The sequence below is a fragment of the Okibacterium fritillariae genome, assembly GCF_052783725.1.
This window is the reverse complement of sequence record NZ_CP199917.1, coordinates 1,764,329-1,819,789: the sequence shown is the minus strand read 5'-3', so window position 1 is coordinate 1,819,789 and position 55,461 is coordinate 1,764,329. Positions and strand designations below refer to the sequence as shown.

At 67.3% G+C, this 55,461-nt stretch carries 55 protein-coding genes and 2 pseudogenes (2 of these 57 only partly in view); 30 read left to right on the top strand and 27 right to left on the bottom strand.

What is annotated here, in order from left to right:
- Positions 1 to 171: the start of an aa3-type cytochrome oxidase subunit III gene (gene ctaE, locus ACUWEX_RS08500; RefSeq protein ID WP_079727668.1), read on the bottom strand. Its footprint begins 516 nt before the window's first position; the window shows 171 of its 687 coding nt (coding positions 1-171); it begins with the start codon at positions 169 to 171; its stop codon lies off the left edge, out of view.
- A gap of 96 nt (positions 172 to 267) precedes the next feature.
- On the opposite strand from ctaE, the gene trpD reads away from it, so the two are divergent.
- From trpD to ACUWEX_RS08475, 5 genes are all read left to right on the top strand, one after another.
- Positions 268 to 1,323, top strand: coding sequence for an anthranilate phosphoribosyltransferase (gene trpD, locus ACUWEX_RS08495; RefSeq protein ID WP_445995950.1), 1,056 nt, complete (start codon positions 268 to 270; stop codon positions 1,321 to 1,323).
- Between the two features lie 109 nt (positions 1,324 to 1,432).
- Complete coding sequence (dhaK, locus tag ACUWEX_RS08490) at positions 1,433 to 2,434, top strand: dihydroxyacetone kinase subunit DhaK (protein ID WP_079727666.1); 1,002 nt, start codon at positions 1,433 to 1,435, stop codon at positions 2,432 to 2,434.
- A 21-nt stretch (positions 2,435 to 2,455) separates the two neighbouring features.
- A complete protein-coding gene (gene dhaL / locus ACUWEX_RS08485; protein WP_445995949.1) occupies positions 2,456 to 3,091 on the top strand; it encodes a dihydroxyacetone kinase subunit DhaL in 636 nt (211 codons plus the stop codon).
- A complete protein-coding gene (dhaM, locus tag ACUWEX_RS08480; RefSeq protein ID WP_445995948.1) occupies positions 3,088 to 3,855 on the top strand; it encodes a dihydroxyacetone kinase phosphoryl donor subunit DhaM in 768 nt (255 codons plus the stop codon). The genes dhaL and dhaM overlap by 4 nt, the downstream gene beginning before the upstream one ends.
- Positions 3,856 to 4,152: 297 nt before the next feature.
- Positions 4,153 to 5,523 carry a C40 family peptidase gene (locus ACUWEX_RS08475; protein ID WP_445995947.1) on the top strand — a complete coding sequence of 457 codons (1,371 nt, stop codon included), beginning with the start codon at positions 4,153 to 4,155 and terminating at the stop codon, positions 5,521 to 5,523.
- Between the two features lie 81 nt (positions 5,524 to 5,604).
- On the opposite strand, the gene ACUWEX_RS08470 is transcribed toward ACUWEX_RS08475, so the two are convergent.
- Together ACUWEX_RS08470 and ACUWEX_RS08465 are read right to left on the bottom strand one after the other, a co-directional pair.
- Positions 5,605 to 7,404 carry a glycoside hydrolase family 15 protein gene (locus ACUWEX_RS08470; RefSeq protein WP_445995946.1) on the bottom strand — a complete coding sequence of 600 codons (1,800 nt, stop codon included), beginning with the start codon at positions 7,402 to 7,404 and terminating at the stop codon, positions 5,605 to 5,607.
- 114 nt (positions 7,405 to 7,518) lie between these two features.
- On the bottom strand, positions 7,519 to 9,180 hold the full coding sequence (locus tag ACUWEX_RS08465) for a SulP family inorganic anion transporter (RefSeq protein ID WP_445995945.1): 1,662 nt from the start codon (positions 9,178 to 9,180) through the stop codon (positions 7,519 to 7,521).
- Between the two features lie 419 nt (positions 9,181 to 9,599).
- Here ACUWEX_RS08465 and ACUWEX_RS08460 point away from each other — a divergent pair, with 419 nt between their 5' ends.
- Positions 9,600 to 10,094, top strand: a complete 495-nt coding sequence (locus tag ACUWEX_RS08460; protein ID WP_445995944.1) for a DUF1269 domain-containing protein — start codon at positions 9,600 to 9,602, stop codon at positions 10,092 to 10,094.
- 141 nt (positions 10,095 to 10,235) lie between these two features.
- On the opposite strand, the gene ACUWEX_RS08455 is transcribed toward ACUWEX_RS08460, so the two are convergent.
- The 3 genes from ACUWEX_RS08455 to ACUWEX_RS08445 are packed head-to-tail and all read right to left on the bottom strand — an operon-like array spanning position 10,236 to position 12,592.
- Positions 10,236 to 11,291, bottom strand: coding sequence for a S26 family signal peptidase (locus tag ACUWEX_RS08455; protein WP_445995943.1), 1,056 nt, complete (start codon positions 11,289 to 11,291; stop codon positions 10,236 to 10,238).
- The gene (locus ACUWEX_RS08450; protein WP_445995942.1) at positions 11,288 to 11,950 is read right to left on the bottom strand and encodes a SipW-dependent-type signal peptide-containing protein; all 663 of its coding nucleotides are present in this window, start codon (positions 11,948 to 11,950) and stop codon (positions 11,288 to 11,290) included. The genes ACUWEX_RS08455 and ACUWEX_RS08450 overlap by 4 nt, the downstream gene beginning before the upstream one ends.
- A gap of 3 nt (positions 11,951 to 11,953) precedes the next feature.
- On the bottom strand, positions 11,954 to 12,592 hold the full coding sequence (locus ACUWEX_RS08445) for a SipW-dependent-type signal peptide-containing protein (protein ID WP_445995941.1): 639 nt from the start codon (positions 12,590 to 12,592) through the stop codon (positions 11,954 to 11,956).
- A gap of 212 nt (positions 12,593 to 12,804) precedes the next feature.
- Between ACUWEX_RS08445 and ACUWEX_RS08440 the strand changes: the two genes are divergently transcribed.
- The 5 genes from ACUWEX_RS08440 to ACUWEX_RS08420 are packed head-to-tail and all read left to right on the top strand — an operon-like array spanning position 12,805 to position 17,951.
- Positions 12,805 to 13,449, top strand: a complete 645-nt coding sequence (locus ACUWEX_RS08440) for an ArsR/SmtB family transcription factor (protein WP_445995940.1) — start codon at positions 12,805 to 12,807, stop codon at positions 13,447 to 13,449.
- Between the two features lie 6 nt (positions 13,450 to 13,455).
- On the top strand, positions 13,456 to 14,787 hold the full coding sequence (locus ACUWEX_RS08435; RefSeq protein WP_445995939.1) for an MFS transporter: 1,332 nt from the start codon (positions 13,456 to 13,458) through the stop codon (positions 14,785 to 14,787).
- 8 nt (positions 14,788 to 14,795) lie between these two features.
- Positions 14,796 to 16,049, top strand: coding sequence for a type III polyketide synthase (locus ACUWEX_RS08430; protein ID WP_445995938.1), 1,254 nt, complete (start codon positions 14,796 to 14,798; stop codon positions 16,047 to 16,049).
- Complete coding sequence (locus tag ACUWEX_RS08425; RefSeq protein ID WP_445995937.1) at positions 16,046 to 16,816, top strand: class I SAM-dependent methyltransferase; 771 nt, start codon at positions 16,046 to 16,048, stop codon at positions 16,814 to 16,816. Before ACUWEX_RS08430 ends, ACUWEX_RS08425 begins: the two co-directional genes overlap by 4 nt.
- The gene (locus ACUWEX_RS08420; RefSeq protein WP_445995936.1) at positions 16,809 to 17,951 is read left to right on the top strand and encodes an FAD-dependent oxidoreductase; all 1,143 of its coding nucleotides are present in this window, start codon (positions 16,809 to 16,811) and stop codon (positions 17,949 to 17,951) included. Before ACUWEX_RS08425 ends, ACUWEX_RS08420 begins: the two co-directional genes overlap by 8 nt.
- 56 nt (positions 17,952 to 18,007) lie before the next feature.
- Here ACUWEX_RS08420 and ACUWEX_RS08415 read toward each other — a convergent pair whose 3' ends face one another.
- The 3 genes from ACUWEX_RS08415 to ACUWEX_RS08405 form a co-directional block, all read right to left on the bottom strand.
- On the bottom strand, positions 18,008 to 18,868 hold the full coding sequence (locus tag ACUWEX_RS08415) for a UbiA family prenyltransferase (RefSeq protein WP_445997631.1): 861 nt from the start codon (positions 18,866 to 18,868) through the stop codon (positions 18,008 to 18,010).
- A 26-nt stretch (positions 18,869 to 18,894) separates the two neighbouring features.
- Positions 18,895 to 19,875 (bottom strand): diacylglycerol/lipid kinase family protein, encoded by a 981-nt coding sequence (locus ACUWEX_RS08410; RefSeq protein ID WP_445995935.1) that lies wholly within the window; start codon positions 19,873 to 19,875, stop codon positions 18,895 to 18,897.
- 159 nt (positions 19,876 to 20,034) lie between these two features.
- The gene (locus ACUWEX_RS08405; RefSeq protein ID WP_079727653.1) at positions 20,035 to 20,448 is read right to left on the bottom strand and encodes a winged helix-turn-helix transcriptional regulator; all 414 of its coding nucleotides are present in this window, start codon (positions 20,446 to 20,448) and stop codon (positions 20,035 to 20,037) included.
- Between the two features lie 79 nt (positions 20,449 to 20,527).
- Between ACUWEX_RS08405 and ACUWEX_RS08400 the strand changes: the two genes are divergently transcribed.
- From ACUWEX_RS08400 to ACUWEX_RS08390, 3 genes are all read left to right on the top strand, one after another.
- Positions 20,528 to 21,328 (top strand): NAD(P)H-binding protein, encoded by an 801-nt coding sequence (locus tag ACUWEX_RS08400; RefSeq protein WP_445995934.1) that lies wholly within the window; start codon positions 20,528 to 20,530, stop codon positions 21,326 to 21,328.
- A 61-nt stretch (positions 21,329 to 21,389) separates the two neighbouring features.
- Positions 21,390 to 22,067: a hypothetical protein gene (locus tag ACUWEX_RS08395; protein WP_445995933.1), complete on the top strand. Its 678-nt coding sequence runs from the start codon at positions 21,390 to 21,392 to the stop codon at positions 22,065 to 22,067.
- 164 nt (positions 22,068 to 22,231) lie between these two features.
- Positions 22,232 to 24,325: a cytochrome c oxidase assembly protein gene (locus ACUWEX_RS08390; RefSeq protein WP_445995932.1), complete on the top strand. Its 2,094-nt coding sequence runs from the start codon at positions 22,232 to 22,234 to the stop codon at positions 24,323 to 24,325.
- Here the strand turns inward: ACUWEX_RS08390 and ACUWEX_RS08385 are convergent.
- Both ACUWEX_RS08385 and ACUWEX_RS08380 read right to left on the bottom strand, forming a co-directional pair.
- Positions 24,320 to 24,778 carry a BLUF domain-containing protein gene (locus tag ACUWEX_RS08385; RefSeq protein WP_445995931.1) on the bottom strand — a complete coding sequence of 153 codons (459 nt, stop codon included), beginning with the start codon at positions 24,776 to 24,778 and terminating at the stop codon, positions 24,320 to 24,322. The two genes, ACUWEX_RS08390 and ACUWEX_RS08385, sit on opposite strands and share 6 nt — an antisense overlap.
- A 17-nt stretch (positions 24,779 to 24,795) precedes the next feature.
- Complete coding sequence (locus tag ACUWEX_RS08380; protein ID WP_445995930.1) at positions 24,796 to 24,999, bottom strand: hypothetical protein; 204 nt, start codon at positions 24,997 to 24,999, stop codon at positions 24,796 to 24,798.
- Positions 25,000 to 25,207: 208 nt separating this feature from the next.
- On the opposite strand from ACUWEX_RS08380, the gene ACUWEX_RS08375 reads away from it, so the two are divergent.
- Complete coding sequence (locus ACUWEX_RS08375; protein WP_445995929.1) at positions 25,208 to 25,651, top strand: hypothetical protein; 444 nt, start codon at positions 25,208 to 25,210, stop codon at positions 25,649 to 25,651.
- Positions 25,652 to 25,727: 76 nt separating this feature from the next.
- Here the strand turns inward: ACUWEX_RS08375 and ACUWEX_RS08370 are convergent, their stop codons facing one another.
- Entirely contained in the window at positions 25,728 to 27,254 is a 1,527-nt protein-coding gene (locus ACUWEX_RS08370) for a SulP family inorganic anion transporter (protein ID WP_445995928.1), read from the bottom strand.
- Between the two features lie 199 nt (positions 27,255 to 27,453).
- Between ACUWEX_RS08370 and ACUWEX_RS08365 the strand changes: the two genes are divergently transcribed.
- A complete protein-coding gene (locus ACUWEX_RS08365) occupies positions 27,454 to 27,819 on the top strand; it encodes a MerR family transcriptional regulator (protein ID WP_445997630.1) in 366 nt (121 codons plus the stop codon).
- A 740-nt stretch (positions 27,820 to 28,559) separates the two neighbouring features.
- On the opposite strand, the gene ACUWEX_RS08360 is transcribed toward ACUWEX_RS08365, so the two are convergent.
- The 5 genes and pseudogenes from ACUWEX_RS08360 to ACUWEX_RS08340 form a co-directional block, all read right to left on the bottom strand.
- Entirely contained in the window at positions 28,560 to 28,946 is a 387-nt protein-coding gene (locus tag ACUWEX_RS08360) for an aldo/keto reductase (RefSeq protein ID WP_445997629.1), read from the bottom strand.
- A 91-nt stretch (positions 28,947 to 29,037) separates the two neighbouring features.
- Positions 29,038 to 29,343: pseudogene (locus tag ACUWEX_RS08355) on the bottom strand (aldo/keto reductase); the annotation flags it as partial.
- 154 nt (positions 29,344 to 29,497) lie between these two features.
- Complete coding sequence (locus ACUWEX_RS08350) at positions 29,498 to 30,829, bottom strand: NtaA/DmoA family FMN-dependent monooxygenase (protein WP_445995927.1); 1,332 nt, start codon at positions 30,827 to 30,829, stop codon at positions 29,498 to 29,500.
- Between the two features lie 55 nt (positions 30,830 to 30,884).
- On the bottom strand, positions 30,885 to 32,093 hold the full coding sequence (locus tag ACUWEX_RS08345; RefSeq protein WP_445995926.1) for an MFS transporter: 1,209 nt from the start codon (positions 32,091 to 32,093) through the stop codon (positions 30,885 to 30,887).
- 131 nt (positions 32,094 to 32,224) lie between these two features.
- Positions 32,225 to 32,602, bottom strand: coding sequence for a MerR family transcriptional regulator (locus tag ACUWEX_RS08340; protein ID WP_445995925.1), 378 nt, complete (start codon positions 32,600 to 32,602; stop codon positions 32,225 to 32,227).
- A 55-nt stretch (positions 32,603 to 32,657) separates the two neighbouring features.
- On the opposite strand from ACUWEX_RS08340, the gene ACUWEX_RS08335 reads away from it, so the two are divergent.
- Positions 32,658 to 33,419, top strand: coding sequence for an NADPH-dependent F420 reductase (locus tag ACUWEX_RS08335; protein WP_445997628.1), 762 nt, complete (start codon positions 32,658 to 32,660; stop codon positions 33,417 to 33,419).
- Between the two features lie 12 nt (positions 33,420 to 33,431).
- On the opposite strand, the gene ACUWEX_RS08330 is transcribed toward ACUWEX_RS08335, so the two are convergent.
- Complete coding sequence (locus ACUWEX_RS08330) at positions 33,432 to 33,704, bottom strand: flavin reductase (RefSeq protein ID WP_445997627.1); 273 nt, start codon at positions 33,702 to 33,704, stop codon at positions 33,432 to 33,434.
- On the opposite strand from ACUWEX_RS08330, the pseudogene ACUWEX_RS08325 reads away from it, so the two are divergent.
- The 3 genes and pseudogenes from ACUWEX_RS08325 to ACUWEX_RS08315 all read left to right on the top strand — a co-directional run.
- Positions 33,675 to 34,184, top strand: a pseudogene (locus tag ACUWEX_RS08325) (AAA family ATPase); the annotation flags it as partial. The gene ACUWEX_RS08330 and the pseudogene ACUWEX_RS08325 sit on opposite strands and share 30 nt — an antisense overlap.
- A 133-nt stretch (positions 34,185 to 34,317) precedes the next feature.
- On the top strand, positions 34,318 to 34,932 hold the full coding sequence (locus ACUWEX_RS08320; protein ID WP_445995924.1) for a recombinase family protein: 615 nt from the start codon (positions 34,318 to 34,320) through the stop codon (positions 34,930 to 34,932).
- 63 nt (positions 34,933 to 34,995) lie between these two features.
- Complete coding sequence (locus ACUWEX_RS08315) at positions 34,996 to 35,313, top strand: A1S_2505 family phage non-structural protein (RefSeq protein WP_445995923.1); 318 nt, start codon at positions 34,996 to 34,998, stop codon at positions 35,311 to 35,313.
- Positions 35,314 to 35,319: 6 nt separating this feature from the next.
- Here the strand turns inward: ACUWEX_RS08315 and ACUWEX_RS08310 are convergent, their stop codons facing one another.
- Both ACUWEX_RS08310 and ACUWEX_RS08305 read right to left on the bottom strand, forming a co-directional pair.
- Entirely contained in the window at positions 35,320 to 35,886 is a 567-nt protein-coding gene (locus ACUWEX_RS08310) for a hypothetical protein (RefSeq protein WP_445995922.1), read from the bottom strand.
- Positions 35,887 to 36,063: 177 nt separating this feature from the next.
- Positions 36,064 to 36,468, bottom strand: a complete 405-nt coding sequence (locus ACUWEX_RS08305) for a hypothetical protein (protein ID WP_445995921.1) — start codon at positions 36,466 to 36,468, stop codon at positions 36,064 to 36,066.
- Between the two features lie 900 nt (positions 36,469 to 37,368).
- Between ACUWEX_RS08305 and ACUWEX_RS08300 the strand changes: the two genes are divergently transcribed.
- Entirely contained in the window at positions 37,369 to 37,812 is a 444-nt protein-coding gene (locus tag ACUWEX_RS08300) for a hypothetical protein (protein ID WP_445995920.1), read from the top strand.
- 46 nt (positions 37,813 to 37,858) lie between these two features.
- Here the strand turns inward: ACUWEX_RS08300 and ACUWEX_RS08295 are convergent, their stop codons facing one another.
- Both ACUWEX_RS08295 and ACUWEX_RS08290 read right to left on the bottom strand, forming a co-directional pair.
- Positions 37,859 to 38,335, bottom strand: a complete 477-nt coding sequence (locus tag ACUWEX_RS08295; protein ID WP_445995919.1) for a VanZ family protein — start codon at positions 38,333 to 38,335, stop codon at positions 37,859 to 37,861.
- A 178-nt stretch (positions 38,336 to 38,513) separates the two neighbouring features.
- Complete coding sequence (locus ACUWEX_RS08290; RefSeq protein ID WP_445995918.1) at positions 38,514 to 39,779, bottom strand: sensor histidine kinase; 1,266 nt, start codon at positions 39,777 to 39,779, stop codon at positions 38,514 to 38,516.
- Between the two features lie 157 nt (positions 39,780 to 39,936).
- On the opposite strand from ACUWEX_RS08290, the gene ACUWEX_RS08285 reads away from it, so the two are divergent.
- Genes ACUWEX_RS08285 through ACUWEX_RS08270 form a run of 4 tightly spaced genes read left to right on the top strand, consistent with a single transcriptional unit; the run spans position 39,937 to position 45,004 of the window.
- A complete protein-coding gene (locus ACUWEX_RS08285; RefSeq protein ID WP_445995917.1) occupies positions 39,937 to 40,650 on the top strand; it encodes a LuxR C-terminal-related transcriptional regulator in 714 nt (237 codons plus the stop codon).
- A 50-nt stretch (positions 40,651 to 40,700) separates the two neighbouring features.
- Positions 40,701 to 40,931 (top strand): DUF2283 domain-containing protein, encoded by a 231-nt coding sequence (locus tag ACUWEX_RS08280; RefSeq protein ID WP_445995916.1) that lies wholly within the window; start codon positions 40,701 to 40,703, stop codon positions 40,929 to 40,931.
- Between the two features lie 58 nt (positions 40,932 to 40,989).
- Positions 40,990 to 43,446, top strand: a complete 2,457-nt coding sequence (locus ACUWEX_RS08275) for a phosphoketolase family protein (protein WP_445995915.1) — start codon at positions 40,990 to 40,992, stop codon at positions 43,444 to 43,446.
- Positions 43,447 to 43,492: 46 nt separating this feature from the next.
- Entirely contained in the window at positions 43,493 to 45,004 is a 1,512-nt protein-coding gene (locus tag ACUWEX_RS08270) for a phytoene desaturase family protein (protein WP_445995914.1), read from the top strand.
- Between the two features lie 87 nt (positions 45,005 to 45,091).
- Here ACUWEX_RS08270 and ACUWEX_RS08265 read toward each other — a convergent pair whose 3' ends face one another.
- Entirely contained in the window at positions 45,092 to 46,105 is a 1,014-nt protein-coding gene (locus ACUWEX_RS08265; protein ID WP_445995913.1) for a DNA topoisomerase IB, read from the bottom strand.
- Between the two features lie 150 nt (positions 46,106 to 46,255).
- Between ACUWEX_RS08265 and ACUWEX_RS08260 the strand changes: the two genes are divergently transcribed.
- Positions 46,256 to 46,843, top strand: a complete 588-nt coding sequence (locus tag ACUWEX_RS08260) for an HdeD family acid-resistance protein (protein WP_445995912.1) — start codon at positions 46,256 to 46,258, stop codon at positions 46,841 to 46,843.
- Positions 46,844 to 46,981: 138 nt separating this feature from the next.
- On the opposite strand, the gene ACUWEX_RS08255 is transcribed toward ACUWEX_RS08260, so the two are convergent.
- Positions 46,982 to 47,746: an SDR family oxidoreductase gene (locus ACUWEX_RS08255; protein ID WP_445995911.1), complete on the bottom strand. Its 765-nt coding sequence runs from the start codon at positions 47,744 to 47,746 to the stop codon at positions 46,982 to 46,984.
- A gap of 116 nt (positions 47,747 to 47,862) precedes the next feature.
- On the opposite strand from ACUWEX_RS08255, the gene ACUWEX_RS08250 reads away from it, so the two are divergent.
- The 4 genes from ACUWEX_RS08250 to ACUWEX_RS08235 all read left to right on the top strand — a co-directional run bounded on the left by ACUWEX_RS08250 (position 47,863) and on the right by ACUWEX_RS08235 (position 50,910).
- On the top strand, positions 47,863 to 48,378 hold the full coding sequence (locus ACUWEX_RS08250) for an NfeD family protein (RefSeq protein WP_327196300.1): 516 nt from the start codon (positions 47,863 to 47,865) through the stop codon (positions 48,376 to 48,378).
- Positions 48,375 to 49,505, top strand: a complete 1,131-nt coding sequence (locus ACUWEX_RS08245) for an SPFH domain-containing protein (protein ID WP_445995910.1) — start codon at positions 48,375 to 48,377, stop codon at positions 49,503 to 49,505. The genes ACUWEX_RS08250 and ACUWEX_RS08245 overlap by 4 nt, the downstream gene beginning before the upstream one ends.
- A 21-nt stretch (positions 49,506 to 49,526) precedes the next feature.
- Positions 49,527 to 50,468, top strand: coding sequence for a glycerophosphodiester phosphodiesterase family protein (locus ACUWEX_RS08240; RefSeq protein ID WP_445995909.1), 942 nt, complete (start codon positions 49,527 to 49,529; stop codon positions 50,466 to 50,468).
- 82 nt (positions 50,469 to 50,550) lie between these two features.
- Positions 50,551 to 50,910, top strand: a complete 360-nt coding sequence (locus ACUWEX_RS08235) for an RNA polymerase-binding protein RbpA (protein WP_077053150.1) — start codon at positions 50,551 to 50,553, stop codon at positions 50,908 to 50,910.
- Positions 50,911 to 51,079: 169 nt separating this feature from the next.
- On the opposite strand, the gene lnt is transcribed toward ACUWEX_RS08235, so the two are convergent.
- The 3 genes in view from lnt to tatC are tightly spaced (at most 51 nt apart) and all read right to left on the bottom strand, a layout consistent with a single transcriptional unit that may run on beyond the window.
- On the bottom strand, positions 51,080 to 52,696 hold the full coding sequence (gene lnt / locus ACUWEX_RS08230; protein WP_445995908.1) for an apolipoprotein N-acyltransferase: 1,617 nt from the start codon (positions 52,694 to 52,696) through the stop codon (positions 51,080 to 51,082).
- Between the two features lie 51 nt (positions 52,697 to 52,747).
- Complete coding sequence (locus ACUWEX_RS08225) at positions 52,748 to 55,177, bottom strand: DEAD/DEAH box helicase (RefSeq protein WP_445995907.1); 2,430 nt, start codon at positions 55,175 to 55,177, stop codon at positions 52,748 to 52,750.
- Positions 55,174 to 55,461 carry the end of a twin-arginine translocase subunit TatC gene (gene tatC / locus ACUWEX_RS08220; RefSeq protein WP_079727635.1) on the bottom strand. 462 nt of this gene lie beyond the right edge of the window, so the window shows 288 of its 750 coding nt (coding positions 463-750); its start codon lies off the right edge, out of view; the stop codon is at positions 55,174 to 55,176. The genes ACUWEX_RS08225 and tatC overlap by 4 nt, the downstream gene beginning before the upstream one ends.

The following is a 55,461-nucleotide window of genomic DNA, read 5'->3' as shown; positions in this document are numbered from 1 at the left end:
GCCGGCGAAGAACATGACTTCGCTGCCCAGCCACACGATTGTGCCGACCGCTACGGAGTTCGGTCGGTTGATCTTGGGGGCTCGCGCCGCATAGTTGAGGGAGGTGCTCGTCACCCCTCCATTATGTCCGATGTTCGGGCGCGATTTTGTCACGACGTGCGGAAAAACCATCACGGTTTGACTTAGGCGGGCCTTACCATCCCCTGTGAAAACGCTGCCGATTCAGGGGTTATGCGGCGAACTGGCGGGCGCAGATAGGATTTGGGCATGTTCGAAACGACCACCTGGCCCGCGATTCTCACCACTCTGCTCGACGGCGACGACCTCAGTGTGGCCGAGGCGACCTGGGCCATGCAAGAGGTCATGGTCGGGAATGCGACCGATGCTCAGCTCGCTGCGTTCCTTGTCGCTCTGCGGGCGAAAGGGGAGACGGTCGACGAGATCGTCGGGTTCCGCGATGCGATCCTCGACAACGCAGTGCCGCTGGACGTGAACCCCATGGCGCTCGACATCGTGGGCACGGGCGGCGACCGGTTCGGCACCGTGAACGTGTCGACCATGGCATCCATCGTGGCGGCGGCATCCGGTGTGCCCGTGGTGAAGCACGGCAACCGTGCCGCATCGTCTGCCTCGGGGTCGAGTGACGTGCTGGGGGCGCTCGGCATCGACCTGACGCTCGAACCCGCGCGCGTGGCCGAGATTCTGGATGAGGCGGGCATGACGTTCGCGTGGGCGGCCGCCTTCCACCCCGGGTTCAAGCACGCGGGGCGCACGCGGTCGGAGCTCGGCATCCCCACCGTTTTCAATTACCTCGGACCGCTGTGCAACCCGGCCCGGCCCGAAGCATCCGCCGTGGGCGTGGCGCAGCTCGACCGTGTGCCGCTCATCGTGGGCGTGTTCCAGACGCGTGGCGCGACGGCGCTCGTCTTCCGCGGGGACGACGGGCTCGACGAGTTGACCACCACGGGCCACAGCCACATCTGGGAGGTGAGCCGCGGTCTCGTCACCGAACACGACCTCGACCCGCGCGACCTCGGCATCACGCGCGCCACCATGCAGCAGCTCGTGGGCGGCGACCCCGCGCACAACGCGCGCATCGTGCACCGCGTGATGTCGGGGGAGACCGGGCCCGTGCGCGACATCGTCGTCTTGAACGCGGCCGCCGGGCTCGTATCGTTCCGCCTAGCGGAGGATCCGAGCGAGGCGCAGGTGCCCATCCTCGACCGGTTCCGCACGCAAATGCGCATCGCCGAAGAGACCATCGACTCGGGGGCCGCGGCGTCGCAATTGGAGCGCTGGGTGGCCGCGGCATCCCGCTCGTAAGGGGGCCGCTGTCAACGCGTCGATTGCGTCTATGCACCGTCGCGGCTGACGGATAAGTTGAGGGTGCGGGCCTCCGATGCCCGCACGGCCCCGAGCCCAGGAGGATTCAATGAAGAAACTCATCAACGACCCGAAGAACGTGGTCGACGAATCGGTTGCCGGCTTCGCGCTCGCGCACGCCGACCTCGTCACGCTGTCGACCGAACCGCTGTTCATCGCGCGGTCCGACGCGCCCGTGAGCGGCAAGGTCGGCTTGGTTTCGGGCGGCGGCAGCGGGCACGAGCCACTGCACGCCGGCTTCGTCGGTTTCGGGATGCTGGACGCCGCCGTCCCCGGTCCCGTCTTCACCTCGCCCACCCCCGACCCCATCATCGCCGCGACCCAGGCGGTCGACGGCGGCTCGGGCGTGCTGCACATCGTGAAGAACTACACGGGCGACGTGCTGAACTTCGAAACCGCCGCCGACCTGGCCGAGGCCGAGGGCATCACGGTGCGCACGGTCATCGTGGACGACGACGTCGCGGTCAAGGATTCGCTCTACACGGCGGGCCGCCGCGGCGTCGCCGGTACGGTGCTCGTGGAGAAGATCGCGGGGGCCGCCGCCGAACGCGGAGATTCGCTCGACGAGGTGGCGACCGTGGCCGAGAAGGTGGTCGCACAGGTGCGCTCGATGGGCGTTGCGCTCACGCCATCCGTCGTGCCGCACGCCGGCGAGCCGAGCTTCACGCTGGCCGACGACGAGATCGAGATCGGCATCGGAATTCACGGGGAGCCTGGGCGAGCCAAGATCTCACTCGAACCCGCCGACCAGATCGTCGACCGCCTGCTCGAGCCGATCCTCGAAGACCTGCCCTTCGAGAGCGGCGACGACGTGCTCCTCTTCGTCAACGGCATGGGCGGCACGCCGCAGATCGAGCTGTACATCCTCTACCGTCGCGCCGCCGAGGTGCTGGCCGAGCGCGGCATCACCGTGACGCGGTCGCTCGTGGGCAACTATGTGACCGCGCTCGAGATGCAGGGCGCCTCACTGACCGTGCTCAAGCTCGACGACGAGTTGACGACCCTGTGGGATGCGCCCGTGCAGACGGCCGCTCTGCGCTGGGGTCGGTAGGACCCGGACGAAAGGAACATCATGACCGTTGGAACCGACTGGGCGACCGCGTGGGTGCGCGGAACGATCGACACCGTCTCGGAGCACCGCGCCGAACTCATCAGCCTCGACCGCGAGATCGGGGATGCCGATCACGGCGAGAACCTCGACCGCGGGTTCCAGGCCGTCGCCACGAAACTCGACACGCTGACGCCCGAGACGCCCGCGGATGTGCTGAAGATGGTGGCGTCGACCCTGATCTCGACGGTGGGCGGGGCATCCGGGCCGCTGCTCGGCACCGCCTACCTGAAGGCCGCGGGCTCGATCGCCGGCAAGACCGAGCTGGGCTCCGCCGATATCGTCGCGCTGCTGACCGCGGCGCGGGACGGCGTGGTGCTGCGCGGGAAGGCCGAACCCGGCGACAAGACGATGATCGATGCGTGGACGCCGGCTGTCGAGGCCGCCGCCGCTGCGGAAGCCGCCGGGGCCGATGTTCCGGCCGTATTGTCGGCCGCCGCCGATGCCGCCGAGAAGGGGGCCGCCGACACCGAACCCCTCGTCGCGCGCAAGGGCCGGGCCAGTTATCTGGGCGAGCGAGCCATCGGGCACCGTGACCCGGGCGCGCAGTCGTCATCACTCATCCTGCGCGAGGCCGCCATCGCCGCGGGTGACAAATGAGTGTCGGGCTGCTGCTCGTCTCGCATTCGTCGAAAATCGCCGAGGGGGTTGCCGAGCTGGCACACCAGATGGCCGCGTCCGTGACGATCGTCGCGGCCGGGGGCACCGACGAGGATGGCATCGGCACGAGCTTCGAAAAGGTGCAGAGCGGTCTCGCCTCGGCCGACTCCGGCGACGGCGTCGTGGTGCTCTATGACCTCGGGTCGGCCCTGCTGACGACCGAGACGGCCGTCGACTTCCTCGACGACGATGATGTGCGCGGGCGGGTGCGCGTGGTCGATGCTCCGCTCGTCGAGGGCGCGGTTGCGGCTGCGGTCGCGGCCGAGATGGGGTCGGGGCTCGATGATGTCGTTGCGGCTGCGCGGACGGCGGGCGGGGGCGCCGAGACGGGCGGGGGAGCCGAAGCGGCCAAGACGGGCACCGCTGCCGACTCGGGTTCGGGTTCGGGTTCGGGTGCGGATGCGGGCACGCAGAGCGTCGGCGCCGGCGCAGGCGCCGCCGATGATGGAGTCGTCGAGCGCGCGGTCGTGCTCGTGAACCGGGACGGGTTGCACGCGCGGCCCGCGGCCGACTTCGTGAAGCTCGCTGGATCGTTCGACGCGCGGATCGACGTGAACGGGGTCGACGCGCAGAGCCTGTTGGCGATCATGTCCCTGGGCTTGGTGCGAGGTGCCGAGGCGCGCATCCGCGCGACGGGGGCCGAAGCGCGCCGAGCGGTCGACGAGTTGAGCGAGCTCATCGAGACCGGGTTCGGCGAAGACTGACGGAGGCCGGGAGCGCCCGCGTTCGCCCGGTTGCCCGACGGCTTGCCTCTGAGCATCCGCGGGCGCTGACGCTTCTCGGGCGTCGAACACGGCGGCTTTCTTGGCGTATTCATAGGGAATTGCCGCTCTATCGCCTCACCGGGCATTCGAGGGATCGGGTGCCCGGCGTGTCCCGAAAATCGCTTGTGTGGCCCGAGTGGTCTGACTACAGTGATCGAGGATGTGGCCGCCGAGATGCGCGGGTGCTGTGGCCGATGTACGTCGGTCGAGACGCATCCGGTATGAAAGGCCTGCCCCATGAAGCGTCGCTCCTCCTCCTTCTTCACCACCGTGACGGTGGCGGCCGTGCTGGCCGCCGGAGTGTTCGTCGGTCCGGCATCCCCGGCCCTCGCGGCGCCGAGCTACCCCAGCTGGGACGATGTCACGTCGGCGCGCGCCAACGAAAACCAGAAGAAGGCCGAGATCGACCGGCTGACCGGTCTGCTCAAGACGCTGCAGACGGATGCCGACGCCAAGGGTGTTGCGGCGCTGCAAGCAGGCGAGGCCTATCAGGTGGCTCTCGTGGCCGAACAGGCTGCGACGAAGACATCCGACGATCTGAAGGCCAAGCTCGCCACCGCGAAGGAGACGGCCGACGCCTCGGCGAAGAAGGTCGGGCGCATCGTGGCGCAACTCGGCCGCACGGGCGCCGGGGGAGACCTCGGGGCGTCGCTGTTCACGGGCGGCGGCACGAACGCGAGCGATCTGCTGTCGAAGCTCGGCACCCTGAACCAGGTCGGCGCGCACTCGGCAGAGCTGCTCGAGCAGGCCAAGAAGGATGCCAACCAGGTCACGTCGCTGAGCGAGCAGGCCGAGAAAGCCGCCCAGGCGCTCACGGCAGCGGCCGAGAAGTCGAAGTCGGCGTTAGCGGTAGCGAATGCGGCGGCCCAGGCCTCTGAGAAGGCCCTCGCCGAGCAGCAATCGCACGCCGACGAGCTCGACGCGCAGCTGGCCTATCTGAAGGGTCAGACCGAGAACACCGAGAAGGAATACCAGGCGGGCGTCGAGGCGCGCGCCGAGGCCGCTCGACAGGCGGCCGCGGCGGCCGCGGCCGAGCAGGCGCGACAGGCCGCTGCGGCTCAGGCGGCGGCCGAGGCTGCACGCCAGCGCGCCGCTCAGAATGCTCAGCAGAACACGGGCGGGTCGCGGCCGTCGGCGGGCGGCGCCGCACCGGCCGCGCCCGCGCCGGCTGCTCCCGCCGCTCCCGCTCCGGCACCGTCCGGATCCGGCGCGCCCAGTTCCGCCGCCGCGAGCGCCGTCGCGTTCGCCTACGCCCAGCTCGGCGACCCCTACGTGTTCGCCGCCGAGGGCCCGAACGCGTGGGACTGCTCGGGCCTCACGATGATCGCCTACCGCCAGGCGGGCGTGTACATCGGCTATCACACGGTCGGCGCGCAGTATCGCGAGCTCAGCAAGCAGGGGCGCCTCGCCTCGGCGTCGAGCCTGGTGCCCGGCGACCTTCTGTTCTACTCGCCCGGCAAGTCCACGAACTCGCAGGGCATGTACCACATCACGATCTACGTGGGCGGCGGCAAGATGATCGAAGCGCCCGAGCCCGGCAAGCGCGTCCAACTGGTTCCCGTGCGCACGCACAACCTCGTGCCCTACGTCGGGCGACCCGCGGGCTGATAACCCTCCGGGCGGTGCTCCCGCGTTCCGCTTGCGAAACGGGCGCTGTGCCGCAGAGCGGGCGACCCGCCTGTCCGTCGACTAGACGACGGACAGGGACGTCTTTCCGAGCGCGACCGAGATGGCGTCGGCCGCGCGCACGAGCGCGAGGTGCGAGAGCGCCTGCGGCGTATTGCCGGCCTGGCGTTCCTCGCCCACGTCGTATTCCTCGCTGAGTAGGCCCACGTCGTTGGTCACGCTCAGGAGTCGGTCCATGAGGCGCGCGGCGTCGGCCTGGCGGCCCGAGTGGGCATACTGCTCGACGAGCCAGAACGAACACGCCAGGAACGGATGCTCGGTGCCCTCGAGGCCGTCCACACCCGACTCCGTGCGGTAGCGCAGGACGAGGTCGTGGTCGAGCAGCTCCGACTCGATGCGGGCAACGGTTGCGAGCATGCGCGGGTCGTCGTAGGCGCAGAAACCGACCTGGGCCAGCTGCAGGAGCGCGGCATCCACATCGTCGGCGTCGTAATGCTGCACGAACGAGCCGTGGGCGGCGCTGACACCGGAGGCATCGATCTCGGCGCGCACCTCATCGCGCAGGCGGCGCCATTCGTCGACGGGTCCGTCGAGGCCGAATTCCTCGACGGCGCGCACAGCCCGATCGAAGGCCGCCCACACCATGGCGCGCGAGTGGGTGAAGTGCTGGGGTTCGCCGCGGATCTCCCAGATGCCGCGGTCGGGGCGCTGCCAATTGTCGGTGAGGTAGGCGAGCAGGGCGCGCTGCAGCGGCCACGAGAACTCGTCCTCACGGATGCCCGCCTCCCGCGCCTCGTGCAGGGCGACCATGACCTCGCCGATGACATCCGTCTGGAACTGGGTCGCCGCGCCATTGCCCACGCGCACGGGGGACGCGCCCTTGTAGCCGGGCAGGCTCGGCACCTCGACCTCGGGCAGATTGCGCTCGCCCGCGATGCCGTACATGATCTGCACGTCGGACGGGTCACCGGCGACGGCACGCAACAGCCAGTCGCGCCATCCGACCGCCTCGTCGGAGTAGCCGTGGGCGAGCAGGGCGCCGAGAGCCAGGGCGGCATCGCGCAACCACACGTAGCGGTAGTCCCAGTTGCGGCTGCCCCCGAACTGCTCGGGCAGCGACGTGGTGACGGCGGCGACGATTCCGCCCGTGTCTTCATGGGTGAGGGCGCGCAAGACCAGCAGCGACGTGACGACGGCCGGGCGGTAGGAGCCGTCGTGGGCGCAGCGGTCGGACCAGCGGCGCCACCAGCCCGCCGTCGAGGCCAGGACGGTCGAGATGTCCTCGGGTTTGGGGGTGTCGCGGTGCGACGGGTACCAGGTGAGTGAGAGGTCGACGGTTTCGCCGGCCGCGACCGTGAATTCGACACCGTGGCGGTGGTCCTCGGCGGCCAGCTTCGGGCTGCGCAGGATGACCGAATCGGGTCCGGCGGTCGCGACGAGCGCGGGGGCGCCGTCGGAATCGGTGATCTGGCGCACCCACGGGAGGGCATCGGCATAGCCGAAACGGAACCGCGCCTCCTCGCGCACCACCACGCGGCCGCTGATGCCCCGCACGCGGCGAACCAGGTCGGCTCGGCGGTTGCCGTGCGGCATGAAGTCGATGATCTCGACCACGCCGTCGGGGGTCGTCCAGGTGTTGACGAGCACGAGCGTGCCCTCGAGGTAGCGACGCTTGTTCACGGCGTCGGGATGCGTGGGCGCGACCTTCCAGCGGCCGTGGTTCTCGTCGCCCAGCAGCGCGCCGAACATCGAGGCCGAGTCGTAGCGCGGGAAACACAACCAGTCGATGCTGCCGTCGAGGCCGACCAGGGCGGCGGTGTGGCAATCGCTGATGACGGCATAGTCTTCGATCGGCAAGCTCATCCGCTCATCCTGTCAGGCGAAGCGGTATACATGCTGAAGCGCGGCGGGGGTTGCGCCGCGAGGTCGTCTCTGCCGCTGCGTCACTGTTTCCCGGGCGGCCCTGCGGAATCGGTCTCAGGACCGTTCGGCGTCTCCCGGCTTGGCGGCCGTGCGGGGCGGCCCGCTCTGCTCGCCGACGAGGGCGTCGCGGTTGGTCGCGTAGACGATGACTCCCTCGAGCAGTCCGAAATGGTCGAGCCTCTCGGTGAGGTCGGTGCGGACACGGGTGATGGCCAAGCGTATGTCGCGATCGCGAAGTTTCTTCGAGACTGCGGCGAATGATTCCGAACCCGTGACATCGATATCCGTGACGGCTTCGAGGTCGAGCACGATCGCGCGGGGCGGGGGTTGCGCGTCGGCGAGGTCGCTCACGGCGCGCTCGAACGATGCCGCATTGGCGAAGAAGAGCGGCGCGGCGAAGCGCAGGATGACGGGTTCGCCGGGTGTGGGCCGGGGTGCCGCCGCGCCATCCGCCCCCACGGTGTCGATCGCGGGGGAGGCCGCACGCTGGGCGAGGTTGACGAGGGCCAGCACGAAAGCGAGCAGGATACCGAGGATGGGGCCGAGGAGCAGTGCGCCCAGGAAGCAGACGGCGCCGACGACGAACTCGAAGCGGTCGGCCGACCAGAGGCGTCGCAGCTCGTCGATGCCGAGGAGCGGCAAGATGGCGACCGCCACGATGGCGCCGATGGCGGGCGAGGGGATGTGCTCGAGGAGGGCCGTGCCGAAGACCAGGAGGAGAAGAGTGCCGACGGCGGCGACGATGGATGGCAGCTGCGTGCGCGAACCGATCTGATCGAGCGCGGCCGTGCGGGACGTGGACGAGCCGACCGTGAAACCGCCCGAGACGCCGGCCGCGACGTTGGCGGCCCCGAAAGCGAGGAGGTCTCGGTTGGGATCGGTCGAGTATCCGCGCTTCTCGCCGTAGTTGCGCGACACCAGCAGACCCTCGGCCATCGTGACCATGGTCAGCGCGAGTGCAGAGGGGATGAGTGCCAACCAACTCGACCAGGGGAGCACGGGCCACGACAGGGTGGGCAGCCCGGCCTCGATGGGGCCCAGAACCGAGACGCCGCGCGCCTCGAGGCCTGTGGTCACCACGACGATGGTCGACACGACGAGCACGGCGAGCGCCCACGGCACCTGGCGGCCGAAGCGTCGCCCCACCAGGAGCACGACCACCGAGCCGGCCGACAGAGCGATCGAGAACACATTCGCGGTGCCGAGACCCGAGATGAGAGCCGTGAGCTTGTCGACGAACTCGGCGCCGCTGTCGATCTTGACGCCCAGCATCTTGGCGAGCTGACTGACCAGGATGTCGAGCGCCAGGCCTCCGACGAACCCGATCAGGATGGGCTTCGACAGGAAGTTGGCGAGGAACCCGAGGCGGAAGAGCGCGAAGAGCCCGAACATGAGGCCGCCGATGATCGCCTGGGCGAGCGCGAGGGTGGCGTAATCGGCCCCACCCGCAACGGCGAGGCCGCCGAGCGAGGACGCGACGAGGGCGGCGGCCGCGGCATCCGGTGACGCGATCAGCTGGCGGGACGAGACCAGGAGGGCGTAGACGACCGCGGGCAGGATGAGCGCGTAGAGGCCGGCCGTGGCCGGCAGGCCGGCGATCTGGGCATAGCCGATGTTGAGCGGCACGGCGAGGGCGAGGAGCGTGACACCGGCCAGGGACTCGCGCACAGCGGTGCGGGCCGTGAGCCCCGGGAGCACACGAAAACGAGACGCCATCGCGAGCCTCCCCTCGGGATGACAGGCCCAGAGCCCGTCGATGACATCACTATAGGGGCGCGGTCGCGCGAGCACTATGGAGCGTTTGGTTCGCGCGCCAACGCGCGGTGCTCACGGCGTGTCGCCGGGTGAGCCCCACTTCGGCGGACCAACCCCGGAGGGGAGGCACGTGACCCGGACCATGCGATTGCCGCATCGTGATCGCCGCATCGTGATCGCCGCGCGTGGGGTGAGGTCGGGCCGAGAACGACACGCCGCCGCGGGCGGGGAAAAGGACCTGCATTTGTCGGGGGTGGTTCCGCGGCGCCTTGCCGAATCAGGACCGGATGACGAACTCTTAGGAAACACTCGACCCCCGGGCGGGGGGAGGCCTAGGTTAGCGTCCAAGGGAAATCATCCCGCCAGGAAAGGACCGGAAAATGGCTGATCTGATTGTTATTGCATTCGATGATGAGGCGAGCGCTGAGGGGGCGTACAAGGAGATCCAGAGTCTGCAGACCGACCTCGTGGTCGAACTCGCGGGGCTCGCGTTGGTCAAGGTCGACCACGAGGGCAAGGCCCACGTCGAGACCCCCGGCCCCGCCGGCAAGGTGGGCGTCGGTGCCGCGAGCGGCGCGCTGTTCGGTGCGCTCATCGGCCTGCTGTTCTTCGTACCGCTCTTCGGTCTGATCTCGGGTGGGCTCTTCGGGGCACTGTTCGCGGGGCTCGACAAGACGGGCATCGACCAGCAGTTCCGCGACCGCGTGAAGCAGAGCGTCGCCGAGGGCAAGTCGTCGGTCGTCGTCTATGCGCTCAAGCTGACCGAGGACAAGTTCGCCGCCGCACTGGCCCCCTTCGGTGGCCACATCGTGCAGACGTCGCTGTCGGCTGAGGACGAGAAGGCCCTCATCCACGACCTGAGCGCCACGGCGTAGGGTTCACCAGATCGCCCCCCGATGGGTGGGCGACATGTCGAACGGGATGCGGGGAGCGGCGCTCTGAGCGTGGACCTCCCGCATCCCGTTTGTGCGTGCGTGCCTGTCGTGTGGGCCCGGTCGCGTGGGTGCCGGATGCAGTCAGAGAATCGTGCAGGTCCCCGTGCCGACGAGCGCGGGCAGGGTCGCCCGGGCGAGACGGTCGGCCGAGACCCACGACGACGCGTCGAGTGTGCGCACGCCGACCATCACCTGCCCACCCAGGAGGTTCGAGAGCAGGGCGCCCTGGAAGGTCGTCGTGTAGACGCCGCCCGTTGCAGGGCCGGTGGTGGCAACGGATGAACTGAGCGGCACGGTCTGCAGGCTGGAGGCCTGGCCGGTCGACGACAACAGATACGCGATGTCGGATGTCGTGTACCCGGCCGGCAGCGTCCACGTGATCGTCACGCGCCCGCCCACGAGGAGAACGTTCGCGGCCGTGCACCCCGTCAGCGTCGGAGCCGAGATGGTTCGTGCGGAAAAGGGCGCCGAGGCGCTCACCGGGTCGGTCCAGGCGGCAAGGGTCGCTGTCGGCTGCGGTGCCAGCGATGCGGAAACGGCGACGAGGGCGACGATGAGTGCGGCGCCACCCCGGCGCGTGCCGTCCTGTTTCGTCCGAACGCGGCGCGGCCAGAACGCCCAGGTCACGACGCCGGCCATCACCACGGTGGTCGTGCCCAGCACGGCGGGGTTGGATGCCTGCGCGACGAGGGGCGCGATGCCGGGCACCGAGAAGATGACGCGCTTGACGCTGTCCACCGTGTAAGGCGCCGGGTCCTCTGAGCGGTTCGCGTCACCCTTCAACGTAAGCGTGCGGGCGTGGGCGGTGGCCGAAGCGGTCGCCGCGGCATCCTCGACGATGCTCGTCACGCGGTGGGTCACGGGCAGCATGCCGGGGCGATCGACCGTGACGACGTCGCCGACCGCGACCGCATCGGCGGGGACCTCTTGGACGAGCGCGATCGAGCCGGTCGGGATCGTCGGTGACATCGACCCCGTCTTGAACATGATGATCGACACGTGGAACACCACGGCGAGAAGGACCAGCACGATGCAGAGCGAGCCGCCGACGGCCAGGAGCGTGAGAATGCTGTCGACGGCCCGGCCGGCACGACTCACCGCGGGGCGTCGCGCGCGAGGTGCGGCTTCCGAGGTCATTGCGCCGAGGTCGACGTGACGGTCCAGACCGCGGTCGCCGATTTGCCCTGCAGGCTGTTCGACGCCCCCGTGGGGAGTGTCACCTCAAAGCACAGGGGAGTCGCCGCGCCCGGGGCCGTCGTGGTGGCCGCGGCGAGCGCTACCGTCGTGCCGCCGTTCTGGGCCGTGTTGAGCGCTCGCGCATCGCCCGCTCCGCCGACGACCCACGTGGGCGTGCCGGTGAAGGCGGCCGCCGTGCACGTGGCCGAGCGCACGACGCGGTAACGCAGGGCATCGCCGAGAAGGGGCGCCGTGTCGCTCGTACCGTTCGTCACGGTCGCCGCCTGGATGTTCAGGCTGCCGGCAGAGCTGTTCGTCTTGGTGCGGATGGAGAGTGCGCCGTAACGCACGCTGCCCGCCGACATCCCGGTCGTGTCGAACGCGATCGTGGCGCCGGGCGCGGTCGGATAGTCGGCGTAGGTCGTTCCGTTGACGCTGGCCTCGGTATCGAAGACGGTCGCGGTGAACGATCCCGCCGCGTTCTCGCTATCGACCCACGCCGCGAGCGTCGCCGTGGCGCCGACTCCCAAGACCAGGCCACCCGCGAGGAGGGCACGCGTGCGCCTCGAGAGCCCCCGTCGCCGCGCGCGCACCGGACGCGGCGCCGCATGAGCGGGCATCGGTTACTCCGAGACGGCCTGGAACTGCCAGGTGACGGTTCCGGTCTGGCTCTGCGGCAGCGCCGCGTCCGCGGTCACGGTGAAGCACAGGTAGGCGGGTTCGCCCGCATCCGGGGATGTCCCCGCGGTGAGGTCGAGTGTCGTGCCGGCCGGAACCGAACCGACGGCCGTTCCCGACGGGACGAGCGAGGTGCCTGTCGTGGTGCCGTCGCAGCCGAACGCCGTGGGTTGCGTCAGTGAGTAGGTGAGCCCGACGACCGCACCGGCCGAGGTCGTGGCCGTGATGGCCGCGGTGGCGTCGTAGGTGGTGGTGGCGTCGAGGCGGATGGCGAATGGGGCGAAGACGACGTCGCCCGGGCTCAGGTTGGCGGCGTCGAGTGTGAAGTCCAGGTCGGCGGCCGAACCGGCGGCGGCCGTGGGGTGCTCGCTGAACGCGTCGCCGTCGAGGCTGCCCTCGAGGTTGAAGGCGCCCGACGCGAAGGTGCCCTGCGCGAACTCGGAGTCGTTCCAGGCCGCGAGCGTGATGGCGGCGCCGACGCCGAGAACGAGCCCGCCGGCCAGCATTGCCTTGAGGCGGCGACGGCGAGACCGGCCGTTCTGCGTGTCGTCGGTGAGCGGTTGAGCGTTGGTGAGCTGAGTCACGAGATTCCCCTGGTTGGACCGCGGTCGACTACGAGATGCCGTCGATCGCTCGATAGACACATCGAAACAAAGCTGGTCCGCGGCGACAATGCGGGGCTGTACCGGTCAATTACTGAGGTTTGTGATTACTACGGGGGTGATGTTCGGAGAGGGTCGCCTCGTTCACACAAGAAATGTTGCACAAGGGTTCTTGTTAATCGTAGGGTGGAGCCATGACGCGAGCCCCGAGGAAGACGACGAAGACGACGACGCCGACGCTAGAGCCGTCGATGGAGACGACGCAGACGGCAACGAATGAGAGCTCGATCGCCCTCGACGATCCGAAGGCCATGCGCGCGCTCGCACATCCGCTGCGCCTGAAACTCCTGAGCGAGCTGCGGATCACAGGCCCGCAGTCGGTGGGGGAGCTGTGCGGTGTGGTCGACGCCGCCCCGGGTTCGGTGAGCTATCACCTCGGCGTCCTCGCCGAGAACGGTTTCGTCGAGCGGGCTCCCGAGCTCGCGCGGGATGCGCGAGAGACCTGGTGGCGAGCACGCCACGCCTGGACGACGGTCGAGCCGGCCGATGCCGACGCCCCGCCCGAGAAACGTGTCGCCAGCCGCGCTCTGCGCCACGGCATCCTGCAGGCCTATGTCGCCGAGGCCTCCGCGGCGCTCGAGCGCGAAGAGACGTTGTCGTCGGAGTGGGTGGGGGCGGCGACGTCGGGCGATGCCGTGGCGCATCTCACGGCATCCCAGCTCGCGGCCTGCAGCGACGAGTTGCGCGCCGTCGCGGCGAAGTGGGCGGAGATCGGGTCTCGACCGGGCGACGACACCGCCCCCGTCATCCTGATCTACCAAGCCTTCCGCAAGGCCTGACCCGCCGTGCGCGCGCTCTTCGGCGTCTTGTCGGCGCTGGCGCTGTCCAAGGTGGGCAACGCCATCGTGATGGTGGCCGTGCCGCTCTTCGTGCTCGAACGCACCGGGTCGGCCGCGGCGACGGGTGTCGCGGGCATGTTCTCCACCCTGCCGGTGGTGGTCGGCGGCGTCTTGGGCGCGCCGCTCGTCGATCGATTCGGCTCCCGGGTGTCGTCGGTGGTCGCCGACTCCCTCAGCGCCCTGTGCGTGATCGCCGTGCCGATCCTCGCGATGATGGATGCGTTACCGTTCGGCCTCCTGCTCGCGCTCGTGTTCCTCGGCGGCATCTTCGACACACCGGGAGACACCGCGAAGACCGTTGTGCTGCCCGAGCTGGGCGAGCGGCGCGGCTGGACACTCGACCGCGTCACGGGCACCAGCTCGGCGATCCAGCGCAGCTCGGCCCTCGCCGGCTCGGCGGTCGCGGGGTTCGGGGTGGCGGTCGTCGGGGCCGGAAACGTCTTGTTCCTCACGGCCGCGATGTGTGCGGGCGCGGTACTGTTGATCGCCGTCTCGCTGCCTGCTCGGCGCGAGAGCGACCGCGCGGCTCGGGCGGCGATCGTCGTTCCCGCGGAGAATGATGCGGCGCCGGCTCCTGGGATGCCACGCCTGATCGCGCCCGACGCCGCCGAGAACGCTCCCGCGGCCGGTGCCGCCGACACGCGCGGCTTCTGGTTCGGCCTCACGTTCCTCTGGCGCACCCCGATCCTGCGCGCCCTCATCCTGCTCATCCTCGTCACCAATGCGATCGACTCGGCCAACCTCACGGTCGTCATGCCCATCTGGGCCACGGGGGTCTCGGCCACCGGCGCGCTCTTCGGTTTCATGGTCGGATGCTTCTCAGCCGGCGCGTTGGTCGGCGCCGCCCTCTTCCCCCTCGTGGCCGCCCGGCTGCCGCGCCGACGTTTCCTCGTGATCGCGCTGGCTCTGGCCGGGCCGCCACCTTTCGTCGCCATGCTCGTCGGCGCGCCGCCCGTCGTCGTGCTGGGCGTCCTGTTCTGCGCCGGGCTCGCCGCCGGCGCGATCAACCCGATCCTGCAATCCACGCTCTTCCGCCAGATTCCGGTGGATGCTCGGGCGCGCGTGTTCGGAGCGACCACCGCCGTCGCGGCATCCGCCATGCCCCTCGGCAGCCTTCTCGGCGGAACCGGTGTCGCCCTCTGGGGCCTGTCGCCCGTGCTGATCGGAGCCGCCCTCCTCTACGTGCTCCTCGCGCTCGTGCCGGCCTTTGGCTCGGTGTGGCGGGGCCTCGAACGCGACGTTGTCAACGGGCCGGAGCGGGCGCCGATGCCGAGTTAGAGTGACGTATGCCCGTGAGCGTCCGATCCCTCGAAACAGCCGTGCCGAAAACGATCATCAGACAACCCGAGGTGCGGGACCTGTTTCGTGCGCAGCCCGGGATGGGGCGCCTGGCCGACCGTTTGATCGGGGCGGCCTTCAACGCGTCGGCTATCGAGACGCGGCACACCGTGCTCGACGAGTTGGGCGCCGAATTCGGCGGTGAGGGTGGCGCCGACGCCGACGCCGACGCCGACGCTGACCCGTCCCGCGATCGCGACGGCGACGGGTCTCGACCCGCCGACGATGCCCTCGGCGTCTTCATCGACCGCGCGACGGGTGTGCTGCGCAACCCGACGACGGGGGTGCGCAACGAGGTGTACATCGACCGGTCGCCCGAGCTGTTCCTCGCGGCGGCGCGGCGGGCGCTCGAGACATCCGGGGGTCTGACGGCCGCGGATGTCACGCACGTCGTCACCGTCTCCTGCACGGGTTTCTTCGCGCCCGGCCCCGACTATCGCCTCGTTCGCGACCTCGGCCTGCGGGCGTCGACGCAGCGCTATCACCTGGGTTTCATGGGCTGCTACGGCGCCTTCCCGGCCCTGCGCGCGGCCCGCGACTTCTGCCTGGCCGACCCGGATGCCGTCGTGCTCGTCGTCTCGATCGAACTCTGTTCCCTGCACATCTCGTCGTCGAACGACCCCGACACCATCGTCGCGTCGTCGGTGTTCGCCGACGGGGCTGCCGCCGCCATCGTGACGTCGCGCGACGCCCCGGCCGGTCACGCCGTGCTCGACCTCGACGCCTTCGAGACGGTTCTGACGCCGGTCGGCGAGACGGATATGGCCTGGAAAATCGGCGATCACGGTTTCGAGATGGTGTTGTCGAGCTATGTGCCGTCGATCATCGAGAAGCACATCGAGGGGGCGCTCGACCCGCTGTTGGCGCGGCTGGGGGAGTCGCGGCCCGAGGCGAGCGCCGATATCGAGCGGTGGGCGATCCATCCGGGCGGGCGCAGCATCCTCGACAAGGTTCAGGATGCCGTGAAGCTGAGTGATGCTCAGATGGTCGAGTCGCGGCGGGTGTTGCGCGACTACGGCAACATGTCGAGCGCGACCGTGCTGTTCGTGTTGCGCGAGATCCTGCACGACGAGGATGCCGCGGGCGCGGGCGCGGGTGCAGGTGCAGGTGCAAGCGCGCGCAACGAACGCATCTGCGCCATGGCATTCGGCCCGGGGCTCACGGTCGAGAGCGCCCTCCTCACGAAACGGGTCGCCGCATGAGCCGCGCAACGAACACGAAACCCCTCGCCCCGGCATCCACGCCCCGCCGCCCCGACTTCTCGCGGCGAGACGCCGGCCTCGTCGAGCTCATGGACGACCCGCGCTGCAACGCCGCCCTGCTCGACGCCACCTACCGCGACTTCCGCGTGATCAACGCGCTCGTGTCGGGGTGGAAAGACGTCTACCGCAGCCGCATCCGGCCCCGCCTCTCGGCCACGCGCGAGAACACGCTGCTCGACATCGGCTCTGGCGGCGGCGACATCGCCCGCTCCCTCGCCCGCTGGGCCCACCGCGACGGCTATCGGCTGAGCGTCACCGGAATCGACCCGGACGAGCGCGCCTACGCCTTCGCCGTCTCGCGCCCCGAACGACCGGGTGTGCGCTTCGAGGCGGCCTCGAGCCGCGACCTCGTCGAGCGCGGCGACCGCTTCGACATCGTGACCTCCAATCATCTTCTCCATCACCTCGACGATGCCCAGCGCGCCGACCTGCTCGCCGACTCCGAGGCCCTGGCCGACCGGTTCGTGGTGCACAGCGACCTCGAGCGCTCGCCCGTCGCCTACCGCGCCTACCAGATCGCAACCTGGCCCGTATCGCGGCGCTCGTTCATCCACGTCGACGGGTTGCTGTCGATCCGCCGCAGCTTCCGCGTCGACGAGCTGGCGCGGGTCGCCCCGGCCGGCTGGACCGTGTGTGGGCAGAAACCGTTCCGCGTGCGGCTCGAATTCGACCAAGCCGCCCGCCGGCGGGGAGCGTCCCATGCATGACCTCATCGTCGTCGGCGGAGGCCCCGTCGGGCTCATGATGGCCGCCCTCGCTGCCGACCGTGGCCTCGACGTCGCGGTGTGGGAGAAGCGCGAGCAGCCGGCCACGCTGTCCCGGGCCATCGGCATCCACCCGCCCGCCCTCGGCATCTTCGAACGCCTGAACCTGGCCGATCAGCTGATCGCCGAAGGTATCCCGATTCGCCGCGGCGTGGCTCGCAGCGGCGGTCGCACGGTCGGAACGCTGTCGTTCGGGGGAGTGTCCGAGCGCTTCCCGTTCGTGCTCTCGCTGCCGCAGTACCGCACCGAGGCCAATCTCGAGCAGAAGTTGGCCGAGCTCGCGCCGGGCGCGCTCCGTCGGGGTATCGCGGTCTCGGGTCTCGAAGAGCACCCCGGCCACGTCGCCGTCACGGGCACCGCCGCCGACGGCAGCACCGTGACCGAGCGTGCGCGGTTCGTCATCGGCGCCGACGGCCCGCGCAGCACCGTGCGACGTTTGCTCGGCATCCGCGTGTCCACGCGGTTCTACCCCGACACGTTCGTCATGGGCGATTTCCGGGATGACACGGGCGACGAGTCCGACGCGATCATCCACCTCGAGCGACGCGGCGTCGTCGAATCGTTCCCGCTGCCCAGCGGTCTGCGCCGCTTCGTCGTCGCCACCGACGCCATGATGGAGCAGCCCGACGCGGACCGTGTGGCCGAACTCGTCGCTGCCCGCACCGGGGCCGCGGTCGAACCCTCGACCAACCTCATGCTGAGCGCCTTCACGGTGCGCCGCCGCTTCGTCGAACGGGTCCTCGGCCGGCGTGTGGCCCTGATCGGCGACGCGGCCCACGAGATCTCGCCCATCGGCGGCCAGGGCATGAACCTCGGATGGTTGGACGCCCAGGCGCTCCTCCCGCTGGTTGCGACCACGGTGCGCCGGGGTTCGGTGTCGCCCGATCGTGCCGCGGACTACGCCCGCGAGCGGGGTGTCGCCGCACGTCGCGCCGCCCGGCAGGCCGAGATCAATATGGCTCTCGGGCGCCGGGCATCGTCCCTGACGATGGCGGGGCGCAACCTCGCACTCGGGGGGCTGCTGAAGTCACCGGCATCCGGTTTTCTGGCGCAGGTCTATGCCATGAAGCTCATCTAGCGGAGTCGGCTCGCGACCGCCTCCGCGACGCCTCGCCGCCGGCCGGCCGGGCTCTTCTAGCGAGCGGTCGCCAGGATGGTGCCACCGCTGACCGCGAGCTGCGCGACCAACACGAGCGCCGACACGATGATGAGCTGGAATAACAAGCGGCTCGGCGGCCGGGTGAGAACGAGCACGATGCCGACCACGGCAATCGCTGTGACGATCACGAATCCCGCAACCGCGAGCACGTTCGGACCTGCCGCGAAACCCGCGTCGATCACCGGGCCCAGCATGACGAAGGCCGCGCCGACGACCAGCGCGACGAAGGCGATCGTCCCCGTGGCGCGGCGGCCGAGCCGGTGCGGCAGCCCCGAGACCCCCGTGCGCGCGTCGTCGTCGAGGTCGGGCAGCACGTTGGTGAAGTGGATGGGGATGCCGAGCACGGCCCCCGTCGCCGTGGCCCACCACGCGGCGGCCGACGGTTCCGCCGCCGCGAGCGTCACGACGCTCGGCAGCAATCCGAAACTCACGAGGAACGGCACGAGCGAGAAGGCCGTGCGTTTGAGACCGGCGTTGTAGGCCCACCCCGAGGCGATGAGGATCGTGTGGGCGAGGCCCGTGCCAACGCTGAGCGCGAAGGAGAGCACGACGGCCACGACGGCCGTGACGAAGGCGGCGTTGCGCACGGTCGAGGCCGCGATGGCACCCGATGCGATGGGCTTATCGGTGCGCCCGACCGCGGTGTCACGCCGGGCGTCGATCCAGTCGTTCGAGAGACCGATGGACAGCTGCCCGGCCAGGATGGCGAGGCCCACGAGCACGACGCGCCAGGCATCCAGACCCACCGCGATGCCCAGGATGACCGACAGCGTCGTCACGGCGACCGTCGGCCCTGGATGCGACGACAGTGCGAGCAGCTTGGCCCGCCCGAGCACGCTCACGTCGTGTCGGCGATTTGGGCTCACGCCGCGTCGGCGGGCACGCGCACGATCATCGCGCCGGGTTCGATGCGGGCGTTGAAGGCCACGACCTCGCCGAACGTATCGCCGTCGAGTTCGATCTCTTCGGGGCGCGAGAAGCGCGCGACGAATGTCTCGCCGGTCTCGTAGCGGATGTCGCGGTCGTTCTTGCGCTGACCCGCGAGGGCACGGCCGGCCTTCGTGCGCATGACGACGCCGTTGGTCCAGGCCACCTTGAGCCAGACGCGGATCCAGCCGAGCACACCCTTGGGGCGCATCATCATGACGTCGAACAGGCCGTCGTCGACCTTCGCGTCGGGCAGCAGCAGAATGTTGGCGGGCAACGAACCGCAGTTGCCGAGGATGAGCGTGTGCACGGTGCGACGCTCGGGCTTGTGGCCGTCGAGCTGGAAGCGCACATGCAACTCGTCGGGGTCGCGCAGCGAGGTCACGATGGCCTTCACGTAGGCGGCCCAGCCGGCCTTCTTCTTCAGGTCGTCGTCGGTGTTCTTGATCATCTTGGCGTCGATGCCGAGACCCGCCATCACGACGAAGACGTGCTTCTCGCGCGACTGGTCGGCACGCTCGATGTCGATGACGCCGAGGTCGATCTCGCGGTCGGCGCCCGAGAACGCATACTGCACCGATCCGGGCATGTCGTTCAGGGTGAGGTGCAGGTTGCGGGCCAGGAGGTTGCCCGTGCCCGACGGCAGCAGGGCGACGGGCACGCCGGTTCCACGCACGGCCTCCGAGACGGCGCGCACGGTTCCGTCTCCGCCGGCCGCGAAGATGAGGTCGGCGCCGTCGTCGATGGCGGTGCGCGTGACACCCTGTCCGACATCCTCGACGGATGTCTCGTACCAGCGCGTCTCGCCCCAGCCCGCGGCTGCGGCCTCACGGTCGACGGTCTCGCGCAACACGTCAAGGTCGACCTTGATCGGGTTGTAGACGACGGCGGCGGTTTTCGTGGCTACATCGGTCATAAGACATCCTCGGGTTCGGGTCAGGCTCTACCTTATGTGCGCGGGCGATTTCGGCCGGCAACCGGGCGGGGGCTACCCGCCGGGGGACTAAGCATGGTAGCGCTGGTGCTGGTGCTGGTGCTGGTGCTGGTGCTGGTGCTGGTGCGGGTGACGGGCGGCTCAGCGGATGGCGTGGCCCGGATGCGCGTCGTCGTAGTGTTGCCGGGCAGCGGCGATCGCGTCGCGCTCGGCCAGCGACCAGTCGGCGAGCGCCTTGATCAGGTGGGTGAGCCGCGCACCCGATTCGGTCAGCGCATAGGACACCTGGGCGGGGACCGTCGGGAACACCGTGCGGTTCACGAGCCCGTCGCGTTCGAGGCGACGCAGCGTGAGCGTGAGCATGCGTTGCGAGATGCCGTCGATGGCGCGCTGCAGCTCGCCGAAGCGGCGCTCCGACGCACCCAATTCGACGACGACCATGACCGTCCACGTGTCGCCGACGCGGTCGAGCATGTCTCGGATGCCGCAATCGGGGTGGTCGCTCGCGCCGCACGGATCGAGGGTGGCGGTTACGTCGGTGTGCGTCACTGACACGAGAGTGCCTCCTTGTGGCGGTCGAAACGGGCGATCACAATCAGCTTAGTTAGGCATCAGAACCCCGAAAGGTCCTCACGTGATTCTTGTCACCGGCGCCAGCGGCCAGCTCGGCCACGCCATCCTCTCCGTCCTCTCCGAGCGCGGAACAGCTGCCCAGGGCAGCAGCCGCTCGCCGTCCCCGCGCGGCCCCGTCATCGATTTCGACGATCCCGCGGGCATCTCGTTCGCGGGCGTGGACACACTCGTTCTCGTCTCGGCCGGGGAGGCGGAGGACGACGTGGTCATCGCGCGTCACGGGGCCGCGATTGCGGCGGCCGAACGGGATGGCGTGCGGCATGTCGTGTACACGAGCCTGGCGTCGGACGGGGACCACCTCGCATTCGCGCTGGCGCATTGGTGGACGGAACGGCGGCTGCGCTCGAGCTCGCTGTCCTGGACCATCCTGCGCAACGGCCTCTATGCAGAGCTGTTCGGCTCGCTCTTCGGCTGGGACGGGCCGCGCCTGACCTCGGCCTTCGGGGACGGGGCCTTGGCTGCGGTGGCCCGCGCCGACCTGGCCGAGGCTGCCGCAGTTGTCGCCGAGCATCCCGACCGCCACACGGGCCGCACCTACGACCTCGTCGGCGAACCGGTGTCGGCGACCGATGTCGCGACCCGTCTCGGGGTCGACCTCGTCGATGTCTCGCTCCAGGACAAACGGTGCGAATTGGATGCTGCCGGCCTGAAGCCCTTCCAGCCCGCGATGCTGATGTCGATCTTCACGTCGGTGCGGCACGGTTTCTTGGCCGAACCGGGCACCGACCTGCGCACGCTGCTCGGCCGCGAGCCACGGGACGCCGCGCAGGTTGCGGCCGAGTCGGCGAGCGCGGGACGCTAGCGCACGTAAACGACCGGCCGCCTGGCCGGCTCACTTGTCGAGGGCCTGCGAGAATGGTTGTATGACCTCGACGCGTTCGGCCCGAGCCCTGCGGGGCGCGCTGGCCGCGATCGTGTCGACCTTCGTGGCGTTGCTGTCGCACGTGGCGGGCGGGGGAGAGGTGCCCGGGCTGCTCGGCATCCTCGTGCCGCTCGTTCTCGCAACGGCCGTCTGCGTTCCCCTGGCCGGTCGACGCCTCTCGGTCATTCGCGTGTCGGCGTCGGTAATCGCCAGTCAGGTGCTGTTCCACGCCCTGTTCGTTCTCGGGAGCGCGGGCAACGCGTCCGCGTCGTCGGCAACCGGGGGAGCGGGGCACACGGGGCACGTGGGGCACGGCGGCCAGGGGTCGTCCGTCGCCCCGCTTCTGATCGCGACTCCGCCCGGTGGTACCCCTGCTGGGGCGCCCGCGCACGCACACGAACACGCGACCATGTGGGCGGCCCACGCGCTGGCGGCCGTGGTCACGATCCTCGCGGTCTATCAAGGCGAGCGGGTCGTTCGGCGACTCCGCACGCTCGCGATCGCGCTCGTGCGCGTTCTGCTCCCCGTCGTCTCCGTCATCCCCGTTCCATCCAGCGCCGCTGCTCGCGCCATCGTCGAGACGGTCTCGCTTCCTCTGTCGCTCAGCGTCTATCCCGCCACGCGGTCGCACCGCGGCCCACCCGCACTCTCCTTCCCCTCACTCCCTCTCGCGACCTGAGCAGCGATTCCCGCTGCCGGTGACGCCGGATGCCGCGCCGTGCGGCCCCTGCGTTCCCGTGTCGCGTTTCGTGTTGCCGTCGTCGACGCCTGAGAACGCGTCACCTCGGCGAGGTCATCGAGCGGTACGGCTGCGGCCGGCCGCTCAGGAAGGAGCCACTGACCGTGGCCGAAAACAGAGACATCCCCGCCTGGAACCCGACGCCGCCCAGTTTCACCGCCATCGCCCTCACGCTCGCGGTTCCGCTCGCCGTCGCCGCCACTCTCCTCGGCCTCTCCCTCACGGGCGAACTCGGCCGCGGTCAGTTGCTCACCAACCCGGGGGAGTTGGTCACCTGGGGTCTCCCCATCGCGCGCGTGCTGCACGATGCCGCCGCCTCCGTGACCATCGGTCTGCTCCTCGCCGCCACGTTCTGGCTGCCCGGTCAGAAAATCGTCCCCGGCCTCATGTCCTTCTCTCAGGCCAAGGCCGTGTGGTGGGCCAGCTGGTCGGCCGCCGTCTGGCTCGCGGCGGGCATCGCGGTGCTCATCTTCACCGCCGCGAACTCGATCGGTGTACCCCTGACCGCTCCGTCCTTCCCCACCACGTTCGTCTTCTACGCCACCCAGCTCGAGCTCGGCCAGACCATGCTGGTGTCGATGGGATGCGTGGCCGCCGCCCTTTCGATCGCCCTGCTCGCGCGCCGGCAGTCCTGGGTGGCCACGGCCGCCGTCCTGTGTGTCGCCGCGCTCCTGCCGCTGTCGTTGTCGGGCCACGCCGCCGGATCGGACGAACACGGCAACGCCGTCAACAGCCTCGCCATCCACCTCATCGGCGTCACGGCGTGGGCGGGCGGGCTCGTGGCCGTCATCCTCCTGCGCAAGAAGGTCGGCGCCCAACTGGGGGCCGTCGTCGCCCGCTACTCCCTCCTGGCCGGGTGGGCGTTCGGCGCGGTCGCCTTCTCCGGTGTCGTGAACGCGTCGCTCCGCATCAGCTCGCCGGCCGACCTCGTCACGCCCTACGGCATCCTCCTGATCGTCAAGACGACGGCACTGGTGCTGTTGGGCCTCGCCGGCGCCTGGCATCGCGTGCGCCTCATCCCGCGTCTGCGGCGCGACCCCTCCGACCGACCGGCATTCGTGCGCCTGGCCGTGGGCGAGGTCGTCGTCATGGCCGTGACGATGGGCGCGTCGGTGGCCCTGTCGCGCAGCCAGCCGCCCGTGTCGCAGGAACCCGTGGCCGACGACATCCGCCACCGCCTGCTGGGTTTCGCCTATCCGCCCGACGTCACGCCGCTCCGCATGTTCACGGAATGGCATATCGACTGGATGTGGGCGGGCCTCGCGCTCGTCGGCGCCGGCTGGTACGTGTGGGCGGCCCTGCGTGTGCGGCGACGCGGCGATCGTTGGCCGCTCGGCCGCATCGTGTCGTGGGTGGCCGGGTGCGCCGCGCTCATCTATGCCACGAGCGGGGGACCGGCCGTCTATGGGCAGGTCCACTTCAGCACCCACATGCTGCAGCACATGACGCTCATGATGGTGGTGCCGCCGCTGCTGGTGCTCGGCGGGCCCGTCTTGTTGGCGTTGCGCACGCTGCCCGCGCGCAGTGACGGGGGCCGCGGCATCCGTGAATGGATGCTCATCGTGGTGCATTCGCGCTATCTGCGGGTGCTCTCGACCCCGGCGGTCGCGGCGGTGCTCTTCGCGGGCAGCCTCGTCGTCTTCTATTACACGGGATGGTTTGAATGGGCCATGTTCGCGCACCAGGGTCACATCTTCATGACCGTGCACTTCCTGGCGACGGGCTACCTCTTCTTCTGGGTGCTCATCGGCATCGACCCGGGACCGAATCGCCCGACGCACCTCATGCGCCTGCTCGTGCTGCTCGCAACCCTCGCCTTCCACGCCTTCTTCGGCCTCACGATCATGGCCAACTCGGCCGTGCTCGCCGAGGCGTGGTGGACGGCGCTCGGGGGAGCGACGACCGCTCAGCTTCTCGCCGATCAGGGCGTGGGCGGTGGCATCGCGTGGAGCGCGGGGGAAATCCCCACCGTGTTGATCGCGCTGGTCGTGGTGGCGCAGTGGGTGAAAAGCGACGAGAAGTCGGCGAAACGCTACGACCGTCGCGCGGAGAGGGACGGAGACGCGGAACTCGTCGCCTACAACTCGCGGCTGCAACGCCTCGGCGAGGGCGGGCGCGGCGAGAGCGCGCCGGAAGTAAACGCGCCCGGAGCGAGCGTGACTGGCGAGAGCGCGCCGAGTGAGGATCGCTCGCTATGACCCCGAAGCGGCCCGCACACGGAACCACAGCGTCAGTTCGCGGATCGCTCGCCGCGTGGTCGTCGGATCGTCGTCGTTCTCGAGGTCGTCGAACGAATCTCGAAAGCCCGGCGCCACGGGGGAGGACGGCACACGGATGGGTTCGTACCCCATGGTCCAGTCGGCGAAGGTGCGTTCGGTGAGGTGTTCCTCGAGCAGCACACGCACCTTCTCGTGCCGGGTGTCGGCCTTGATGACGGCAAGAAGATCCCGCACCGTCTTCTCAGGGCCCTCGAGAACCTGGATGAAGCGCCCCTCTCGATACAGGAGCATTCCGGTCACATCGGATGCGCCGTTGTTCCGCCGACTCTGGCGCAACAGATCATCGAGCTGGTCGCGGCTGAAGTCTCGGGTCGCGACGCTCGCGTAGACGGCGGAGAGGAGCGCCGTCGGGTTGTCCGGTTCGGTGACCATCTGCGTTTCCACGGCCATTACAGCGCCGAACCGTTGCTCGTTGCCGCCAGGACCGCGTGCATCGCGTCACGCACGGTGTCGAACTCGCCGACGGGACGAGAGAAGGTGTCGTACGCCCGGAAAGCGCCGCCGCCCTTGCCGTCGATGTAACCGAGGAACTCGCCGGCGCGGCTGCCCACGTAGAAGTCGGCTTCGACGCGGGCCCAGGTAGGCTCGATCACGGGGGAGTGTTCTGTCACGGTGGCTCGCACGTTCATGCTCGGGCACCCGACCGATCGCGGGCGCTTTCTCGCCGCAAGCGCGTCACAGGAACACGAGGTCGGCTCATGCATCCATTCTGCCGCTGATCGCTCACCACCGCGGCTTCACCCGGGGGCCCTTGATATTTTTCGACGAATAGGGTGGTCGATGGGCCGGTAGCCTGGCCGGGTGACCGACACGCTCAGTGCTTTGCTCTCCCGCGACCCCGACCGCATTTGGCGGGCCTCGTGGGAGGTCATCGGCACGCGCGATATCGAGATGCTCGAGACCCTCCGGTCGGCGCTCCCAGACATTCGGCGGGCAACGGCGGACATCGAGCTGGGAGGGATGATCCGGCCGAACCGCGACGCCCTCGCGCACGCCCTCGACAAAGTGCAGACCTATCGCACGTGGCGGTGCTGGTGCGACGATTATCCACGACTGCTCGCTTTCAGCCCGGCCCGGGAGGAAGAGCGCGGGCACGCGACAATCCTCGGCCGAGTCGATTCCGGATGGCCGACGACTTACGAGTGCGCGTGCACCGTGTGTGGCACGCAGTTCAGCGTCGAAGAAGGCGAGCACCACGCGCTGTGGTGGCAATGGGCCCCGCGGGCTTCGAGATCCACGCGATGATGTGATTGTGGGGCACACGGGAGCTCTGTGCCGCAGCGGTCAAACGTCAACGCGTCGACGGCGAGATAGAACGCACTCAGTGTCCGGCGCCGAGGTTCCCGGCCAGGCGGTCTCGCATTGAGGTGCTGGCCTGGTTGAGGCCGATGATTGTGGCGGTCTTGCCGTGGCGTTCGTATTTGCTGGTGATGGCGTCAAGGGCGGCGACGGTTGAGGCATCCCAGATGTGCGACCCGGACATGTCGATGATCACGTGTTCGGGGTCGTCGGCGTATTCGAACTGGGTTGTGAGGTCGTTGCTCGAGGCAAAGAAGAGTTCCCCGTTGACGACGTAGTGGGCTGTCTCGAAGGTGTCGGTGATTCGGATGTCGCGGACCACGGTCGCGAAGTGGGCGACGCGGCGGGCGAAGAGGACCATTGCGGCGACGACGCCGACGATCACGCCGATGGCGAGGTTGTGGGTTGCGACGACCACGACGACGGTTGCGACCATGACGATGGTTTCGCTTTTCGGCATCGCTTTGAGGGTGGCGGGTTTGATGCTGTGCCAGTCGAAGGTGGCCACGGAAACCATGATCATCACGGCGACCAGTGCGGCCATGGGGATGATGGCCACGATGTCTCCGAGTCCGACCACCAGGATGAGGAGGAACACGCCTGCGAGGAAGGTGGAGATGCGGGTGCGGGCTCCGGATGCTTTGACGTTGATCATGGTTTGACCGATCATTGCGCAGCCACCCATGCCGCCGAAGAGACCGGACAGCATGTTCGCTGCACCCTGGCCCCATGCCTCGCGTGTCTTCCGGGAGTGGGTGTCGGTGACGTCGTCGACGAGTTTTGCGGTCATCAGTGATTCGAGCAGTCCGACTAGGGCCATCGCGACTGCGTACGGGGCGATGATCCGGAACGTTTCCCACGTCAACGGAACGTTGGGGAAGAACAGTGAGGGAAGGCTGCGAGGCAGCTCGCCTTCATCGCCCACGGTCGGCACGTTCACCGCGGTGACGACGGTGGCGACGGTCAGGAGAACGATAGCGACGAGGGGTGCCGGCACGATCTTTGTCAGGCGTGGCATGACGACCATGATGATCACACCGACTGCGACGAGCGGGTAGACCAGCCAGGGCACACCGATCAGGTGCGGTAGTTGCGCGGTGAAGATCAAAATCGCCAGAGCGTTCACGAAGCCGACCATGACGCTTCTCGGGATGAAGCGCATGAGTTTCGCGACACCGAGCACGGCCAGAAGGATCTGGAAGATGCCGGCGAGGATCACGGTAGCGATGAAGTAGTCGAGGCCGTAGTCGCGGGCGACGGGTGCGATAACGAGCGCGATTGCACCGGTCGCCGCCGTGATCATGGCGGGGCGGCCGCCCAGGAACGCGATCGATACAGCCATCACGAACGAGGAGAACAGGCCCACCCGGGGGTCGACGCCGGCGATAATTGAGAAGGAGATCGCCTCAGGGATCAGCGCCATGGCGACGACGAGTCCGGCGAGAACTTCGCGGGTCAGGATGCGCGGGGTCTTCAGAGCGGTGAGGACCGAGGGTTCGGGGGAGTACCGGTCTTTATGGATCGCCGGATTCTTTTGTGAGTTAGCCATCATGGCTCCTTCGTGCTGGGGCGCCCTCTCGAGGGCGCCGGATTGGCATGTGTGGCGCCCCGTTGCGCAAACCAGCATCCGAGAACTGTCCGGATGGTGGGGAAGTAGAGATGTCCTATCAACAACAAGCAACTCTACCCTCACGTAAGGGTAGGGTTGCAAACGGAGTCGTCGAGACTCGGGATACGATGCAAAAGTGATGCATATCGGTGAAGTGGCGGAAAAGACTGGCCTCTCCCTGCGCACCCTCCGCCACTACGACGACGTTGGTCTCCTCAAGGTCTCCGCACGCACCGAAGGCGGCTTCCGCGTCTACACGGCGGAGGACGTGAGCCGGCTTCTGCTGATCCGCCGCATGAAACCTCTCGGTTTCACCCTCGAGGAAATGGCCGAGCTGCTCGATGTCGTCGACGAGCTCCCCACATCCGATGCCGACGCGGTTGATGCTCCGGCCGTCCGGGAACGTCTCGCGCGGTTCATCGACGAGGTTGAGCAGCGCCGGGAAAAGCTCCGCCAGAACCTTGCCTACGCGGACGAATTCCTCGCGCTACTCACACGGCAATAAAAGCTCCGCGGTGGTGGCCTCGGTGCGCTCGAGCTCGCCGAGCGGCATGTCCGATAGGGGATCCCTCACCGGACGCGTTTCTCACCGCGTGAGATCCGCCTGTGACTTTCGGCGCTGTGTGGCGGCGTTCTGTGATCGCTATTTGGCGCATCGATCTGGCTGCCGGCAAGGCGTCAGCGTCTCGAATCACATGAGTTATGAGGCGTCTCGTCGGCTTGATTTGAAGTTGCCTGAATGACGAATCCGAGCGCGCAACGGTGATTTATTGCGCTGCTCCACTCTCGGGATTTGCCGTGCGGATCTGGGTTTTTCGCTGACATTTGACGGTGTCGCTGATGCCGAAGAGATACGAGTGTTCGATAGACGAGCTAGGAATGGGCAGTCCCCGAGCAGGCACCGCGCATCGCGGCCGCCAGCCGCCAGCCGCCAGCCGATCGGCGGTCGACGCAGCTCCTCAGAAACGATCGTTATTGAGCTGCCGAACACATAGCGCTGAATGGTAGTTCACAAAGGTGTCAAAACTGCTGTTCAAGAAACTGCCCGGAATCAAGATCTGGAAATCAGTTTTGAAATGGACAGCAGTTTTGACACCGTTTTCGGTTCACAGCGGCTCGGCGCTCCGGCTCTGCCCGACGACGCGAGTGCTCGACCTCTGCCAGGACGCTAGTGCTCGTCACGATAGCCGTCGCGGGGTCTGCGCCTGCAGGCTCGCCTCCACCTGCTACTAAGGCTTTAGCACGCTACCGGATCGCCTGAGAGAGTGCATCGAACTCCGAATCACTGAGCTCGATGGACGCAGCGCGAAGGTTGTCTTCGAGATGGGCGACGCTCGACGTGCCCGGTATGGGGAGGACGACGGGACTCCTCTTGAGGAGCCAGGCGAGGGCCAGCTGCGCGGGCGACGCACCTCGGGCCGCTGCGAGCGTTGTAAGTGGGCTGTTCTCGCCGGTGAGTCCGCCGGTCGCCAACGGGAACCAGGGAATGAACCCGATGTTCCGGTCCGTGGCCCAGTCGAGCAGCGCCTCGGCGTTGCGCTGGGCGAGGTTGTAGAGGTTCTGGACCGACACGATGGGGGCGACCTTGAGGGCGGCCTCGGCCTCGGCAACTGTGACCTCGCTGAGGCCGATGTGCCGGATTTTTCCTTCGTCCTGGAGGACCTTTTAATGTGCCGATCTGGTCCTCGAGTGCAACGGCCGGATCGATGCGGTGAAGCTGGAGCAGATCGATGCGGTCAACATCGAGGTGTCGAAGTTCCCCCTCTACTTGCTGCCGCAAGTGAGCTGGCGTACCGTTCGGACGCCACTGGTCAGGGCCTTGGCGGGTCTGGCCCACCTTCGTCGCAACGACGATGTCATCGGCGTACGGACGAAGTGCGTCGCGGAGGATGCCGCTCGTGACATCCGGCCCGTAGGCATCCGCACTGTCGAAGAAAGTAACACCGAGCTCGGCCGCCCGAAGGATCACCCGGATGGCGTTATCGCGGTCCGCGGGCTCCCCCCACGTTCCTGGACCGGTGAGCTGCATAGTGCCGTAGCCGAGACGAGACACGGCGAGATCGCCGCCCAAAAGGAACCTGGCAGGGGCCTTATTGGGGAAGGGATTTGGGTTGATCATGAAAAACTTTCCGTTGGTGGGGGGTTAGGGGTACGTGCGTTCGTTTGCTGCGGTCGGATGTCGGTCACGGCACGGAGACGTCGTCATTCATGCCGTACTGGTACGGCACACCGAGGTGATCCCGGAGGGTGTCTCCGTCGTAGTCGAGGTGGAAGACGCCTCGTTGCTGGAGCAGAGGCACGACTCCGTCGACGAACGCGTCGATGCCGTCCTCGTAGACGTCGGGGTTGAGCCAGAATCCGTCGCAGGCGCCGGCCTCGAACCACTCCTGCATGTGGTCGGCGGTGAGCTGCGGAGGGCCCACGGGGGCGGGGTGGTAGTCGATGACGCCGTGGTAGAGGATGTCACGGACACTCCACCCTTCTCGAGCGATTTCCAGGGCTGTCGCCGATCGTGGGTCCGACGGGGTTGCTTTAGCTGCTGCGCGCTCTGATGCGCTCAAAGACCTGTCGAGGTCGGTCATGGTCAGTGGAATGCCCAGCATCATCCCGAGGTAGCCGACTTGCTGGCGGATATGGGGTTCAACGAAGAGACCGCGCCGGTCAAGCGCCTCGCGCTTTGTGGGCGCGATGGTCGGGCTGATTCCTGCGAAGTACTTGATGTCGTCGGGGTTGCGGCCCGCTTGCTCCGCCGCCCGCCGAACGTTGGAGCGCTGGCGGATCGAGTCCTCGATGGAGTGGGTGTTCCCGATCACCCCATTCGCGAAGCGGCCCGCCAGCGCCAGGCTGTGAGGACTCTGCCCGGCGTGGAAGACGACGGGCTGGCCCTGCTTCGAGGGTGGGATCTCCAGGGGGCCGCGGGAGGCGACGTATCGGCCTTGAAGATTGATGGGCTGGATCTTCGTTAGGTCGGCGAAGACCCCCGACTCCTGATCCGCGACCCACGCGTCTTGTTGCCAGCTGCCCCAGAGGGCCTGGACGATCTGGACGACCTCTTGAGCGCGACCATAGCGCTCGTCGCGGCCGGCGATCGAGGTACCGAAGTTGGCCGCGGAGCCCTCATCGGACGTCGTGATCGCGTTCCATCCGATGCGTCCGCCGCTAATTACATCGAGCGTCTTCAGCTGGCGCGCAAGGTTATACGGCTCGTAGAACGTCGTAGACGCTGTCGACACGAAGCCGATCTTCTGGGTTTCCCGAGCCATGATCGCCATGGTGATGAACGGGTCCATTGTCAGCATGGGTGAATCTTGATCGGATCGCTGGCTCTGCGTGAGCATGTCCGGCAGGAACAAGAAGTGGAACTTTCCCCGCTCCGCTGCCTGCGCGTACCGCACGTAGGCGTCGGGGTTCGTGTAATTGCGTGGATCGACGTGAGGTGCACGCCAGGCGAGCGTTGGGGCTCCGTATCCGTTGCCCAGCTGCATGCTGATCAACATCGTCTTCTTCGGGGTCATTGCCCGGGTTCCCTTCCTGCGAGCCGTGCGTTCGGTGTTAAGTGATGGAGTCTGGTTACGACGGGTCTGTCAGGCCTCGCGCCGGGAAGGCGTGTCGTCGTCCCGCGGTGACGATGACGAGTACGACCACGAGCAGTGCCAGCGTCGCGAAGGGCAGTGCGCCCGCCCCGATCCCGGTTAGGACGAGTCCTCCGAGGATCCCGCCCACCGCAATCCCCAGGTTCAGGCCGGTGACGAGGACCGACTGCGCGGCGTCGACGGCGGTGCCGGACGCATTCGTCAAAGCGGTCTGCTGAAGGCTTCCCGATCCGCCGAAGGCGACACCCCACGCAGCGATGCTGATGATGATCGCGACGGGCGCGCTCGTGGCCAGCCCTAGCACGAGGACCGCGAGTGCGAACACTGCAGTGCTGACCAGCATGAGCAGGCGCAGATGCCGGTCGATCAGAAGTCCGGTTGCCCAGAGTCCGACGAGAGCCGAGACTCCGAACACGAGGAGGACCGCGCTGACGGAGCCGCCCATTCCCGCAAGGGCGAGGAACGGCGCGATGTAGGTGTACAGCAGGGCGTGACCCGAGAAGAAGAGCAGAGCGACGGCGATAATCGGCAGGACACCGGGAAGACGAAGTGCCTGAAGCGCAGTCGTGCGCTCGTGTCGCTCCTGGCCCGGGAGGGGTGGAACTACAACGAGGACCCAGACCAGCACCGCGACGGTGAAGACGGCCATGATCACGAAAGTGAGTCGCCAGCCGACCGCTGTGGCGAGCAGGGTCCCTGCGGGGGTGCCGAACGCGAGGGCGATCGGGGTGCCGGAGAGTCCGATCGTCAGGGCGCGGCCGCGTTGCGTCGGATCGACGATGCGACCGACGTATCCCGCCAGGATTCCCCAGAGGACTCCGGCGAAGACGCCGGCGATGAATCTCGCGGCCAAGGTCACCGCGAAGACCGGCGACACCGCGACGATAAGGCTGGTGAGGACGTACCCGCTCAACGCGGTCACGAGCAGACGCCGACGGGGCCACCCCATCGTCGCGCTGATGATTGGGATAGCTCCCAGCAGCGCTCCGAGCGCATAGAAGGTGACCGTCTGTCCGGCAGTCGCCTCCTCGACACCCAAGTCGCGGCTGAGGGCGGGAAGGACGCCCGCGGGGAGTGTCTCGAGCATGACGGTTAGGAATCCGCTGGTGGCGAGTGCTAACAGGGCGCCGAGGGGAAGTCGCGCAGGCGCGGAAGAGCGTGTAGCGGGTGGCGAGATCTTTGACATCCCGCAATTCTCTAACCTTGTCACTAGTGTCAAGGTCAAGCTGTATGGAAAATCCGCATCTTCGGGCCGCCATCCGTTCCCCGGTGAACAGATCGCTGACGCAGCCGGCTCACCACCCGGGCGTTGCCACCTCAGGCCGAATGGGCGCTAAGCACTTCGTCGATAGAGGCGATGTACCGATCGATCGCAGTGCGATTCTCGGACAGAACACGGATGTTCTCGGACATACGCTCGCGTTGCCGCACCAGTGTTTCCCGGAGCCTCGGGTCCGGATCGACGGGGACCACCAAATCGGGCCTGTCGAAGCAGGGCAGGATCTCGCCGATGACCCGAGTGGGTATCCCGGCATCGAGCAGCCCGCGGATTTTGATGACTCGATCAACGAGGTAGTCGCCGTAGTCGCGGTACCCGTTATGCAGGCGCACGGGCTGGATGAGGCCTTTTGCTTCGTAGTACCGCAGCATCCGGGCTGGCGCTCCGGTACAAGCGGCGAGCTCGCCAATCTTCATAGAGCACTCCTCTTGACCTTGACACTAATGTCATGGTCAAGACTACCAGGAGCACATCAAGAGAAAGGTTTTGTCTATGAGAATCGGAATCCTCGGCGCTGGCGCGATCGGCTCCATCCTGTCCGACCGACTGGCTACGGCCGGTCACGACGTGATGATCGCGAACTCGCGAGGACCGGAGACGATCAGTGCCACGGCGCTCCGCGGTGGCGCCCGGGCCGTCGAGGCGGTCGACGCTGTCCGGGACGTCGACGTCCTGATTTTGTCCGTCCCCCTGCACCGCGTGCCCGACTTGGCTCCTCTGGTGACTCAAGCGCCGACCGGCGCGATCGTGATTGACACCTCGAACTATTACCCGCAGCGCGATCAGCGCATCGCCTCGATTGATAACGGGCAGACCGAGAGCGAGTGGGTTGCCGAACAGCTCGGCCGACCGATCGTCAAAGCATGGAACGCTGTCGGCTCGGGGCCGCTCGAGGCAGCATCGACCGAGAGCGGAACGGCCGAGCGCATCGCCATCCCCGTGGCCGGAGACAACATCGACGCAAAGCGCGTCACGATGGAACTCATCGCACAGACGGGTCTGGACGTAGTCGACGCCGGTTCGCTCGCCGAGTCATGGCGGCAGCAGCCCGGCACCCCCGTGTACTGCACAGCGCGCCCCGCAGACGAGATCGCCGCTCTCCTCGATGCCGCGAATGCCACGGCCGCTCCACAGCGCCGAGACCTTGTCATGGCTGCAGTGCAGGAACGGATCGAGACGGACGGCAGCGTCAGTGCCGACTATCTCACCCAGCTGAACCGCGCCGTCTACTGACATGTAACTTCTTCAATGCGACAGCCGGTGTGTGGCGCTATCGAAGAAGACGAGCGGCCGCTGCGTCTCATCTCTGTGCAGATGAAGCACTTCGAGGAGAACGAGATCGTGGTCTCCCGCCTCAACCACCGTGCGGGGCGCGACGGTGATCGTCGCGAGAGCATCGCGAATGTGCGCCGCTCCGCCATCGGTACTTAGATCGATCCCCTGAAAACGTTCATTAGCAGGTTGCCGAAGGACATCGACTACTGGCAGATCAAAGTTGGCATCTGCGCCGACGAGCACATCCACGCCAACGAACCAACCCCACGAAAGATGGGAAATATGACCAGCCACGTTGAGCTGCTCATCATCGACGAAGCCGAACGACTCACCCCAACCGCGCTCGAGATGCTTCGGGACAGACACGCCCGAACCCAGCTCGCGATGATCCTGATCGGGATGCCGGGAATCGACGAACGATTCCGCCACTACCCCCAGCTCTACAGCCGGCTCGGATTCTCACACCAATACCGAGCCCTCGGACGCGAAGAACTCCTATTCGTCCTGGACCGTCATTGGAAGCGACTCGGCAGGACTCTCGACCCCGATGACTTCACCGACGCGCAAGCCATCGCCGCCATCGAACGCATCACCCGCGGCAACTTCCGCCTCCTCGAACGACTATTCCCTCAGATCAACCGAGTCCTCAAGATCAACCAACTGGACACCATCACGGACGACGTCATCGAGGCCGCCGCCAGCATCCTCGTCATCGGCAACTAGCGACACAAAGCGATCACAGAACACCGCCAAAAAGCGCCAAACTCCACAGATCCGACTAGTTGCGTGTCCGTATACCCCGTCCGATAAGATGTGCTGGTTGGGTACCCCAAACGGAACAACCTAGGGAGCGGCCGTGCTGATCGGCTATGCGCGCGTATCGGCGGATGAGCAAGACACCACGGCGCAGACCAACGCGCTGCGCGCCCTTGGCGTCGATACTGACAGGATCTACGTCGACCAGGGCCTCACCGGGCGTAATCGGAACCGGCCGGATCTCACGGCTGCACTATCGGCGTGCCGGCAAGGTGACACGTTCATCGTGACGAAGCTTGACCGGCTTGCGCGGTCGATGCCCGATGCTCGAGATATCGCCGACGAACTGGCACGCGGGGGAGTACGCCTCAGTATCGGAGGCGAGATCTACGACCCAACATCCCCTACGGGGCGGTTGTTCTTCAATGTGTTGGCGACGATGGCTGAGTTTGAATCGGACCTCATTCGCGCGCGAACTAAGGAAGGCATGGCAGTAGCTAAAGCTAAGGGACGGCTCAAAGGCCGTGCGCCAAAGCTAACCGCTCGTCGAGAAGCTCATGCTCTCGCGCTGATTGATAGCGGCGACCACACGATGGGGGAGGTGGCTTCGCTGTTTGGTGTTTCTCGCGGAACGCTGTATCGAGCGCGTGATCGCCGGGTTACCCGCGGAGATCGGACGTCTGTTGTTGCTCTTCCACGCGTCGAGGGGGAGTGAGCTGTGGTGAGTCGACGGACAACGCCGGCTGATATTCGATCGCTGGCACCGGGGGAGGTGTTCGTGTTCGGTTCGAATGCCGAAGGGTTACACGGCGGCGGCGCTGCACGGTTCGCCTATGAGAACTTCGGTGCAATCTGGGGCCAGGGCACAGGCCCTCAAGGTGACTCTTTCGGAATCAACACGATGTCGGGCATAAACCACATGATGGCCAGTATCGCGTCCTTCCTTGCTTACGCCCGAGCTCATCGGGACCAGACGTTCCTCGTCACCGAGATCGGATGCGGGATCGCCGGGTACACGCCCGATCAAGTCGCGCCGCACTTCGCGCACGCGGGACCGAACGTGGCCCTGCCGCAACGCTTCATCGATGTGTTGTGACTCCGTTCAGTAGTTCGGCCGAATCAAATCGGTGATCGGCTTGAACGTGACGGATTCCGGTCTGATGAGCGGGACGTTGACACGGACATCGGTGAGGATCGTGATCTCGCCTAGGTTCACCATTCGACTCGCGATGCCGGTTCGCTTGTCGATGGCCAGCGTGGGCCGAGTGGCCGGGTCGTCGGTGTGCTCGAAAGTGATCAGCGAAGAGTGCTGTCCGATGTCCTGCGCCAGGATTGGGTAGAAGCTCGAATGGCCGCCCCACATATGCAAGTGCCGCGGATCGAGCATCTGCATCTCGGATGGCATTCCGCGAGGGTAGTCGACCTCGATAGCCGGGTCAGATGACCGGATCACCCCGTCGGAGTAGCTGCGAGCCTGACCGCCGGCGACGTCGCGGAAGTAGTACCAGCTCTCGTTCACCCGATCGAGTTCCGCATAGAATTGATAATGAACCGAGGGGCTTTCCTGCCTAACTCCTCGAACCTGCACCGTTCGATAAGTCGGCAACGCGGCTATCTCCCGCAAGACCTCATCAGTGTCAGTGCGGTCGAGAATCGTGTTCAGTTTCATGACTCCACTATTCCTCACGGTGGCGCACACACGATGAGCGAGGTGGCAGACATCTTCGGGGTGTCGCGAGGCACCCTGTATCGCGCCCGCGATCGTCGTTCAGCTCGCGGTGACACGACAGCTGAAGTTGCGCTGCCGCTTCCTCCGTCAAGATCTGACGCGGATTAGTAGTTGCGCCTACCACCAATCGCCGGTGGCGTTCACGAGCCAGAGATACGGAAGAGGCAGCAGCGCGATAAGTATGGGCACCGGTATTAGCAAGAACAACGGGCGTCGATACAAAACGATTAACGAAACTGCAATCAACCCAACTAGGAGCAATGTGAGTGTGGGGGCGCCGGCGTATAGCCAGGCATCCCCATTTGAGCAAACTGGATTTGGCGGCGAAGGATGGCGCGGATCATAGGGACCCCACGGCCCGCCATCCTCGCCGCTGATACATAACAGCGCGGAACGAAACAGCCCGACTGCAACCAACGGTGCGAAGACGGGCACTGCAATGATCAACAGGCCAATCCCGAAAGCCGGAAACAAGGTCTTCCCGGATCGTTTTCCCGCTGCGTGCCGATCAATGGTCCCCATTTCGGGAGCCTAACAATGCAGTTGCGCCTTGCAACACGTCTTCGGCGTGGGTGAGAATCGTATCGAGCCTCATCGCTCCACTGTGCCGCGGGGAAGGTCTGCTGATCTGTTCGTTCCACCCCCCACTGCATGGTTAGGGTGCGTCGTCTTCTGATCGTGCAACATCCTCGTAGCTCCGGGCGAGCCTACGACGTGCCCAAATGAAGACCGCTACGGCGCCGGCAAAGCAGAGGATGGCTGGCACCCACCAGTGAAGGCCTACGAACCCTCCGCCCACGATAAACAGAGTCACGCCTAGAAGAGTGACGCCCATCTGACCAAGCGAGACTATCCCACGCCCCTACCTGCGGCCGGTCACGAACGAACGTTTATGACTTGCTCGTGTCAGCTTGTTCTCCTGATTCACGAACGAGTTGAACGATAGGGCCGAGGCGGTCGCAGGGGAGACCTGCGAGGGCGACCGGCATTGAGCGTTCGAGCTGGAGCTGAGTTCGAAGATTGCGGCCATAACGCTGGGATAAAGACGAATGGCCATGTACTTGCTGTCCCGCAACACCGTTCGTTTACACAGATCCCGCCAGACGCTTGTCCCCACATTCTCCGAGGCGTCGCCAATGCCGGGCCCGCGGGCACGACAATCGCTAACAGAGAAGGCGATCGCTTCGCTCCACAAGCCCCGTCTACCCAGGCGATTTTTTCATCGACGATCAAAACGAGCTCCCTGCCACATGATTGTGATTAGGTCTGTTCGGCGCATCGCCGGCCGATGAGTCATCCTACGGACTGACGGTCGTTACTGCCTCAGGTTGACGCGAGATACCGACTCCTTTCGTACCTTTGAGATAACCGCTTCACCACAGCGCAAATCACAGTCACTCACTGACCCTCAAAGGCCCACACATGCACGCGACGACCATCACCCGTTCGGTAGTAGTTCCCTTCATCGCCATCCTTGGCATAGCAGGACTAGCCGGGTGTGCCCCCATCGAAGACGCCGTCAGCAACCGGGTGACAACAACCGCAGACTCATTGAAAACCATGCCCGAGGACTCCCCATCGTGGATTCCCTCCGACGCAACGGCGATCACCCAAGTGCGAGGCACAGCTGGCGATGCCGCCACAGTTCTTCTGACCAGCGCGCAGGATCTCGACCCAAATGAGTGTGTCGCGACACCGAGACTCTCCGCGCCCACAATGCAGGTCGAGAACGCACCGGACGTCTATGGCGAGGACGAGGTCTATTCCTGCGGTGACTGGGCTGTTATTGCCAGTCCGGACGGATGGCTCGGATGGACCCCTGCCGCCGAGAGCGCCACTAGTCCAAAGCCTGTAGTAGAAGATTGAACGTAGTCAAAACCGTCGCGGACCTTGAACGCGCGCGAAGTGCCGGTCACTCTTTAGCGGTGATCTTCTCTTCCCCATCTGATTGCACTCGCACCGCTGACCTGTCAGCACGGTGGGTGCGTCTGATCGCCACGTATGACAGTGTGGCCCCGATCGCAGCGCCGATGCTATTGGTCACGAGGTCGCCGGTGTCGCACGCGCGACCTATCCCAAGCACAGTGCCCTGCAGGATCTCGATGATCGCTGACAAAGCGACGCCGAACCCGAAAGCAAGGGCCGGCCGGCGAATCTTTAGGCCCACAAAAAAGACCACCGGGATAAACAGGATGATGTTCGCCAGTGATTCCACGGATGTAGCGCTGATGTAGGGCAGTTCAACCGCGCAACCCACGTCAGCTGAGGGGTCACCGTCGGGATATAGCGTGAGCCCCAGGATTGTGACCGTGGAGATGGCTGCGCAGGCATTCACAGTGCGTTTGTGGCGGACGATTCGGGACCCAATAAGCAAACCGGCGACAGTCATCCCCATCAGAACAAGCAGAGGGAGCCAGGGGAGATGCAGTAGAAGGTCCGATAGCACTTAGCCACCATATCGGCGACGCAAGCCGCCCCGATGTCGTCAACCGGGCCGCGCGGCCCACTGAGTAGTGCAGCGATGGGGAGCAGACACCCTTCTTGACATAATGTGCATTATCGGCACTTTATCGAAGAGTGGAAGCGGGGTCCTTCTCGGGCTCGTTTCGAGACGGCTCGGGTGCCGGCAGTGACACGCGCAATGCCGTGCCGCCCTCGTTGCCGGGGCCGATCTTCATGTCACCCTGGAACGCCTGGATGCGCCTGGACAACGACAGCAATCCGCCGTCGATGGACGGATCCGGAGCGATTCCGACGCCGTTGTCAAAGACGGTGAGAACGATTCGTTTTCCGGCTGGCTCGACGCCGTCGACGACCGACAACGACACACGGATGCTGTCAGCCGCGCCGTGCTTCAGAGCATTCGTGATGCCCTCCTCGAGACTCCGCACGAGCAGCGATCGTTGCGAGAGCCCGATGGCGTTATCGGCGGGATCGTCGAGCGCACGGAACTCGCGCGACACGTCGAACTTGGTGATGATGCTCGTCGGCAGGCGCTGCAGAATGGCGCGGATGCTAGGTGCCACACCCACCTCGAGCAACGGCGGCGAGAGCAGGCGACTCGTGGCACGGACATCCCGCTCGCGCAATTCATCCACCCGGCGTTCGACCGACCGGATGTCCTCCTCGGAGAGTTGCTCCCCCGCGTGCACTCGTTTCGCCAGCTCGTCGAGGCTTGCAGCGATGAACACGAGCCGTTGCTGCACGGTGCCGTGTAAACCCTCTGCGACCTCGCTTTTTACGCGCAGTTCCTCGCCTTGAAGCGCCTGCAGTGCCAGGTCGGCGGCCCGCCGTTGCGCGGTCTGCTCGCGTTCTTCGTGGCGGGTCCTGCGGCGGGCGGCCGAGACGGCGAAACCGAAGGCGCCGCACACCATGAGCGTGGCCACCGAGGCCCCGAATTCGACGAGCACGACGTCGATGGTCGGCGAGCGATACACCCCGAGCAGCAGCTGCAGCCCCACCCGCACCAGCCCGGCCGCGCACGACACCGCGAACGTGAGCGCGAGCACCCGGGGCCGCCACCACTCGTGCAGCGACGGGCCCCACCGGGTCATGAGCAGGAAGCCGAGAAGGAGTACTGCTCCCCCGATGCCGACGACGTTCGCGGTGATGCGCTCGAAGAGCATGCCGCGCGAGCCGCCGGGCGCAACCCAGGCGAAGATGTAGACGGTTTGCAGGGCGGTACCGATGCCGAAGGCCAGGGCGACGGCGCCCGAGGCGACGACGAACGACCGTGAGTCGCTGATGCGGTCTTTGCGGTCGTCGTGATCCAGCCCGTCGGCGCCGTCGGCACGTGATTGTGCCAGCCCCCGCGCCGGTCTTCTGATCCCCACCCCTCGATTTTCTCAAAGGATTGTCGTTTTCGGCAGCATTCGGCGTGCCTATTTTGGGGGCCTGCGCGTCGACCTCGTCCCTGGACGCGGTTGCGGGGTGCGTAGCGCCGAGAGTTTCCTCCCCCTCCGCACGCATTCGACCGGGCATACTCGTCACATGGACATCTCGGAGCGCACGCCGCGCGCAGGCGGAACGTCGCGGTCATCCGAGGGCGTCACTCCCCTGCGCGTCGGCGTGGTCGAAGATCAGCCTCTCTTCAACGGAATGCTCGGCGACCTGATCGACAAGCATCCCCGCACCCGGCTCGTCGGCCGCGCGACCACGGTCGCTCATGCGCGCAAACTCTTCCTGCCCGGCACGGTCGACGTGCTCACGATGGACATCGAGCTGCCCGACGGCAACGGCGTCAGCCTCGGTGTCAGCCTCAAACGTCAGACCCCCGAGCTCGGCATCGTGCTGCTCTCGGCCTACGACCTCATGGACATGCTGCTCGAGATGCCCGAAGACATGCGGGGTGGATGGAGCTACCTCTCGAAGAAGTCGGCGCTCACATCGGAGACGCTGTTCGCGGCCGTCGAGGCGTCGGCGCGCGGCGACTCCATGCTCGACCCCGAACTCTTGGCCCACGCGGCGCCGCGCGCCGACTCGGTGCTGCACCGCCTCACCGACCGGCAGTACGCCGTGCTGCAGCTGCTCGCGCAGGGCCTCTCGAACCAGGGCATCGCCGCCCGGCTCGGCATCGCCGAGAAATCGGTGCAGAATCACCTGACGAGCATCTACAGCATCCTCGGCGTGCCCGCCGACTCGGCCAAAAACCCGCGCGTCCTCGCCGCCCTCACGCTCCTGGCAGAAACCGGCCGCGACAGCTAGTCCTCGATAAAATAGGGCGGCCACATCATCACGGTTACGAAAGGCTGACGATGCAGATCTCCTATGACGCAGAGGCCGATGCCGCGTACATCCGCATCGTCGACGCGGTGGCGCCCGGGCAGGCGGCACGGCAGGTCGGGTTCATCGAGACGCCCAATGGCGTGACGCAGGTCGTTCTGGACTTCGATGAGAGCGGTCGCCTCCTGGGTGTGGAGGTGTTGGGCGCTCGAGACGGCCTCACCCCCGAAGTTTTGACGCAGGCCGTGCTCCCGGAGAAGTGACCGAAGGCACCGTCGCTAGTCCCTTGTGGGGGCCCGGCCACTCGCCTAGCGTCGAAGGATGACCGACAGCCCACGTTCGTCCGCCAGCACCTCCGCCTTCGCCTCCCCCGCATCGTCGACCCCGTCGGCCCCCGAGCTCGAGATCGTCGACCGCTGGTGGCGCGCCGCCAACTACCTCACGGTGGGTCAGATCTACCTGCTCGGCAACCCGCTCCTCACCGAGCCGCTCACGCCTGAGCAGATCAAGCCGCGCCTGCTCGGCCACTGGGGCACCTCCCCCGCCCTGAGCTTCATCTACGCGCACCTGAACCGCGTCATCCAGCACACCGACAACGAGTACCTCTACATCTGCGGTCCGGGGCACGGCGGCCCGGCCATGGTCGCCAACACGTGGCTCGACGGCACCTACAGCGAGCGGTTCCCGCACCTCGGCCAGGGGGTCGAGGGCCTCGCGGCGCTGTTCCACCAGTTCAGCTTCCCCGGCGGCATCCCCTCGCACGCGGCGCCCGAAACCCCGGGCTCGATCAACGAGGGCGGCGAGCTGGGCTATTCGCTGTCGCACGCCTACGGCGCGGTGCTCGACAACCCGCGCCTCATCGCGGCGTGTGTCGTGGGCGACGGCGAGGCCGAAACGGGCCCGCTGGCCACGAGCTGGCACGCGAACAAGCTCATCGACGCGAAGAACGACGGCGCGGTGCTGCCCATACTGAACCTCAACGGCTACAAGATCGCCAACCCCACGCTGCTCGCGCGCATCGGCGAAAGTGAGCTTCTCTCACTATTCCGCGGCTACGGCTATGAGCCCGTCATCGTGTCGGGCGGTTTCGATGGCGAAGACCCCATGCTCGTGCACGCCCGCATGGCCCGCGCTCTCGACGCCGCCGTCGCCCGCATCGAACAGATCTGGTCGGATGCGCGAGACGCGGGTCACACCGACCGCCCCGCGTGGCCCATGATCATCCTGCGCACACCGAAAGGCTGGACGGGCCCGAAAGAGGTCGACGGCGAACCCGTCGAGAACACGTGGCGCGCGCACCAGATCCCGGTCGATGGCGTGCGCGAGAACCCCGAGCACCTGCGCATCCTCGAAGACTGGATGCGCTCCTACCGCGCCGACGAGCTGTTCGACGAGAACGCCGTGCCCGCCGCCGACATCCGCTCGCTGGCGCCCGAGGGCGAACGGCGCATGAGTGCCACGCCGCACGCGAATGGCGGCGAGCTGCGGCATCCGCTCGTTCTGCCGGCCGTCGAGCCGCACGCCGTGCCCGCTCCCCCGAACAAGGGCGAACTCGTGTCGGCCACGGGCACCTGGGGAAAGTGGCTGGCCGAGGTCGTGCGCGAGAACCCGCATACGTTCCGCATCTTCGGCCCCGACGAGACCGCCTCGAACCGCCTGCAGGCCGTCTACGAGGTCACCGACAAGGTGTGGGCGGCCGAGATCAAGCCCACCGACCAGCACCTGGCGCACACGGGCCGCGTCACCGAGGTGCTCAGCGAACACCTGCTGCACGGCATGCTCGAGGGCTACATCCTCACCGGTCGCCACGGCCTCATCAACACTTACGAAGCCTTCGTGCACATCGTTGACAGCATGTTCAACCAGCACGCCAAGTGGCTCGAATCGGCGGCCGAGGTCGAGTGGCGCGAGCCCATCTCCCCCTTCGTCTACCTGCTCTCATCGCACGTCTGGCGCCAAGACCACAACGGCTTCTCTCACCAAGACCCGGGCTTCTTGAACCTCGTCGTCAACAAACAGGCGCACCTCGTGCGGGTCTACCTGCCGCCGGACGCCAACACCCTGCTGCACGTGGGCGCGGGCGTGTTCGGCACGACCGATCGCATCACGGTCATCGTGGCGGGCAAACAACAGCAGCAGTCCTGGCTCGACATCGACGCCGCGCGCGAGCACGTCGAGCACGGCATGGGCGTGTGGCCCTGGGCCGGCAACGAGGCGGCATCGTCCACGGGCGACCACACCGGCGCGGATGCTGCGCCCAACGTCATCTTCGCGTCGGCCGGCGATGTGCCCACCCTCGAGGCCATCGCGGCCGCCCAGCTCATCCGCGAGAACGTGGACGGCGTGCGCGTGCGCTTCGTCAACGTCGTCGACCTTATGCGGCTGCAGGACGAGAAGGCGCACCCGCACGGCATGCCCGACGTCGAATACGACGCCATCTTCCCCGAGAACGTGCCCGTCGTGTTCGCGTTCCACGGCTACCCGTCGCTCGTGCACCAGCTCGCCTACCGCCGGCACAACCACGACGATATGCACGTGCACGGTTTTGCCGAGAAGGGCACGACGACCACACCCTTCGACATGGTCATGCTCAACGAGATCGATCGCTACACGCTGGCGATGGATGCGGTGAAGCGCCTCTCCGAGAAGGGGCGCGATGTCCCCACGGCCCTCGTCGACACGTGGCAGGCCGCCCGGGTCGAGGCTCGGCGCTACGCCTACGACAAGGGTGAAGACCACCCCGATGTCACCGAATGGGAGTTCCACCCGGAACGCTAGACTCGTATATCAGCATCTAAACCCGCTTCACCCAGAGAGGACGCGCATGTCGCTCCGACGCACGCACGCCACCAGCCCGAACGCCCGCGCCCACGCGAAGAACACGCCCACTGCGACCATCGTGGGTGCCGGGCCGAACGGACTCTCGGCGGCCGTAGTGCTGGCGCGCGCGGGGGTCGACGTGACGGTGCTCGAGCGCAACGACACGATCGGCGGCGGCGCCCGCACGGCCGAGCTCACGCTGCCGGGCTTCTGGCACGACGTCTGCTCGGCGGTCCACCCCATGGCGTTCGCGTCGGGGTTCTTCCGCCGCTTCGGCCTCACCGACCGCGTCGGCTTCGTCACGCCCGAGATCTCCTATGCGCAGCCGCTCGACGGCGGCGACGCGGGTCTCGCCTATCGCGACCTGCACCGCACGGCCGATCACCTGGGCGTCGACGGCGCGCAGTGGCTGCGGCTCATGGGTCCGCTCGTCGACCGGGCGCACGATGTGGCGCAGGCGACGGGGTCTCCCCTGACTCGCGTGCCGCGGCATCCGCTCGCCCTGGCGCTGTTCGGCGTGCGCGCCCTCGAGCTCGCCGCCACCATGGGGTCGTTCCGCTTTCGCGAAGACCGTGCGCCCGCCATGCTCGCCGGGGTGGCCGCCCACGCCATCATGCCCATGCCGCGGCTCGCGTCGTCGGCGGCGGGACTCGTCCTGTCGGTCACGGGGCACCAAGACGGCGGCTGGCCCATTCCGATCGGCGGCAGCCAGGCCATCGTCGACGCCATGGCCGACGATGTGCGGGCCCACGGCGGCCGCATCGAGACCGGTCAGCACGTGACGAGTGCCGCCGATCTGCCCGATTCGACCGTCACGCTGTTCGACACCACGCCCCGGGCCCTCGTCGAGATCCTCGGCGACCGCATGCCGGCGGGCTACCGTCGCACCCTCGAACGCTTCCGCTACGGAAATGGCGTGGCCAAGGTGGACTTCGCGCTGTCGGGGCCCGTGCCGTGGACCAACGAGGAGCTGCACAAGACCGGAACCCTGCACCTCGGCGGAACGGCGGCCGAGACCGCGGCCGGAGAGAACCAGGTCGCCCGGGGCGAGCACCCCGACAACCCCTACGTGCTGGTGTCGCAGCCGACGCGTTTCGACCCGTCTCGCGCGCCCGAGGGCAAGCACACGCTGTGGGCCTACACGCACGTGCCCGCCGATTCGGACCGCGACATGACCGAGGCGATCGTGCGGCAGATCGAGCGGTTCGCGCCGGGGTTCCGCGATGTCATCCTGGGCTCGTCGTCGCGCAGCGCGCAGCAGATGGAGGGCTACAACCCCAACTACATCGGCGGCGACATCTCGGCCGGCGAGCCGAACCTCTTGCAGCTCATCCGGCGCCCGACGCTCTCGCCGACGCCCTGGCGCACGGCCGTCGACGGCGTCTACCTGTGCTCCTCGGCGACTCCCCCGGGCCCCGGCGTCACGGGGCTGCCCGGTGCCTATGCCGCCACGGCCGCCCTGCGCGACCACTTCGGCGTCACCCACCTGCCGCGCCTCGGGCCCGACCCGGTCTGACGCCCGACCCGGTTTGACGCCCGACTCGGTCTGACGCCAATCCGGTCTGGCGCTTGGCCCGATCCCACACCCGATCTGCGCGTGCAGCTAGGACGCGTTTTCTCGATCGGCCCGACGGATGCTCGTCACGCTGCCCTCGCGATACAGCAGCGCCCGCACCTCCGACTCCCCCGACCCCGTGCGCTTCGGGTCGATGGTCTCGCCCTGGTTGTAGTGGTCAATGAGCCGCGGATCGACGTAGCTCGACCGCGCGATCGTCGGAGTATTGCTGAGCACCTCGGCGGCATCGCGCATAGCCTGGCTGATTGCCCGGTTGCGTTTCGCCTGTGACGGCAGCGGCCCCGTTTTAGCGAGGCTGACGGCCGCCGTCACGGTGCCGTGCAGTGTGCGAAAATCTTTGGCCGTGAAGTCGCCGCCCGTCATCTCTTTCACGAAGTCGTTGATGTCCGAGCTCGTCACGGGATGCCAGTGCCGCCCGTCTTTATAGGCCAGCAACCGAGCCCGGCCGCCCCGGCGCTTGAGCTGGCGCACGACGGCCGCGAGGTCGGCATCCGTGATGTCGGATTCCCACTCCTTGCCGCTCTTGGCCGGGAAATGCAGGTGCACGGTGTCGCCCGACACGCGGGCGTGGGCATTCAGCAGGGTTGCGAGCCCGTGGCTCCCGTTGCTGTTCGTGTAGCGTTCGGAGCCTACTCGCAGCGACCCGGTGTCGAGCATGCGGAAGGCGGCCGCCAGCGTGCGCTCCCGTGACACGCCGTCGCTGCGCAAATAAATGGTCACCTGTCGACGGGCGCTGGGCAGCGCCTCGGCGAGCTGCAGCGCGCGGTCGAACTTGATGCGGTCCTTCTTCTCCCGCCACCCCGGGTGGTAGATGTATTGCCGGCGTCCGACGGCATCCACACCGGTCGCCTGGATGTGCCCGTTCTCGAACGGTGCGATCCACACATCCTCCCAGGCGGGCGGGATTCCGAGCTTCTCGAGGCGTTCGCGCAGCGCGGCGTCGGTGATGGTCGAGCCGTCGAGGTCGCGATAGCTGAAACCCGACCCCGAGCGCACACGTCGATATCCGCGCCCGTTCGAATTGCTGCGTCTCAGTCTCATGGTCTCGCTTTCCGGTTCGGCGCTCGCGGCCCAGGCCGCCGCCGTGCGCTCCTGTGCGCCAACCCGTTCGGAATTAATTCCCCACGGCCGGGCGATTTACGGCAAGGTGTGATCCATCAGCCTTCGTTCCGAAAGGAAGGTATCCGCCTCATGTCCACTTCAACGTTCTTCATCAACGTCGATTCGTCCAGACTCTCACCCTCGCAGGTGACGGGCATCAGGGTTGCCCTGGGGGTCGCCGGTCTGCTAGCCGTGATCCTCGGCATCTCGATCCTCGTGTGGCCCGGAGCCACGCTCGCGCTCGTGGCCTGGTTGTTCGGAATCTACTTCCTCGTCGTCGGCATCCTGCGCATCGTCAAGGGGTTCTCGGGCCACTCCGAGGGCACGAGCTATCGCGTGTTCAGCGTCATCCTCGGCGTGCTGCTCATCCTGGGCGGCGTCTACATCCTGCTGAACCCCGTGTTCGGCGTGGCGGTGCTCGCGGCCGCCATCGGCATCACGTGGATCATCGAGGGTGTCGCGTCGCTCGTCGAGTCGGCACCCGACTCGTCCCGCTGGTTCGGCGTGCTCTACGGCGTCGTCAGCATCGTGGCCGGTGTGATCGTGCTGTTCGTTCCCGTGCAGTCGGCCGCGGCTCTGCTGATCTTCGTGGCGGTTCTCGCGATCGTCGCGGGCCTCGTCGAGATCGTGCAGGCATTCACATTCGGTCGCGCCGCCAAGCGCGCCGGCATCGCCTAGATCCCGCGGACGACGCCCACCTCCGCGAGTTCGCGCCGGACGTCTCGCGCGCGACCACGCGGGGCTCTCGCATCCACGAACGAAGGGGCGCTCACGACAATTCGTGAGCGCCCCTTCGACGTTTCTGGTGCGACGGGCCTACTCGGCGACGAAGTCGCTCGTGTCTCCGACGAGGCGCGTGTGGTCAGCCGGGATCGGGTCGACGGCGGCCTGGGCCACCTCGGCGGCGAACTCGTTCACGTTGTACAGGCGTCCGGCCGATTCCTTGCGCTGGCTGATGGCGCCCGGGTTCGAGCGCTCGAGCAGCGTGGCCGTGATGGTGCCCTCGATCATGTCGCCCGAGACGACGACGAACTCGATGCCGCTTTCCTCGAGGGCGGGCAGCTTCTCGCGCAGCGCATCCTCACCCGCACGCTTCGACAGCGCAACGGGCTCGTACTCGGGCATGGTGGGCGTGGTGCGGATGAAGTGCGCCTGGTGGCTCGTGACGAAGACGATGCGCGATCCGGATGACAGCAGCGGCAGTGCCTTCTCGACCACGTTCAGCTGCGCGTCGCGGTTGAGCGTGAGCGCGTAGTCGGCGGCCATGCCCGACTCCATGCCGCCCGAGGCATTCAGCACCAGGATGTCGAGCCCGCCGTATTCGGCCCGGATCGTGTCCATCATGGCTTCGACGGATGCCGGGTCGGTCAGGTCGGCGCCGATCGACAGGGCCTGGCCGCCCGCCGCCTCGATCTCCTTCTGCAGCTTCAGTGCGCGCGCCTCTTTGTTGCGGAAGTTGATGACGACGCGCGCACCGGCCTCGGCGAAGAAGCGAACGGTATCCGCACCGATGCCGCGCGAGGAGCCGGTGACGAGCACTGACTTTCCGTCGAGCGATTCGGGGCTGAGTGGCTGTGACACGTGTTCTCCTTGTCGATGCGGTCGCCGCGAGGGCGGGGATGTCCAGCCCCGAGACTACCAACTCCCATATGCCGCCCTGCCGCCAACTGATAGGTTCAGTGGAGAGACCCCGGTCGATGACGACATCGACGGAGCCCCCCGACACCCTCTTGGAGGCCGGTATGGACTGGATCATCGACAACGCCTGGATCGTCTGGCTGGTGCTCATCCTGGTCTTCGTGATCATCGAGATGCTGTCGCTCGAGTTCACGTTCCTCATGATCGCCGTCGGTTCCGCCGTCGGCCTCGTGAGCGGCCTGCTCGGCGCGCCGTGGTGGTTGCAGATCGTCATCGCCGCCGTCGCATCCGTCGTTCTGCTCGCGTTCGTCAGGCCCTCGCTTCTGAGGGCGCTGCACCGGGGCGAAGACAAGACGCCCTCCAACGTCGAGGCGCTGCTCAACATGCCGGGTGAGGTGCTGCGCCCCGTATCTTCGACCGGCGGCCAGGTGCGTCTCGCCAACGGCGACACGTGGACCGCCATCCTGCTGCCGACCGCCCCCGGCGGAACGCTCGAACCGGGCACGCACGTCTCCGTCCATGCCATCCAGGGAGCGACGGCTGTCGTCGCCCCCGCCGAAAGGAAAGCCCTATGACCGATTCTTCCGCCCTCGTCGGCACGATCGTGGCCTGGGTCGTCGGCATCGTCCTCGTCATCTTCGTGCTGGTGGTGCTGTTCCGGTCCATTCGGATCATCCCCCAGGCCAACGCCGGTGTCGTCGAGCGCCTCGGCCGCTACCACAAGACCCTCCTGCCGGGCCTGAACCTGTTGGTGCCCTTCATCGACCGTGTGCGCCCGCTCATCGATCTGCGCGAGCAGGTCGTCTCCTTCCCGCCGCAGCCCGTCATCACCGAGGACAACCTCGTCGTCTCGATCGACACGGTCGTCTACTTCCAGGTGACGGATGCGCGAGCCGCCACTTATGAGATCGCCAACTACTTGGGCGCCGTCGAGCAGCTCACGACCACGACCCTCCGTAACGTCGTCGGTGGCCTGAACCTCGAAGAGGCGCTCACGAGCCGCGACAACATCAACGGCCAGTTGCGCATCGTGCTCGACGAGGCGACCGGCAAGTGGGGCATCCGCGTGGGCCGCGTCGAGCTCAAGGCCATCGACCCGCCCCTGTCGATCCAGGACTCCATGGAGAAGCAGATGCGTGCCGAGCGGGATCGCCGCGCCGCCATCCTCATCTCCGAGGGAACGAAACAGTCCGCCATCCTCGAGGCCGAGGGTGCCCGGCAGGCCGAGATCCTGCGCGCCGAGGGTAACGCCAAGGCCCAGGTGCTGGTCGCGCAGGGTGAGGCCGAGGCCATCACCACGGTGTTCCACGCCATCCACGAGGGAAACCCCGACAGCACGCTGCTGGCCTACCAGTACCTGCAGACGCTGCCGAAGCTCGCCGAGGGGTCGGCGAACAAGCTGTGGATCATCCCGTCCGAGCTCACCGAGGCCCTGAAGGGCATCGGCACGGGCTTCCTGCCGAAGAATGGCGAGGATCTGTCGAAGCTCATGGCCTCCGCCGGTCTGGGCGGTCAGAAGCCGTCCGGTTCCCCGTCGAAGACTGCCGAGTCGTCGAAGCATGGCGAGTCCGCGGAGTCGTCGAGCGCACCGGCGCCGTCTGGTGACGCTGCGCCGTCGAGCATCCAGCCGCCCAGCATCCAGCCGCCGACCGAGTTCCCCGATTCGCCGCCGAGCGCCCCGCCGGCCGGGCCCGGCAACTAGCCGATCATGCAGCGTCCACGCGTGGTCTCACGGTATCTCGATGCCGCGGGGCCACGCGTTTTCGCGCACCGGGGCTTTGCCGACGGTGTGCCGGGCAATACGCTCGCCGCCTTCCGGGCCGCCCTCGACGCCGGCGCGACACACCTCGAATCGGATGTCCGAGCCACCCTCGACGGCATCCCCGTCCTCTTCCACGACGAGCGCCTGCCGGTCGGCGTACTCCCCGAGGTCGCGCCGGACGGTGCTGCAGGCTCTTCGTCGCTCGACGACCACGCCGTAAATGCCGGTATACGGGCGGCTGCGGATGCCGACAACCCCACGGGTGACGCTCGCTCCGCAAAGGTGGGCGACGCCCCGGTCGGTGGCCTCGCCATCCGTTCCCTCACGCTCGCCGAGGTGCGCCGCGTCGACCTGGGCGGTGGCCACCGCATCCCGACCGTCGCCGAGGCGCTGGATGCCTTCCCCGACGCCCTCTGGAACCTCGACCTCAAGGCGCCCGACGCCGTCGTCGCCACAGCGAAACAGGTCTGGCGGGCGGGCGCAGCCGACCGTGTCCTCCTCACGTCCTTCTCCGAGACATCCCGGGTCCGCGCCGTGCGCCTCCTCCCCGGCATCGCGACATCCGCGTCCTCCATCGGCACAGCAGCCCTCCTGCTCGCCGCCTCGACCGGTCGCCCCGCCCTCGTGCGCGCGGTGGCACGGCTCCTCCCCGGCACGGTCCTCGCCCTGCAGATCCCCGAGCGCGCCGGTCCCCTCCCCCTCGTCACGTCGCCTCTCCTCACCACGCTGCACGGCGCCGGCCTCGAGGTGCACGTGTGGACCGTGAACGAGCGCTCCGACATCCGCCGCCTGCTCACCCTGGGCGTCGACGGCATCGTCACCGACCGACCGGATGTCGCGCGCGCCGTCGTCGACGTGCTCGACGTCTTCGAAGCTTTGGGGCCCCCTCACACTGGCAGTTGACTGGGAGAAAGCGGCCCCCGGGAAGCTCCCGCACAGCTTGGGGGTTTATAACTGAGCATGCATCGCGAGAGGAGACCACACAATGGCAGATCGCAGTTTGCGCGGAATGCGCCTGGGCGCCCAGAGCCTACAGAGCGAAGAGGGCGTCATTTTTTCGGAACGAACCCACCACAGCTATCTGTGCCCGGTTTGTAACAAGGAAACGTCGCTGTACTTCGCGGCCGACGCCGAGGCGCCGGAAACGTGGGAATGCCGTCACTGCAGCAGCGAGGCCGTGCTGATGATCGGTTCGGAGCCGATTCAGCTCACGCGGGCCGACCCGAAGCAGGCGCGCACCCACTGGGACATGCTGCTCGAACGCCGGACCGAAGCGGAGCTCGAAGAGCTTCTGCAGGAGCGTCTGAACTTCTTGCGCGCCCGTCGCGGTCAGAAGATCGCGTAGCCGGCACGTTCCCTACTCATCGACCGCGGTCGTCGCCTCCCGGCGAGACCGCGGTTTTTGTGTGCCCGACAGCGGGAACCGGCCCACCTCTCGACGGCAGCGCAGAAAGCCTCTGTCCTCGCCGACCGCTGTTCGGGGCGTGGACTGCGCGACGCCCGTCGCGGACTACTCAGCCACGACGGCGGCGAGACGGCCGCTGCGAGATTCCGGCGACGATGAGCCCCAACAACCCGCCGAGCGACACGAACCACGCGAGCTGGGCGCCGAACGCCATCGCGGGCGTGATCGTCGACACGAGCGGCAGCGTCGCCACCATCGAACCGGGTTCGTAGGCGGGGGTCTCGCTCAGCGTCTCTCCCCGCGGTCCGATCATCTGGCTCGTGCCCACGGTCGAGATGTTCACGAGGCTGCGCGCCGTCTCGATGCTGCGCAGACGCGCGATGGCCAGCTGCTGCTGGTTCTCGTCGGTGCGCCCGAAGTCGGCGTTGTTGGTCTGGGCGAGGATGACCTCGGCACCGTCGCGCACGGCATCCCGGGTGAGCGCGTCATCCGCGATGTCGAAGCAGATCGACAGGCCCGCCACGACGCCGCCGATGTCGAAGACGTTGTCGCGTGTGCCCGGCGTGTACTCGCGCTGGATGAGGCCGATCAGGTCGGGCGCGAAGGGCTCCCAGAACGCGCGGTCCGGCACATACTCACCGAACGGCACGGGATGCTTCTTGTCGTATTGGTCGGTCGAGCCAAAGCCCGGCTCCCACAGCAGCGACGAGTTGTAGTACTTGCCACCGTTCTCGGTGATCGTTCCGACCACGAGGGGCGCCTGCAGCGCGTTGCCCAGGTAGTCGAGCACGTCGGCCGCCTGCTTGTTTTCGAGCGGGTTCAGGTCGCTGCCGTTCTCGGGCCACACGACCATGTCGGGCTGCACGTTCTTGTCGATGAGCGCCAGAGTCGCGGATGCTTGAGCCGCCAGCACATCGCCCGGTGCGGCCCCGTCGAAGTATCCCGCCTTGCCGTTGCCCTGTACTGCGGCGATCGTCGTCGTCCCCGTCTGTGCCACGGGCCACAACGGGATGGCGAACAGCACCGTGATCGCGGCGACCGCGGCCGTGATGCGCGGAAGGTAGCCGACGCGCGCGGCGACCCCTGCCGTGGCCGATCCGGTGAACGCGGGACGGCGGCCCCGGACATCCCACCCGATGGTGTTCTCGCGCGGCGTGCGCACGATCTCGACGAGCACGGCCACGAGCAGCACCATGAGGAAGCTGAGGCCTGAGACGCCCGTCCAGGCGACGACGCCGGCGAGCGGGCTCTCGGACTGGCTGAGCGCCACACGGCCCCAGGCGAAGCCGCCGTAGGGCCAGGTGCTGACGATCTCTTCGCGCAGCGTCCAGAGGCCCGCGACGACGAGGGGCAGCAGGAGGTAGCGGCCGAGGCGGTGGGGCCAGACGCGCGGCACCCAGCGGTAGGCGAGCGTGAGCAGCATGGCGCCGGCCGCGAAGAAGAGCGACTCGAGCGTGGAGAGCGCGACCCAGGGCACGGGGCCGAGGTAGAGCGCCGTCCATGACACGTGCACGAGGTAGAAGGCGAGGCTGGCGACGAATCCGACGAGGAACGCCGAACCGAGTCGTCGGCCGATGAGCGTCACGAGGATGAGCGCGATGCCCACGAACGTGAGCGGCCAGATGCCGAGGTCGGGAAAACCGCCGTCGAGCACGATGCCCGCGCCGGCCGCGACGATGAGGGCGACCCAGAGGGGAAGGATGGGCCGGGGAGAGCGGGAGTTCACCTGATCAGCCTACGGTGCGAAACCGGACGAATTCTGACGCTCGGCCGCGCTTCACACGGTGCTGTAGGCGACGATTCCTCGGCGGATGGCCTCGAGGGCGGCTCGGGCGTTGCGTCCCACTCCCCCGTCGGCCACGATTGACAGCTGGTCGAGCAGGTCGATGGTCTGCTTCGTCCAGCGCACGAAGTCGCCCGCGGCGAGGTCGGCCTCGGTCAGCACCGAGTCGAGGGTGTGCCCGCGCGCCCAGTGATACATGGCCGTGCTGAGCCCGGTGGCCAGCGGTTCGCTGCCGGGCAGCTTGTGCTCGCGCTCATAGTCGTCAAGGCGCGACCAAATGTCCTCGGTGCGGGCCAGCGCCTCGCGGAACGCGCCGCGCGGCAGGAAGCGCTCCGGCAGGTTGCCGGTGTCGCGCCGCGGTTCGAACACGATGCACGTGGCCATGGCGGCGAGGCTGGCCGGGTCGAGGTCGTTCCAGAGGTTGCGGCGCAGGGCTTCGGCCACGAGCAGGTCGCGTTCGCCGTAGATGCGCTTGAGGGTGCGCCCGGCCGCGCTCAGCACGACGGCGCCGTCGGGGTCGCGCACGAGGTATTCGTAGTTCAGCAGCACGTCGGTCACGCGGTCGAAGATCTTGGCGACGGCACCTGTGCGCGTCGAGATCTGGCGACCCAGCTGATCGGTCTGCTTCTTGAGCTTGAACCAGCGCTCGGCCCAGCGCGCGTGCTTCTCGCGGTCGGAGCATCCGTGGCACGGGTGGCTCTTGAGCCGCTGGCGCAGATCGGCGAGGGCCGTCTGGCGCCTCTGCTGCGCGGCCTTCGAATAGTTGGAGGTGCGCTCACCGCTGCGTTCGAGATCGCTCAGCTCGCGTCGGATCGCCGCATACTCGGCGAAGTCGCCCAGGTGGCATTCCATGGCCTTCTGATAGCCCTCGAGCGTCTTCTGCTGCTCGCGCACCTTCTGCGCGATCGACACCACGGCGCGGTCGGCCTGGAACTGCGCGAACGACGATTCGAGGATGTCGCGGGTGCGAGACCGGCCGAACTGATCGATCAGGTTCACGGCCATGTTGTAGGTCGGCTTGAAACTGGAGTTCAGCGGGTAGGTGCGACGAGACGCGAGCGACGCCACCGATTGCGGATGCAGCCCCTCCTGCCACTGGATGACGGCGTGCCCCTCGACATCGATGCCGCGACGCCCGGCACGGCCCGTGAGCTGCGTGTACTCCCCCGGCGTGATGGGCACGCGGGCCTCGCCGTTGAACTTCTCGAGCTTCTCGAGCACGACCGTGCGGGCCGGCATGTTGATGCCGAGCGCCAGCGTCTCGGTGGCGAACACGACCTTGACCAGCTTGCGGCGGAAGAGTTCTTCGACGACCTCTTTGAACGCGGGCAGCATGCCGGCGTGGTGGGCCGCGACGCCGCGCTCGAGGCCATCCAGCCACTCGAAGTAGCCGAGCACGGCCAGGTCTTCGTCGAGCAGGGTGCGGCAGCGCTCTTCGACGATCTCTCGGATCTCGGCGCGCTCGTGCGTCTCGGTGAGGCGCACCCCCGAGCGCAGGACCTGTTTGACGGCCTGATCGCAGCCCACGCGGCTGAAGACGAAGAAGATGGCGGGCAGCAGATTGTGGTCGTCGAGCATGCGGGCGACCTCGCCGCGGTCCATGCGCTCGGGACGGTGATACTGCGAGCGGCGCTGGTTGTAGCGCGAGACATCCTTGTGTTGGCGGTTGGAGACCGTGCGGCCGCCGAACTGGGCCATGCGCACGAGCTCGGGGTTGACCTGGTGGGTGTCGGCGAGGGACGGGGCCGCGAACAGGTCGATCAACTTGGTTCCCATGAGCACGTGCTGGTCGAGGGGCACCGGGCGCTCCTCCGACACGATGACGTCGGTCTCACCGCGCACGGCCTGCAGCCAGTCGCCGAATTCCTCGGCGTTCGACACGGTCGCGCTCAGCGAGACGAGTCGCACCTGCTGCGGCAGATGGATGATGACTTCCTCCCAGACCGCGCCGCGGAACCGGTCGGCCAGGTAGTGCACCTCGTCCATGACCACGAAGCTCAGGTCGGTGAGCAGGGCGCTGTCGGCATAGAGCATGTTGCGCAGCACCTCGGTCGTCATGACGACGATGCGCGCGTTGGAGTTGATGTTGGTGTCGCCCGTGAGCAGGCCCACGTTCTCGGGGCCGTACTCGGCGACGAACTCCTGGAACTTCTGGTTGCTGAGCGCCTTCATCGGCGCCGTGTAGAAGACCTTGTCGGAGCGGCGTTCCATGGCCATGTAGACGGCGAACTCGGCCACGATGGTCTTACCGGCACCCGTAGGGGCGGCGACGAGCACGCTGCGTCCCTTCTCGAGGCTCGCGCAGGCTTCGAGCTGGAACGCATCCAGGTCGAAGTCGAGGCGGTCGCGGAACCCGCGCACGAGCGAGGTGTTCTTCTTGGCGCGCGCGTAGCGTTCCGAGGGAGACAACGTGATGTCACTCATCCGACCAACTCCGCTTCCCGGACCTTCTGCCGTTTGGCGGCCCGTCGATCGTGCAGGTAGGCCACTCCGTAAGCCACGAAGTAGAGGAACACCATGGGGATGGCGAGCAGGAACATCGACACGAGGTCGGCGGCGGGAGTCGCGATCGCGCAGAAGAGGGCGATGACCAGCACGGCCACGCGCCAGCCCTTGATGATGGCGGCGGCGCTCAGCACGCCGACGAAGTTCAGCAGCACGAGGAACACGGGCAGCACGAACGCGATGCCCACGGCGATGATGAGCTT

Coding starts and splice junctions, on each gene's coding strand:
- dhaL (WP_445995949.1), top strand. CDS start 2,456: ATGACCGTTGGAACCGACTGGGCGACCGCGTGGGTGCGCGGAACGATC.
- ACUWEX_RS08395 (WP_445995933.1), top strand. CDS start 21,390: ATGACCTCGACGCGTTCGGCCCGAGCCCTGCGGGGCGCGCTGGCCGCG.
- ACUWEX_RS08365 (WP_445997630.1), top strand. CDS start 27,454: ATGCATATCGGTGAAGTGGCGGAAAAGACTGGCCTCTCCCTGCGCACC.
- dhaK (WP_079727666.1), top strand. CDS start 1,433: ATGAAGAAACTCATCAACGACCCGAAGAACGTGGTCGACGAATCGGTT.
- dhaM (WP_445995948.1), top strand. CDS start 3,088: ATGAGTGTCGGGCTGCTGCTCGTCTCGCATTCGTCGAAAATCGCCGAG.
- ACUWEX_RS08340 (WP_445995925.1), bottom strand. CDS start 32,602: ATGAAGATTGGCGAGCTCGCCGCTTGTACCGGAGCGCCAGCCCGGATG.
- ACUWEX_RS08245 (WP_445995910.1), top strand. CDS start 48,375: ATGACCGATTCTTCCGCCCTCGTCGGCACGATCGTGGCCTGGGTCGTC.
- ACUWEX_RS08450 (WP_445995942.1), bottom strand. CDS start 11,950: ATGCCCGCTCATGCGGCGCCGCGTCCGGTGCGCGCGCGGCGACGGGGG.
- ACUWEX_RS08350 (WP_445995927.1), bottom strand. CDS start 30,829: ATGACCCCGAAGAAGACGATGTTGATCAGCATGCAGCTGGGCAACGGA.
- ACUWEX_RS08285 (WP_445995917.1), top strand. CDS start 39,937: ATGGACATCTCGGAGCGCACGCCGCGCGCAGGCGGAACGTCGCGGTCA.
- ACUWEX_RS08310 (WP_445995922.1), bottom strand. CDS start 35,886: ATGAAACTGAACACGATTCTCGACCGCACTGACACTGATGAGGTCTTG.
- ACUWEX_RS08465 (WP_445995945.1), bottom strand. CDS start 9,180: ATGGCGTCTCGTTTTCGTGTGCTCCCGGGGCTCACGGCCCGCACCGCT.
- ACUWEX_RS08260 (WP_445995912.1), top strand. CDS start 46,256: ATGTCCACTTCAACGTTCTTCATCAACGTCGATTCGTCCAGACTCTCA.
- ACUWEX_RS08305 (WP_445995921.1), bottom strand. CDS start 36,468: ATGGGGACCATTGATCGGCACGCAGCGGGAAAACGATCCGGGAAGACC.
- ACUWEX_RS08475 (WP_445995947.1), top strand. CDS start 4,153: ATGAAGCGTCGCTCCTCCTCCTTCTTCACCACCGTGACGGTGGCGGCC.
- ACUWEX_RS08270 (WP_445995914.1), top strand. CDS start 43,493: ATGTCGCTCCGACGCACGCACGCCACCAGCCCGAACGCCCGCGCCCAC.
- ACUWEX_RS08250 (WP_327196300.1), top strand. CDS start 47,863: ATGACGACATCGACGGAGCCCCCCGACACCCTCTTGGAGGCCGGTATG.
- ACUWEX_RS08385 (WP_445995931.1), bottom strand. CDS start 24,778: ATGGTCACCGAACCGGACAACCCGACGGCGCTCCTCTCCGCCGTCTAC.
- ACUWEX_RS08455 (WP_445995943.1), bottom strand. CDS start 11,291: ATGACCTCGGAAGCCGCACCTCGCGCGCGACGCCCCGCGGTGAGTCGT.
- ACUWEX_RS08225 (WP_445995907.1), bottom strand. CDS start 55,177: ATGAGTGACATCACGTTGTCTCCCTCGGAACGCTACGCGCGCGCCAAG.
- ACUWEX_RS08470 (WP_445995946.1), bottom strand. CDS start 7,404: ATGAGCTTGCCGATCGAAGACTATGCCGTCATCAGCGATTGCCACACC.
- ACUWEX_RS08280 (WP_445995916.1), top strand. CDS start 40,701: ATGCAGATCTCCTATGACGCAGAGGCCGATGCCGCGTACATCCGCATC.
- ACUWEX_RS08295 (WP_445995919.1), bottom strand. CDS start 38,335: ATGACTGTCGCCGGTTTGCTTATTGGGTCCCGAATCGTCCGCCACAAA.
- ACUWEX_RS08265 (WP_445995913.1), bottom strand. CDS start 46,105: ATGAGACTGAGACGCAGCAATTCGAACGGGCGCGGATATCGACGTGTG.
- ACUWEX_RS08420 (WP_445995936.1), top strand. CDS start 16,809: ATGCATGACCTCATCGTCGTCGGCGGAGGCCCCGTCGGGCTCATGATG.
- ACUWEX_RS08460 (WP_445995944.1), top strand. CDS start 9,600: ATGGCTGATCTGATTGTTATTGCATTCGATGATGAGGCGAGCGCTGAG.
- ACUWEX_RS08410 (WP_445995935.1), bottom strand. CDS start 19,875: ATGACCGATGTAGCCACGAAAACCGCCGCCGTCGTCTACAACCCGATC.
- ACUWEX_RS08235 (WP_077053150.1), top strand. CDS start 50,551: ATGGCAGATCGCAGTTTGCGCGGAATGCGCCTGGGCGCCCAGAGCCTA.
- ACUWEX_RS08425 (WP_445995937.1), top strand. CDS start 16,046: ATGAGCCGCGCAACGAACACGAAACCCCTCGCCCCGGCATCCACGCCC.
- ACUWEX_RS08370 (WP_445995928.1), bottom strand. CDS start 27,254: ATGGCTAACTCACAAAAGAATCCGGCGATCCATAAAGACCGGTACTCC.
- ACUWEX_RS08345 (WP_445995926.1), bottom strand. CDS start 32,093: ATGTCAAAGATCTCGCCACCCGCTACACGCTCTTCCGCGCCTGCGCGA.
- ACUWEX_RS08430 (WP_445995938.1), top strand. CDS start 14,796: ATGCCCGTGAGCGTCCGATCCCTCGAAACAGCCGTGCCGAAAACGATC.
- ACUWEX_RS08275 (WP_445995915.1), top strand. CDS start 40,990: ATGACCGACAGCCCACGTTCGTCCGCCAGCACCTCCGCCTTCGCCTCC.
- trpD (WP_445995950.1), top strand. CDS start 268: ATGTTCGAAACGACCACCTGGCCCGCGATTCTCACCACTCTGCTCGAC.
- ACUWEX_RS08440 (WP_445995940.1), top strand. CDS start 12,805: ATGACGCGAGCCCCGAGGAAGACGACGAAGACGACGACGCCGACGCTA.
- ACUWEX_RS08300 (WP_445995920.1), top strand. CDS start 37,369: ATGCACGCGACGACCATCACCCGTTCGGTAGTAGTTCCCTTCATCGCC.